Raw genomic sequence first — 57,671 nt, forward strand, 5'->3', positions numbered from 1 at the left:
TCGAAGAGGATCACCGGCTTGCCAGGCGGGCCACCGGTCTGCACCCACATCCAGGAGTGGCTGCTCGGATCGCGCCCAGGCTCCTTGAGCACCTGCACGCGGGTTTCATCGCAGTGGATCACCGGACTGTCCAGCAGCCTGTCGCGCATCAGGTTGAGCAACGGTTGTAGCAGTTCGCCGCACTGGATCACCCAGCGCGCCAGGGTCTGCCGGGGGATGTCGATGCCATGGCGACTGAGCATCTTTTCGAAGCGATACAGTGGGATGCCGTCGGCGTATTTGCTGGTCAGCAGCATCGCCAGCACGCTCGGGCTGGCCAGGCTTTTCTCGATCAGTTGGGCCGGTTTGTCAGCGGTGACCGGCGCGCTTTCGCAGGCCTTGCAGGCATAGGTCTTGCGAATGTGGCGGATCACCTGAACCTGCATCGGGATGATTTCCAGCTGCTCGCTGGTTTCTTCGCCGATGGCCTGCTTGCGGCAACCGCATTCGCAGGTCAGTTCGTGTTCGGGCAGTTCGTGGATGACCTCGACACGCGGTAGTTCGGCCGGTAACGGCTTGCGCTTGCCGCGGCGCTTGGTCGGCGCAACGACTTCTTCCTCGACCTCAGCGGCCGGAGCTTCAGCCGCCGCTTCGGCCAGGCTTTCCGCTTCGTTGAACATCTCTAGCTGCGGTGAATCCGGGTCGCTGCTCTGCTCGGATTTACGGCCGAACAGGCGCTGGATCAACAGCGCGTTTTGTTCGCGCAGGCGCTCGATCTGCCCATCCTTGTCCTTGGCCAATTCCTGCGCCGACGACAACACCTCAGCGAGCAATTGCTTGAGCGCGGCGGGGTCATCAGGAAGGGTTTCGGGCACAGAAATCATGCCGTGGATTATACCGGCTCAGGTGACGAACCTAGGGGTCAAAACCTGGTGCGGCCGGTTGCGCCACAGGTCGATACCGTCCAACAACCAGTTCAACTCCTGGGCCGTCAGCACGATCGCATCTTCGCCAGGTTCCGGATGCGACTTGAAGCGTTCAGCCTCCAATCGCTTGAGCCACAGGCAAAAGCCGTTGCGCTCCCAATACAAAATCTTCACCCGGCTGCGCGCGCGGTTGAGGAAGACGAACAGCACCGGGTCGAACACCGCCACCTTGATATCCAGCTCGACCAGGGCGGCCAGGGCGGCCAGGCCATCGATGGATTTTCGGAAATCCAACGGCTTGGGGTATAGATAGACTTTTTCGACTTTGGCGTCGGGGCGCATCATGACGGCTGGCTCCAGAAAGAAATTGGAGCTCAGCATTGGCTGGCCTGCGGATCATTTGTAGATGAGGTTTATGGAGCGCTTACCATGAATTGAGCTCCCATATGGCCCGGCCAGCAGCCCCATTCTTCTTGAGTCCCAGTGATGCCGACATGCTGCAAGGCTGGTTACGCATGGGATCGCTGCCTCAGAGCATCGGCCAGCGGGCCAGAATTCTGTTGCTGCTGGCCAACGGTCTCACGCCCAAGGAGATCAGCGAGCAGCTGCAAGTCTCTGCGCCAGTGGTCTTCAAATGGCGTAAACGCTACCAGGAGACCGGTCTGGAGGGGCTGAGTGACCTGCGGCGCAGTGGAGCGCCTCGCAAGCTCAACGAAGCGAAGATCAAGGAAATCCTGACGCTGACGACCCAGCGAGTCCCGCGCGAAGCTACCCACTGGAGCCTACGGTTGATGGCCAAGTACGCTGGGGTCAGCATCTGGCAGGTCGCACAGGTGTGGGCTGCTGCCGACCTCAAGCCGCACCGGTTGAAAACCTTCAAGATCAGTAACGACCCGCACTTTGCAGACAAAGTGGTCGATGTCGTCGGGCTCTATTTGAATCCGCCCGACAACGCCCTGGTGCTATCTGTTGACGAAAAAACACAGATCCAGGCGCTGGACCGCACACAGCCCATGCTGCCGCTCAAGCCCGGGCAGATTGAGCGGCGGACGCATGACTATAAGCGCCACGGTACGGCCAGTCTGTACGCAGACTTTGACATCCTGACGGGTAAGGTCATCGGCCGTATCACCCAGCGGCACAGGGCCAAGGAGTTTTTGGAGTTCCTTCGACAGATCGACCGCAGCACCCCCGCCGAGCTGGACCTGCATGTAATTCTGGACAACAGCTCGACTCACAAGACCGCTGCCGTCAGGGAATGGCTGGAGAAGCATCCCCGTTTCAAGGTAAGCGCTCCATAAACCTCATCTACAAATGATCCGCAGGCCAGCCAATGCTGAGCTCCAATTTCTTTCTGGAGCCAGCCGTCATGATGCGCCCCGACGCCAAAGTCGAAAAAGTCTATCTATACCCCAAGCCGGTGGATTTCCGAAAATCCATCGATGGCCTGGCCGCCCTGGTCGAGCTGGATATCAAGGTGGCGGTGTTCGACCCGGTGCTGTTCGTCTTCCTCAACCGCGCGCGCAGCCGGGTGAAGATTTTGTATTGGGAGCGCAACGGCTTTTGCCTGTGGCTCAAGCGATTGGAGGCTGAACGCTTCAAGTCGCATCCGGAACCTGGCGAAGATGCGATCGTGCTGACGGCCCAGGAGTTGAACTGGTTGTTGGACGGTATCGACCTGTGGCGCAACCGGCCGCACCAGGTTTTGACCCCTAGGTTCGTCACCTGAGCCGGTATAATCCACGGCATGATTTCTGTGCCCGAAACCCTTCCTGATGACCCCGCCGCGCTCAAGCAATTGCTCGCTGAGGTGTTGTCGTCGGCGCAGGAATTGGCCAAGGACAAGGATGGGCAGATCGAGCGCCTGCGCGAACAAAACGCGCTGTTGATCCAGCGCCTGTTCGGCCGTAAATCCGAGCAGAGCAGCGACCCGGATTCACCGCAGCTAGAGATGTTCAACGAAGCGGAAAGCCTGGCCGAAGCGGCGGCTGAAGCTCCGGCCGCTGAGGTCGAGGAAGAAGTCGTTGCGCCGACCAAGCGCCGCGGCAAGCGCAAGCCGTTACCGGCCGAACTACCGCGTGTCGAGGTCATCCACGAACTGCCCGAACACGAACTGACCTGCGAATGCGGTTGCCGCAAGCAGGCCATCGGCGAAGAAACCAGCGAGCAGCTGGAAATCATCCCGATGCAGGTTCAGGTGATCCGCCACATTCGCAAGACCTATGCCTGCAAGGCCTGCGAAAGCGCGCCGGTCACCGCTGACAAACCGGCCCAACTGATCGAGAAAAGGCTGGCCAGCCCGAGCGTGCTGGCGATGCTGCTGACCAGCAAATACGCCGACGGCATCCCACTGTATCGCTTCGAAAAGATGCTCAGTCGCCATGGCATCGACATCCCCCGGCAGACCCTGGCGCGCTGGGTGATCCAGTGCGGCGAACTGCTACAACCGTTGCTCAACCTGATGCGCGACAGGCTGCTGGACAGTCCGGTGATCCACTGCGATGAAACCCGCGTGCAGGTGCTAAAGGAGCCTGGGCGCGATCCGAGCAGCCACTCCTGGATGTGGGTGCAGACCGGTGGCCCGCCTGGCAAACCGGTGATCCTCTTCGACTACACAACCAGCCGCGCGCAGGAGGTGCCGCTGCGCCTGCTCGACGGTTATCGCGGCTACCTGATGACCGTCGATTACGCCGGCTACAACGCCGTGGCCGCACAACAAGGTGTTGAACGCCTGGCCTGCTGGGCGCATGCGCGGCGCAAGTTCGTCGAAGCGCAAAAGGTGCAACCGAAGGGCAAAACCGGGCGTGCCGACATCGCGTTGGGGATGATCAACAAGCTCTACGGCATCGAGCGCGAACTTAAGGATGCCAGCGATGAACAGCGCTACCGGGGCCGCCAGCAGCACAGCCTACCGCTCCTCGATCAGCTCAAGACCTGGCTGGAGAAAACCCAGCCGCAGGTCACGGCGCAGAATGCCCTGGGCAAAGCAGTGAACTACCTGGCGAGCAACTGGAGCCGACTCGAACGCTACATCGAGGCTGGCCACCTGCCGATCGATAACAACGCTGCCGAGCGCGCGATCCGGCCCTTCGTCATAGGTCGCAAGAACTGGCTGTTCAGCGACACGCCGAAAGGCGCGACCGCCAGCGCCCAACTCTACAGCCTGGTGGAAACCGCCAAGACCAATGGCCAGGAGCCCTACGCCTGGCTGCGCCATGTCCTCGAACGCCTGCCGCTGGCCAACAGCGTTGAAGCCTACGAAGCGCTGCTGCCTTGGAACTGCCAACCAACGACGCCACTGTAAAACGCAAAACCTCTCCAGAGGGAGGTGGGGTCTATGGAGCGCTTACGTTTCAAGCTGCACTTCACACCGACCAGCGCCTCGTGGCTGAACGCCGTGGAGGGCTGGTTTGCGCAACTGGAAAGACGGGCGCTTTATCGTGATGCCTTCAGCAGCGTGGCTGACCTGAGAGCGGCGATACGTCGCTTCATTGAGGCTCATAACGAACATTCGGCTAAGCCGTTCCGCTGGAGCAAAACGGCTGAGTCGATTATCAGCTCCGTGCATCGAGCAAAGCTGGCTGTAATTCGGAATGAGTTATTGGATTAACCAGACAGGCCACTAGCTTGTAGTAAGCTCGGTAAATAGAAACGACCCGGTAGTCCCATAGCCTCTTGAATAGGCATGCCTGGAGGTACGGAGACCTGCTGGGCTGCTGGATATTCAACCAACCTTCCATTGCTCCGCGACTGAGACTCCCCAACCCCACCCATCGCAATAATTGTCATTAAACCAATACTTACTAACATCAAAATCGCTAAACCAAGCACACTCGCCAAACGCTTAGAAGCAAAAAAATAAAATATACACGGCAGGAAGATAAAGACTGGCGCGGCTTTTTCCAATGACAACATTGAAAACACAAGCAGCGCCACCAGAAGCCAATATCTCAGAGTAGATTTAGTGACGAATGCTGCCACCAGAATCAAAGGCATTACAGAACGCCCCAGGATAAAAACCGCATACCTCAGCAGACTTTCATAACCTTCCAACCCCGCCAAAAACTGGCCGCGAGCCTGCGCAATTTCCATCAACGTACCGCCCTTGAGCGCCACGATTACAGGCACAGCATCGGCTAGGTACACGGCATAACCGAGACTCGCCGCGTATATAAAAACCGCCACAACCGACAGGCGATACCAAAACACATTCGAGACACTAATTAAATGAGAAGACTTTTCTGCCAAAAACAAAAATATTTTCGAAAAAAAACATAAGAGCAGACATAAACAAAGGAAAACAACACAATTAAAAATAAAATCTCAACCGCTTCTCGATCATGAAAAAATGCCAAGCCGAGCAATGCAGCCGGAAAGTAAATAAGTCCAATTAGAAAAACAGGAAAGGCTTTAAAAACCACAGAGAGATTATTCAAGAGAAACCTTAATATCACTCAAAACAGAAAAAACAGAAAAAACAGAAAAAAACAATACACCGCTCATGACAATAACCGAACCAGGCTTTTCACCTGAGACGGCATATCAAAATTCACGTCAAAATAGTCTCGACCCGACTTCCCCATGGCCTCACGCTCGGCCACACTGAGCGCCTGCAGACGGCGAATGTTTTCCACCAACGGCAACACCTGCTCGGCCGCCGATGTCAATCCGGCACCCGCTTCTAATACAACCCGCGCGCCCTCCCCATTGATGCTTGCAAGAATCGGCCGACCTGCAGCCAGATATCCTTGGATCTTGCTGGGCACTGTTTGCGCGAACGCTTCGTTGTCGTTCAGCGAAACAAGCAGCGCAGACGACTTTTCAAAAATTTGCGGCATCGCTTGCGGCGCGAAACGCCCTGCTAGAATGAGGTTACCCAAGCCAAGAGCCTGCTGTTGGGACTTGAGCCACGCTAGGCGGCTTCCGCTACCCACAATGACCAACCGCACCTGAGCATCATCTCGCAAGTGCACGGCTGCTTGCACAAGCGTATCCAAAGCCTGTGCGGTTCCCAGATTGCCGGCAAAAACAACACAAAAATGCTGCTCCAGTAGTTCGCTAAGCTCGGCCGGAATAGGCACCCGATCCACAGGCGAATTAGCATCAATGGAGTTAGGGTAATAAACAATTTTCTCCAGATCCGCGTATCGCGAAACCGGTTCAAAAAAGGCACGCGACTGCACCAACAAGATATCGCAGAAGCGATAGATACCTTTTACCAACCATCCCACTGCCCTGAGTGCATGAGGATTACTGATAAAGCCAGTGGCCTTGAGGCTTTCTGGCCACAGATCCTGAACCCACAAAGCAAGTTTTGCCTTCTTCAGCCACTTCAGTGGAATCGCTGGTATTGCCTGCAAGATAGGCGAAGGTGCGAACACCAGAATCGCGTCGAACTCCCGCTTGCGCAGCATCCAGGGTAGAAACAATAAACCCGCCAATACAAACGACAGATAATTGAGTATCAAGTTTTTCGCCCCGCCCTCGCCTCGCGGCCAAAGCGGCACTCGAAGGACATCGATATTCCCGAGGTAGCGCTCGTACTGAGTCCCTTTGGCACTGTAACCATCAAAAATTTTACCATCAGGGTAGTTGGGTTTACCGGTAGACACGACGACTTCATGCCCTTGCTCATCGAGGGTCCGCACAACGTCGTTGATAATGAAACTTTCGGGCCAAAAGTATTGAGAGAGAACGAGAATCTTCATAGGTATTAAGGGGGACTCAATCAATGATCCTGGCAACGTGATCGGCAATGGCAAGACTGGCAGTTAACCCGGGAGACTCTATCCCATAAAGGTTGACCAGTCCGGGTAGTCCGTGGGTTTGTGGCCCTTGTATCAGAAAATCTTCGGCGGGTTGTCCTGGCCCAGAGAGTTTAGGGCGAATGCCGCAGTAACCTGGCGTAAGTCGATGTGGATCAAGCCCCGGGAAATAACGCTGGATCGCAATGGCAAAATCACTTCTTAGTACTTCTTCGACTTGATAGTCGATGGTATCGGTCCAGGCAACATCCGGCCCGAATCTCACTTGTCCGCCCATATCGAGCGTTGCATGCACTCCGAGGCCCGCCGTATTCACTTCTGGCATCGGGTACACAAGACGCGAAAATGGCGACAGCCCGCTGTAAGAAAAATAGCGCCCCCGGCACCACAGGGTTTGCGGTACATGACGCGCTTCAAGGCCGTCGATGTTCGACGCCAGTTGACTGGAAAACAGCCCCGCCGCGTTTATCACCCGCGGCACGTCCACAGAAAAAGGCTCACCGCAGCTATCCCCTTCCACCAACCAGTTCCCGCCATTGTGCTGTAAACGCGAGACTCGGGTTGTCAGCGCCAGATCCGCACCGTGTCGTTGCGCATCACCGAGCTAGGACTGCAAGTAGGCATGGCTATCGATAATACCGGTATCTACCGAGAGCAAAGCTGCCACGCCGGCGACCGCTGGTTCCATTTGACGAAGTTGTGCCGCACTGACTTCCAGCAACGAGTCCACACCGGACTGCAGCGCATTCTTTTGAAGGGCTTCTAGCGCTGCGATTTCATCTGGGTTCACCGCGACCAGCAACTTACCGATCCGCCGATGCTCGACGTGATTTTCCTCGCACCAGCGATACAGCAAATCACGTCCTTCCAAACACAGACGCGCCTTCAATGAGGTAGGCGAGTAGTAAATGCCAGCGTGAATGACTTCCGAATTGCGGCTGGACGTATGCGAGCCAATCCAGCGTTCCTCTTCAACCACCAGCACACTATGCCCGGAGCGTGCCAGGCGCGAAGCGCAGGCCAACCCGATGACACCGGCGCCGATGACGAGACAATCGTAAGAGCTCATATCGCGAAAGCCTTGTATGAATCAGGATTTGGAAAGAAGACGCCGGTAAAGGTCGTGCATTAACTGCGCATTGGCTTCAATCGCAAAGTTGTCATCTGCCCATTGGCGAGCCTGACGACCCAGTGTCTGGCGGAAGACGTGATCCTCTGCCAAACGCTGCAAGGCATCGGCAAGCAGCTGCGGGTCGGGATGTGGGATCGCCAGTCCGGTCACTTCGTGCAACAGCGCGTCCGGCACAGGATGTTTCAGGGCCACCACACTTGGAATCGAATAGAACGCCGCCTCGAATACCGGTCGGCCAGCAGCGTCCAGATGAGAGGGAAAACAGAGAATATCCAGCTGCGGATACAACGACCTGACGTCTGCAACGAACCCCAGCATACGGACCTGTGCCTGCAATCCGTGATCGCTGATCATCTGCTCCACGTTAGCACGCACATCATCGGCAAAACCCAACTTGCGCAGCACCCACGCCTTCAACCCTGTGAGCTTACGAGCGTTTTCCCCAGCTATCAGACACTCGATGTTGACCTTGCGCGCCTTCAGAATGCGCATCGCCTCGATCAGTTCATAAATGCCTTTGAGCGGAATCAGAACGCCGAGAAAACCGACACGTACGGGCTCATCGGCACGGCGCACAGACAGAGTATGTACGTCGTACACAATGCCCAGGCCATTGTGTACGACGCTCAGGGGTAGGTCTGCCGGTAGTGTTGCTGCAACCGTATGATCGATCGGAACAACCGCGTCGGCATGTCGTCGCAGCCAGGCATTGACCAGCCGGGTACGCAAGCCTGACCCGGGCGCGCGCTGCAAGGAGCGCACATGCACCAGCATCGGCACCCGCAGCAGCCGTTTAGCGACAATGGCCAAGGGCAGCAATGTCACTTCGTTAACGTGCAACAAATCGAACTTCTCGTGACGCAAGCGCCAGAGCGCAGCCAATGAAAACGGCAGCAAAAAGATCTCTCGCAGCAAGATAATCCAGCGAAGACGGCGATAGTGGCTGAAACGCGTATTATCGAACTGGCTCAGCCCTTTGACCTTGCGTACATCCATACCCGCGTTGACAAAAGCCTCGCAAACCGGACCGTCTGGGGTCACGACCGTACCCTGCACACCCAGCGAGTGCAATCGGGTGAACAGCTCGATAAGGCTCTTTGAAGCACCACCGAATGCCGCGGCCGGATGCAGATAAAGCACCCGTGGTAATAAATCATTCATCGCAAGCTACCGTACCAGCGGGCAAAGTTGACCCAGCGCCAGACCTGCCACGTATAGGCGCGACGGCCTGTAACTACAGTGTCGAAATGCTCAAGCAACTTGGTCTGATCAAGGAACGGCAGCCCCAGATCCTCCTCCAGCCAAGGCCGCAACGTATCGGCCATGCCCATCAACCATTGCTGCTCGGGCGTCGCGAAGCCGATCTTGTCACGGCGATCCAGCACCTCGGCCGGCACGATCCCGCGCAATGCCGAGCGCAAAAGATGCTTGGTCTCCCCCCAAGGTGAAACCAGATATTTTTCTGGTAGTGACAGCATGAAGTCGGACAAGTCAGTGGTCAGGAACGGGACACGGCTCTCGACCGAGAAACGCATCGAGTTACGATCACCGTGGCGAAGCAGGCCGAGCAGGCCACGCGTATTTAACGAGGTTGCCAACGTGCTCATCATGCGTCGTCCAGGCAGGCTTTGTTGTGGCGCATGCTTAGAAAAACCAAGATTGACACCGCTTTCGCGCAGCGGGCCGGGACGAATCCATGCAGGGCAGTTGTCCATACCGTTGAGCCTACGCAACAGATCGTGCAAGCGCCCGTCACTGTATTCCCCAACAACCCGCTTCAAGCCTTCCAGACGGCTGCGCCCGGGCCATTGCGACCATTGATTCAGAAAGTTCCAGGCTTCGCCGTAATGCCCGTTGTCCAGCAAACTGCGGATACGCTGCCCCGCATAGCCACTGTACCCGCCTTGATTCTCATCGGCCCCCTGCCCTTCCAGTGTCACGGTGATGCCCTGCTCTTTGGCCTTCTTGAAAACGCGATACTGAGCATAAATGCTGGTGCTGCCGAACGGCTCACCCTGTGCGGTAATCAGGTCTTCGAGATCAGCCGCCAGTTCGTCGCCCGAAACAATCACCTTGTGTGCCCTGGCGCCGACATGGGCATTGATCTTGTCTACCCAGTTTTCTTCGCTGACGACACTGCCCCGGGCAATATAACTGAACGTGTTGATATCCGAGTCCGGTTCCAGATGGCGCATGGCGCAAACGATTGCGGAAGAATCGACACCACCGGACAAGGCAGCACCAACCGGCACATCGCTGCGCATGTGCAGGCGCACATTGTCGAGGAACATGTCCCGCAGCTGATCGCTGGCACTGGCAAAGCTGATCGATTGGGTCTGTACGATGGACGGCTTCCACCAGATCTCAGGACTGGAAACCTTGAGTGTGGCCAGATCGACAGTCAGCAGTTGACCCGGCAGCAGGCTGACTACGCCCTCGATGAAACTTTCCTGCCCGAAGTCATATTCCCCATGCACCAGATAATCGTAGGCACGCTGCCAGTTGAGCGTTGCGCGCTGACTCTTCAACGCTCGCAGCGCGGGCAGCTCTGAACCGAATATGAACGCGCCATCCTCGATCGCATAGAAGAACGGCTTGATGCCAAAAGCATCGCGAACACAGGTCAGTGAGTTTTCCTGGCGATCAAACACCGCGAAGGCAAACATGCCTTTGAACCGAGGCAGCGCTGCTTTACCCCATTGGTTCCAGGCCGCCAGCAACACTTCGGTGTCCGAATGTGTGCGAAAGCGTGCACCAAGGGCCTCCAGCTCCACGCGCAATTCGAGGTAGTTATAGATTTCGCCATTGAACACCAGCCCGAATCGTTGATCGGCGGAGTACATCGGCTGCTGACCAGAACTGGAAAGATCAATGATAGCAAGGCGCGTATGGCCAAGAACGACTGTACCTTCGCCGACCGGGTGGCGATCAAAGCCTTGGTGATCCGGGCCACGCAGGCGCATAGCGGCCAACGAAGTATTGATTCGTTGATCCAACCCCGCAGGTGCAGCCCGCCAGAATCCCCCTGTAATTCCACACATCTTATTTGGCGACCTCTACATGCAAATCCTGGGTATTTTCGTAATCTTCCTTGATGTCGCGCGCAATATTCAGGGGATCATGCCAGCGCTCAACAAACGCCCGACTTCTCTTGCCGAGTGCCACCAGTGACTCACGCGGCATCAGCAGTAAATCGCGCAAAGCGTCTTCTACGGTAACGGGGGTGATTTGGAGAAAGGGCAAATCAGCTTTCATTTCAGGCGGGATGAATCCCAAGTCCTCATCCCGAATATAGACAAGCACCGGCTTGCCAAGCGCCATCAGCTCCACCGCCAAACCGCCGTACCAGCCTGCAAACAATTGATCCACAAGCACATCCGCCGATTCATAAACCTTGCGCGCCTCGGCATTGCTCATGCCTTCAACCAGCAGTAATTCGAACTCGAAACCCTTGGCACGCAATCGGTCCAACGCACTTAGGATAAGATCCGATCCTTTGACTTTACGGTTGCTTGGCGCATGCACAATACGCAAAGGCCGGTTCTGGTCCTGGGTATAGGAAGGCATCCACTCATCCAGAAAGACAAGTGAATAGGGGGTGAAACGTGCGCCCTCGTGAAGCACATGCAACAAGTCGGGATTCACAGAGTAGACCTGATGGGCAATACTCGAAAGCAGTTTGATATTGCGCCGCTTGAAGGCATCTGAGGCGGCACAGTAATAACCCTCTTCTACTTGGCTGGCGATGTTGATAGCGAAGTGTTCGCGACTGTAATCGCCCTGACGCGCATCATCGCCCTGATAAGTGACAAATACAGCCTTGCCCAACATGCGCACATAAGTAATTTCAAAGCGCTGCAATATTCGTAAGTAGCACGCGTAGAAAAGCCGCAGAAAGCCTCTTGCCCCCTGACGCGAACTGAAAATGAAGGCATAAGCGTTGGCCAACGTAGTGCCCGCGTTGTAATGAATCACATCGAAACGCGGGAGCATGAACAGAATCGCACCAATTCGCTTCAGCTCTCGCATCACTAAACTTTGCCCTGGACGATGCAGCGCCATATCGGCCGGGTAGGCGAGGTAATTTTGCGACACGACTAGGGAATAACTCTGCACCCCCAACTGCCGCAGCGCTCGACTGAGCGCCTGGGGATTCCCTCCAACAGAGCTGGGGGCATGCAAAACCTTGTACATTTTCATCAAGGAACCAATTCCAAAATCCCTTGGGCAAAACAAACCTTGGGTACCACTAAGACCTCACTGAGCACACCGATATCGGCGATCAAGTGACGAGGCTCATTCGAGTCGATCTTGAACACCGGCTCACGCCCAACGGCCTCACCAATAGTGCAAGCAATTTCGCGCAATGACAGTGTCTGCGTACCAGCAACATTGAACGTATGGCTACCTTCAAGCTTCAGGCAACCTTCCAGTGCTGCAACCGCATCACTGACGTGAATCGGATTGATCTTAATGCCATCTTCACCTTGGAGCGTGATGGCATTACCCGCGATAACGTTGTCGATTAAGCGTGGCACCAGCATCTGGCGCTTCTGGCCTCTGCCGTACATGAAGAAAAATCGCAAGATGGCGACGTTCATCAAACTAGAATAGTTCTCAGCCAATACCTCCGCACAGAGCTTACTGCCAAGGTAGTATCCAAGTTGACCGTGGTGCGGAATCGGCGAGTTTTCCCTGAAAGCCTCATCGCCCGCACCATATACACCGCCAGAAGACGCCAGGATGAAATGGCGTGCACCGGCAGAGCGGGCATACTCCAGCAGGCGAGCGGTCGAGGCGACGTTGACCCCAAACACATCCATAGCCTGCTCGGGAAACTCGCGAAAACGAGAGGACTGAGCAAGATGAACGACCGCATCAATCTTTTCAGGCAGAGTGCCTGGAGCCCAGGTGCCAGAAAGGTCTACTTCGTAGTAGAGCACATTCGGAAGAGGCTCAGCGGGCAAGGAATGCACCACTGCATGAACCTGATGCTCCTCCGCCAACCGAGATACAGCATGAATGCCAAGTAGTCCATTGGCACCAGTAATTAGAATATCCACTCTTGCAACTCCAACTAAATTACTTTTATGCGCGCTCTTGCCCATTACCCTCAGGAGGGCCGATCAATTTTGCGAAAATTTTTGAAAACGCAAGCGAAATAGCCTCGACTGAATGGTGACGCTCAACATAGCTGCGGCCGCGATTTGCTGCCGTAGTGAGCAAACTGCGATCGGCATGCAAACGGCATATCACATCCTTGAAAGTAAACACATCGGCACGGATGATCGGAATTTCCTCAAAACTCTCAAGTAGCTCGGTCGCAACATAGAGAGCCTCTAAATCATGGCGCAGATGACAGATAACTGGCTTACTAGAAGCCATTGCTTCAATAGCAAACATCGCATACCAACCAATGATCAACTGATCCACGACCACGTCGGCATCAAGGATCAACCGGCGCACCTCCTCATTGGGCACCCGCTCGACCATAACCAACTCAATGTCTAGTCCTTCAGCGCGCAGCTCCTCAACGGCACGAACCACATGGCGAGTCCCCTTAATTTCCCGGTGATTAGGCGCATGAAGTAACTTAAGCGGACCATTACGTGAAGGAGAGGACAGCTCCATTGGCTCAGGAAGCTGGATGGAGAAGTGGGCAATCATCAGGGTGTCCCAGTGATGCATGTAATCCACCCATTCACAACCGCCCACAATGTGGCTACCCACAGAACTCCAAACGTCGACCATCGCCTGGATATGTGCATGCCGAATCCGATGCTGAGGATAATCTGCGGCCATTGCATGCTTGAACTGCAGGTTTGGCGATCGGCTCATCACCTGTACATCCGAGCCATAGGGCAGTACGACAGTTTTCACGCCGGCCAAGCGATAGAGATAAGGCTCGAGTCTCCACAGAAACGCAGTACCCTGCCCAAGAGGACCACCATCAAAATAAACGATCAACGACCTGTATCGCAGCGCTGACCAGCAGAATATATATAGGTTAAGCAATAATTTTCGACACAGAATATTTTTCGACAGCCAGTGCTGATCGAAGCGGACATCAAAGCTGCTGGTAATATGCCAGACCTGACTAACAAATGTTTCTGCGCTATACCCAGACAGCTCAAGGGCACGCTTGTGATAAATATTATTTATCAAAGGGAATGGACCTAACCCTACATCAACATACTTATTAGTACGACTAAAAAACAATGACACAGCAAACAAAAATGGAAGCACAAGCAGTTCGAATACGAAACGAAAAGAATAGTAAAAATACTTGATCACTTCATCACCCTTAACAAAGTAAGATCAAGGTAACCACGCATAATCCATAGACAGAAAAACGCAGCAACAATCAATACAAACACCTTTAAAAAAATCGAAACAAAACTCAACTCATAAGTTTGCAGCATTATCGAGAAAACTACCAGCGCACACAAAACAAAAAACAGCAAGGCCAGACGCATATAGTCGTAAGGAATATAATGCAGCTTCCTACTTATGTAATAGTAAGCAACTGTCAGGAAAACGTATGAAAGCAAAGTTGACACAGCGGCACCATTGACACCCCATATTGGCAAGAAAAAATAGTTCCCAACTATATTAATTAAAACTGCAAACCAAGCCAACCGGGCAAACCAGTGCGTTTTCCCTTCGAGCGATATCCCAAGCGCAATAACATGGTGGGTAGCTTGTAGTACAACACACAAAACAAGAATTATGAGCGCCAACGCCACTGAATCGTACTTTCCCGCAAACAGTACATGAAGAATTTCTCCGGAAAAAATTGACGCACAGCCAGCAATTAGGACAAACACTGCTAGAACAGCGGTCAGTACAACCGAATAGATTTGTTTATACTGCTCAGGGAGATCCGTCTTAAGTTTTATTGCATGCGGGCTCCAAGCCAGACCGAAAGCCATTGAAATAAACATCACTATGGACGCCATACGCCAAGCAACGGAGTACTCTCCGACTGAATCTAGCCCCTTCATAGAAGCTAGCATCCAGCGGTCTATGGAGGAAAATAGCCAGTAGGCAATATCGACAAAAATAAATGGGTAACCGTATTTGAACAGTATTCTGGCAACAGATGAGTCAAATTTCAGCTGTATTGCACGCCTAATCAAATAGCAACCAAAGGGCAAAAATATCAGACCACCGATGGCCAACGCCAAAATAAATCCATCAACATCTGCGACACCAAAAAAAACTAACAGGAACGCCCCTACATAGACCGTTATGCGGCAACAGAGGCTGAATCCAAGAAAGCTCAGCTTCAGAAACCCAAGACGCATAACATCGAGAAAAAATTGCTGAAACTGAGTAACAACCGCTAGCAGGGTCATTGCTAACACACCAACTGCAGTTAATACCACACCCAGCTCCCCAGAAATCACTACGAGCCAATCGCGCAACAGAAACATCACTACGAGCAGAACGACAGCATAGGCAGATACCATCAGCAGTCCGGTCCCTACAAGTATCTTTTTCTGCTGCGTGCCGTATTGTTCAGACCAATAATAACGCTGAATAGAGTTATTCAACCCACCACGCACAAAAAAGCCGAGCATCGCCGAGGATACATAGAGAATCTCCATATAACCAAATCCGCTGGGCGAGAGCAGCCCTGCGAGGAGAGGAAATAGCAGAAAGACAACTATTTTTCCCGCAAAGTCAGCACCGCCATAAAATAAAGAATCTTTCAGCAAAAGCGACAGTAGCTTCATTATTAGGGAAGTCGGCTGTTAATAAGCGGATGATCGACCTTGCCGAGCTCCTTCATCCTTGCACTGTGCAACGGATGGAATAACTGAATAATTGAAGTCTCTCTTCCGTAAATATAGTCAATTACTTTTCCATAGAAAAATACCGCTGCTGCGCTCCCTTGATACTTCTCGACGTAATCCCGGCCCGCCCGACCCAATCGCTGCCTCAATTTCGGTGCAGAGATCAATTTCCTAAGCACTTCCGCTAGGTTTTCCGGACTTGCAGAAACCAGTGGGCATTCGCCGAAATACGACCAGCGACGTAAAGGCAATATGTAGTCATCATTTTCCAGATTACACACGACGGTGAGGCCTGATGCCATGCCTTCCAAAGCATTCAACCCATGGCCAGGACAGATTATCTGCTCGACCAAGATATCAGCCTCATCTCGCAGGATCCGCTTTACTTCTGAGTTTTGCTTGCCTTCAATCAATATCAGTTCAACCTTAATTCCTTCGGTCTTGAGGATGTGAACGGCTTCGAGAACGAATTCGCTGCCCTTGAAGCCACGATGATTTGGTGCATGCGCAATATAGACGACATCATCAACACCGTTAGCAGGCGAATTGCGTTGAGAAACTTCCCACTCACTTTCATTGACCGAAACGACACTTGGGACAAGAGCATCCCAACGCCCAAAACCATCGGCCCACATTATCCCAGGAATGACAGCATCAGCCTTTTCACACCAGTAATCGACTTTTGCCCCAATACGCATCTGACGTATTGCCGGTCCAGGAATCGACATCATCAGCCCATGGAGCAGCTCGGTAGACCTGACCCGATTGTAGATATAGGAGTCAAGGCCAAACGGCATGACCACCACCTTCTTGCCGGCGGCACGGAACACATGACTCTCGAGACGCCAGAATGGCGTGCCGCCGAGCAGGAAGCCATTGAAGGAAATAAAAAATACATCGAACTCCAACAGGCACCGGAGAAAACCTAAAAATTTCTTGCCTTCGTAGGGAACGCCTGGGAAGTGATCAGCGAGCAGCCGATCATAGTCTTCACGCTTGTTGATCGTGTAACAGTAGCCATCGGTAAAACCGCATGAACTGTAGCCAGCCGACTTCATGATCCTTGCCCAGTAAGGATTACTGATAATCGGCGCATCCCCCCAGGCCAGATGAGGGGATGATACCCGCTTGGCACTATTGCGCCGGCCGATTAAAACCACCGGCAGCAGCAATACAAAGAAAACCAAGGAACCAAAGGCAAGTCCTAACGCCTTGATTCCTCGTCGAACGGTAGCGCGCCACATAAACAAAGCTCCAACTTTCAGGCAGTTTCAACATTCATCGAATAGATCTTCAGCCCGATGGCGCCAAGACCGACCAGATACAGGCTGCCATCAGAAGCCTTGAACGGGCCAGGCTCGACGCCATCCAGACGTACCCGCTCGGCACCAACAGCCCAAACTCTTACAATTGTTTCATCCATGACAAAGAAGGCGCCCGGGTAGGGCTTGGTTTGTGCTCTGACAAAGTCATAGAGCCTGGTGGCGTCCTGCAGGAAATTAATAAGCCCGTCTTCCGGGGAGCGCTGAGGGAAAACACTGCGCTGGCTTTCGTCCTGCACCAGATGGAGCGCGTCGCCACAGGCAAGACGCGGTAACACCTCGGAAATCAGTTCAAGACCAAGCAGTTCAATCTTTGCATAGAGAGTTGCGATGGTGTCTGTCGGGTCGATACTCACCGCTTTCTGCCCGACAATTGGGCCGCTATCCACACCTGCATCAAAACGGAAGAAGGTGATGCCCGTTTTCTGCTCGCCATTGATGATCGCCCATACCAATGGAGCGCCACCGCTATATTTTGGCAACAGCGAGGCGTGCAAACCGTAAGCGGGCGCGATGTTGCGCCATGAGGCGGGCAGCATGTGGTACCAACCGGCGACGATAAATATATCAGGCTGCCATCCCTTGACTTCCGCCAACAAGGCTTCGTCGTTCATTCCGCCAGTCATGACGGTATAGGGGATATCTGAATTCGCGCAAAAATCAGAAACATCTGCGAAAAGGACGTTCGTTACACCGGAAGGCCGATAGGAAATCGGGAACTTCTGCGGCGCGGTGATCACACCGACCAATTCACAACCCGCCCCCCCTTTCAACGCTTCCAGACATTTGAGGCCAAATACCGAAGCGGCAATTCCTACAACCCTCATATACTCCCCTTACTTGCCAAAACGGCCACTGTAGCAAGCCGGCTCACTATGGAAGTAAATGAAGCGCAGGCCATTTTCGGAAACAAGCGCGCGCACCTCGGCCTCCGAGAAGCGACGAGCATTGCTCGGGCTATACCAATCGAAATTGATCGCGTCGGAGGTTTCAACTCCCAGATCCGGGTTCCAGAAGCATTTCAGGAAGTTCCAGTAGATAAACCGCTGAATGTCGTATTCCCCGCCCTTGATACCGAGCAGTGGAATATCTGGCGAGGTAAACTTCACATTCAACTCAGAAAGCACCTTGCCAAGGTCTGTCAGTTGACGTGACATTGTCCACAAGTCTTCCGAGGAAAGCTCCTTGCAATAGCTGCGGAAATGATCGTCGAGCAACTCCCGGGACAAGGCTTTCTTCGCATAGAAATAACAAGCGAATCCCCCCCAGTATTGGTGATGCGCGACAGCTCGCGGGATGTTGCGTCAGGATCTTCGGTATGCATGATGACCTGATCACAACTTACGTAATCGATAGCGCCATCGGCAAAATGGGTGTCGGCAATATCGCTTTTGACAAAGAACAGATTTGGAATATCCCGGTAATTATTCGCCGCACACAGCGAAGCGTCGGAAAAGTCCATGCCGATAACGATGGACTCCGGCGCCAGCTTAGCAAACCAGGCGGCTTTGTATCCCAGGCCGCAACCTGCATCGAAAATCACTTTCTGCCGTTGAAGGAAAGCAGCCAGTTCGGCTTCGCTGACAAAACCATAAAGACTCAGATACCAATCGCGCGACAACTGGTACAGATTTTCTTTTTCATCGCTATCGTTATAGGAAACCCACTTTTCACTGAACACATCGTTGGTTTGGGCCTGGGCTTCAAAATCAGTCGTTTTATTAAATGAGAAGAAGTTCGAGCCGGCAAACGCACCAGGCTCAAGCCCAAACAGCTCTTCGACGCGTTGTAGCATAGTAAGACTAATCATGAAATGCCTCCAAATATTCTTCAGTATTCAACAGGGCCCAAATCAGCAAACGGCGGTTTTCTTGGCCACACAGATGCTCGCCAACCAGAGTTCCGACTGCCTCTTCGCTCATGAACTTGTAGATCAAGGCGTCACGACTCAAAAGCTTCTTCTTGACGAAATCAATACTTTCACCCTTGAACCAACTTGCATCCGGCGCAGAAAACCCTTGCTTCTCTGCCTTTGCTATATCGCTTGGAATATATTTACCCATTACGTCACGAAGCACTTGTTTGCCATCGTGAGTTTTCTGGAAATATTTGGCGGACTTGCCACCAGACTCGTTCTCGTTCAACCGAATGACTTGAGACAGGTTATTCAGTTTCAAATGAACCGGACAGCGCATTGCGAAATCAACTAGGTCGTTGTCTAGGAACGGCACACGACTTTCCAGCCCGTGCGCCATGCTGAGCTTGTCTTCAACAACCAGAAGGCCATGGAGGAAGGTTTTGGCCTCGAAGTACAACGAATGGTTGATGTAATCCTCGGGAGTATAGAGATTGTCCGCGTGATGCTTAAAAACGTCCCGGAAAATATCCCGAGTCCACACGTGCTTAACATCATCCCAGATAGGCGCGAACACTTGCTTAATCTGATTATTCGGGATCAGTCGCAGCCAGAAGTTATAGTACTTGTCGATATAATGCTCGAAGTCGTCGTTGACCACGGCACGATAATAACGCCACGGATAGCCACCAAACAACTCATCACCACCAGCACCAGACATTACAACTTTTACAAACTTTGAGGCTAACTGGGCAGCATAATAATTCGGGTAACTTTGCCCCACACGCGGCTCTTCCAAATGCCAGGCTAGCTTCGGCAGTACACGCTCCATATCACCTGCCTTTAGCACCATCTCATAGTGCTCGGTCTTGAAGTGATAGGACATGTATTCGGCCTTACTGCGCTCATCAAAACCCATTTCGATTCCCGAGGCCGAGTTGAGGTCAAAGCCACAGGTGAAGGTTTTCATGTAGGGATAGGATTTGGCAGCGATCGCGGTGATCGAACCTGAATCCACTCCTCCACTCAGGTAGCTACCGAGCTCAACATCCGTAACTAATTGACGGTTAACAGCTTGCTTGAAGAGACGGTCTAGCTCTTCACGATACTCTTCGTCGCTGGCCTTGTGCTTTGGCTCACGGAAGTCATAGTCCCAATATTGAGTAAACTGCAGCGCGAGTGTTTTACGTTTCAAGTCCAAGATTGCGTAGTGGCCAGCCGGTAGCAGCTTGACGTCATTGAGGAGGGTTCTATCAGTAAAGATGTTCTGGAAGGTGAAGTATTCCAGCAGCGCTTCCTTGTCCATGCTTCGGCGGAACTCCGGCATCGCCAGAATAGCTTTCTGTTCGGAGCCGAAGGCCAGCGTCTGCCCCTGAAGTGAATAGTAGAGCGGCTTGATGCCATAGCGGTCCCGGGCAAGCAGCAGTGTTTGCTCCTGTCGATCCCACAGCGCCAAGCCGAACATGCCGTTGAAACGCTCCAGCGCTTTCGGGCCCCAGGCCATCAATGCGTTGAGCACCACCTCACTGTCGGTACGGGAGCGAAACTGATAGCCCAAGGCCTCGAGCTCGACGCGCAGCTCACGGTAGTTGTAGACCTCACCGTTGTAGACCATCACATAACGCTGGGACACGGATGCCATCGGCTGGTGACCAGCCGGCGACAGGTCAATGATCGCCAGGCGACGATGGCCAAGACCTACGTTACCTTCGATCCAGTGCCCTTCTCCATCAGGGCCTCGGTGGGCGATCGCGTCCGTCATACGCTGCAGAACTACAGGCGATACCGGGTTGTTGTCGAGATAGATGAGACCGGCAATACCACACATGCGCGTTGTTGCTCCTAAAAAACGGGGAAGGTGGTGCCCCTGAACTACCCTGCCCAGGTCCATCACCTTTACTAGCGCCCCAGGCAAGTTCCTAGGGAATATAAGCGTTAGCCCAACTGGCGGATCGCGTCGACTACATAAGCATAATCTTCAGCAGTCATGCGGTTGTGCAGCGGAATTGCCATGGTGTGGTCATTGCAATCACGCGCACCTGGGAAATCTTCCGGATTGAACCCAAAACGATCACGATAGTAAGCAAGCATGTGGACAGCATGAGTACCAGGGCGGGTTGAAATGCCCTTGGCCTGTAAAATCTCCATCATGTCGTTACGTGGCATCGGTGCCTTGGCAGGGTCAATGTAAGTCACAAAGGCTTGCCAGCCGTGTCGTCCACCCGCCGGGGCAGAAGGCAGACGCAACCAATCGATATCAGCCAGTTGATCACAGTAGTACTCGGCCCAACGCGCACGCTCATCAATAAAGCCATCGAGCTTGCCTAACTGGACCAAACCTACTGCACCCTGCAGATCAGTCATACGGTAGTTGAAGCCCAACAGGTTAAATTCTGGTAACAGATAAGGCCGCGGGCCGTGGTGCCGCTGCTCTTCGGACAACGTAGCACCATGGTTACGCAGTTGGTTCATACGTTCGGCGAGCTCAGCGTCTGCCGTGGTGACCATGCCACCCTCACCTGTCGTCACCGATTTGCGAGGATGGAAGGAGAACGCCGCAACATCACCCAAACTGCCGGATGGCTTTCCGTTCCAACTTGCACCAGCTGCGCAAGCAGCGTCTTCGACGATAGCGACGTCAGCTGGCAATCCAGCACGCAGGGCGTCCATGTCCACACAGCGACCAAACAAGTGGACAGCAATCACTGCACGAGCCCTGTCGGTCACCTTGGCGGTAATCTGCGCGACATCCAAGTTGTAGGTCTGTGGATCAACGTCGATAAAGACCGGTGTTGCACCACAGTACAGCACAACGTTTGCCGTGGCAACCCAGGTGAAGGCCGGCACAATGACTTCGTCACCTGGACCGATACCCAGACCAGCAAGCGCCAAATGTAGGCCGGTGGTACAGGAGGTTACTGCTAGGGCATGCGGTACTTGGTGACGCTCGGCAAAGGCTTTTTCAAAGGCAGCAACCTTCGGCCCCTGGGTCAGCCAACCGCTCATCAAAGGCTCTCGAGTAGCCTGCCACTCTTCTTCGCCAGTGCAGGGCAACGAGATGGCGATATTGCGCTTTTCCATCACGCTCACTCCGCCCCGTGCTCAGCACGCCAGTCGATCAGTTTTTGCAGGCCCTCGCGTAGCTCGTACGTATAGGTGAAGCCAAGGTCTTCGGTCGCTTTCTTCGGACAGCCAATGCGGTTCTGCACCATACGACGCGCATCGTCGGCACTGTAAGGACGGTACTCGACTTTCAGATCAGACGCTTTCAGATCCAGGATGCTATCGCACAGCTCCTTGATGCTGGTTTGCACGCCAGTGCCTACGTTATAGAACTGATCAGTAGCTTCCGACTCCAGAGCAGCAACGTTGCAGCGCGCTACGTCCTCTACATAGATGAAGTCATATGCCTGGGTACCGTCACCATTGATAACCGGCCCCTCGTTAGCGTCGATCTTGTTCAGCATGATCGGAATAACGCCTGTGTAAGCAGCCGTCTGATCCTGGTGAGGGCCGTAAACGTTCATGTAGCGCAAGCCGACATAGCTCAGACCAAAGCGGTCATGGTACGCATGACACATGGCTTCGCCCGCAATCTTAGTGGCACCGTAGAAGTTACGGTTATTGAACGGATGCGATTCTGTCATTGGCACTTCAACTGCATCGCCGTATACGGATGCAGAAGATGAATAAACTAGGCGCTTGATGTTGTTCTTCACGCAAGCTTCAAGCACGTTGAAGGTGCCTTCGATGTTTACGTGGAACGCGGTACGCGGGAAATCTTTGCAGTGCAGCAGCCACATGGCGGCCAGATGAATCACGCCGTCCATGCCTTTCATAGCATCGTCTAGCAGATCTACCTCACGGACATCACCACCATTCGCATACAAGCGGCAACGTGGATCTTTCAACTGCTCTGCAATATTGCTGACTTTCCCGCGGGCGAAGTTGTCATAAATCACGACTTCGGCAGCGCCAGCCTTGAGCAGCTCGGAGACGACGAAACTACCAATAAAACCAGCACCGCCAATTACTAGAATCTTAGAACCTTGGACTTTCATACTATGTACTCCATTAAATACGAGTTGCGGCCGCCAGCGCTGCGCTGATCACTTCTTGGTCGGTCACGGAAAGATAGGGATGCATCGGTAGGCTCATTACCTTTCGAGCAATCGCATCACCAATAGGAAGATTGGCGTGTTCGTCCCTGACGGCTGGTTGCTGATTCAGTGGGATTGGGTAATGCACCGCAGTCGGTACACCGGAGTTTTTGAGCCATTCCTGAACACCGTCACGTGCATCTACTTGAACCGTATACTGGGCCCAAGCACTAAGGTTGTGCTCATCAATAAAAGGCGCAGCTATACCACGCTGCCCTAACAGATGTGCATAACGCTTAGCTACCTGCTGCCGCTGTTGTATCTCCGTTTCGAAGATATCCAGCTTTGGCAACAAAATAGCAGCCTGCAACGTATCAAGACGGCTATTCACACCGATGCGAACATGGTGGTAACGCCGATCCTGGCCATGCCGAGCAATCTGGCGTAACACGATTGCCAATTCATCGTCATTCGTAAAGATCGCACCACCATCACCATAACAACCAAGTGGTTTGCTAGGAAAGAAACTGGTGCAGGCGATGGTTGTCAGATTGCAACTTTTGCGCCCCTTATATACTGCCCCGAAGCTTTGCGCTGCATCTTCGATGACTGGAATTCCATATTTTTGCGCAATGGTATTTATGGCATCGAAGTCAGCACACTGACCATATAGCGATACAGGGATAATTGCTTTGGTACGCGGGGTAATTGCAGCCTCAAGAATTTTCGTATCAAGGTTATATGTACGCGAATCAACATCTACATAAACAGGCTTAGCCCCCAGCAAGGCAACCGTCTCTGCAGTGGCAATATAGGTAAATCCAGGAGTAATAACTTCATCACCTGGGCCAATCCCTAGAGCCATCTGGGAAATTTGTAGAGCATCAGTACCATTCGCTACGCTAATGCAGTATTTCGCACCTACAAAGTCCGCGAGTTTCTCTTCAAGTTCACCTACTTCCGGTCCAAGAATGTATTGACCGTGCGCCAAAACTCGTTGAATACCGGCATCAACTTTTTCCTTGATTAGCGCTTGCTGGGCCTTGAGGTCAATAAATTCGATCACTAGATATTCTCCTTGATCAACACCTTTCCTTTAAGTACATACCGTGCGCCTGAATGTATACACGGCGTACTACCCTGGCCATCCAAGGGAAGATCGAGTTGCTCACCGAATTCGCTCATCCAACCGATCTGCCGAGCCGGTACCCCTACCATCAAGGCATATGCCGGAACATTCTTGTTAATGACTGCACCAGCGCCAACAAAGGCAAACTCACCAATGGTCACGCCACAGACGATGGTGCAATTCGCACCCAAAGTGGCACCTTTACGAACCAAGGTATCGCGGTATTCACTCTTACGCTCAATCAACGAGCGGGGGTTATAGACGTTGGTGAACACCATACTCGGACCACAGAAAACGCCCTCTTCTAAGGTCACGTTGTCGTAAACCGAGACGTTGTTCTGGATTTTGCAGTTATCGCCGATCAACACCTTGTTACCGACGAAAACGTTCTGCCCAAGAGACACACCCTTGCCAATACGCGCCCCAGCACAGACATGCACAAAGTGCCAGAGTCGGGAACCGTCGCCGATCTGCGCACCGTCGTCGACGATGGCCGAGGCATGGACCTGATAGTTCATGCCGACCTCAGCGCTTCAAGGAGCCAAGGAACGGGTGACCTTCACCCTCCTGTGGTACAACGATCTGGGCAGAACGGATCGTGTTGACCGTCTCGACGCAATGACGTGCATCCTCAATACCGTAACCACGACCTGCAAGAATTTCCTCATAGCTTGTGGTATGTAGATCGGTGAAACCTTCCGAGAACTCCATCTCGGCACCATCGACAGCTATTGAGCGATAGGTTGGCTTCTTGCCCTTTACCGACTCCGGCAAATCATCGGCATCAATGGACAAGAACCAGCGCACACGAGCTCTTTCATACTCCAAATATCCAGCCGCCTTGTAGTCATTGGCGAAGTGCACGACATTGCGCTGCAACTTGCCAAAGATAAAATGCAGCATGTCGTAGAAGTGCACACCGATATTAGTAGCCACACCGTATGATTTACGCGGATCGCCCTTCCAACTCTCCATGTACCACTTGCCACGGGATGTAATATACGTAAGTTCAACATCATATTTGCCATCGCGGTCTTCACCAGCGACCTTCGCCCTAAGGTCTAGGATCGCCTGATGGTGGCGTAATTGCAGAATGTTGTAGACGCGTTTACCGGTCTCTTTTTCGACACGGGACAGTTCATCCAAAACTTCTGGCGTCGGTACCAGCGGCTTCTCGCAAATCACATCGCAACCGAGACGTAGGCCGGCAGCAATATGCGCATGATGCAGATAGTTCGGGGAGCAGACTGCGACATAATCCAGAGCAGTAGCCGAATCACGCTTGATAAGGTTTGCATGTTCGACGAAACGCTCGAACTCGGTGAAAAACTCGCTTTGTGGTGAAAGGCTATCAATGATGCCGACCGAATCATTGATATCGTAGGCCAAAACCAGCTCGTTACCGGTGTCCTTGATGGCACGCATGTGCCGCGGGGCGATATAACCCGCAGCACCAATAAGGGCAAAACGTTTCAAGAGCGACTCTCCGGCAATCAGGCTTTGATGATGTGGGCTTCAGGGGTACGGTACTTGCCACGACTGTCGACAATCAAACGAGCGTGCTGACGAATCAGCTCGTAGTCGAACTTATCATGGTCGGTCGCGAGGACTACTGCGTCGAAGTTCGCAAGGTTCTCCGCACTCAGCGGTTCACTAGACAGCTCAAAATGATGCTCGCGCATTTTCGGGAACACCGGCACATGAGGGTCACTGTAGGCGACGACACAACCCTTGGCTTCAAGCTGCTCCATGATCTCAACTGACGGCGACTCACGCATATCGTCAACGTTCTTCTTATAAGCGATGCCCAGCACCAACACCTTGCTGCCTTTCAGAGCTTTGGCACTGTCGTTTAGACCATCCATCAGCTTGTTAACGACGTACTCAGGCATAGCCTGGTTGACCTCACCAGAAAGCTCGATAAAACGAGTATGTAAGCCATACTCGCGGGCCTTCCATGTGAGATAGAAAGGGTCAATCGGAATACAGTGACCACCAAGGCCTGGTCCTGGGTAATAAGGAGTGAAGCCGAACGGCTTGGTAGCCGCAGCATCGACCACTTCGAAAATATCAATACCCATACGATCGGCGACGATCTTCATTTCGTTGACCAAGCCGATGTTGACCGCCCGATGAATATTCTCCAACAGCTTGGTCATTTCAGCAGCTTTGGTTGAGCTGACCGGTACCACTTGGTCGATTGCTTGCTCATATAATGCAATCCCGACTTCCAAGCATGAAGGCGTATGACCACCGATCACCTTGGGTATGGTGCGAGTCTCAAAGTTTGGATTACCTGGATCTTCACGCTCAGGGGAATAGATCAGGAAGATATTCTGCCCTACTACTAGCCCACCTTCCTGCACTCGTGGCAACAACTCTTCCTCGGTTGTACCTGGATATGTTGTACTCTCGAGAGAAATAACCTGACCTGCTCGAAGATAAGGCTTAATCGCATTTGTAGTATCAATTACGAAGCTCATATCAGGCTCACGATATTTATTTAGCGGTGTAGGTACACAAAGAATCAGTGCATCGCACTCTCTTACTCGCATGAAATCAGTGGTTGCTTCAAACCCACCGCTACGCGCTTTAGCAACCTGCTCGCCAGGTATGTGCTCAATATAACTTTGCCCTGAATTGAGCCTAGCAACCTTATGCTCATCAATATCAATACCTAGCACCCGAAAACCGATGGAGTTATAGCGCAACATCAACGGAAGGCCGACATAACCCAGACCGACGATACCAATCAGCGCATCCCTACTCTTAAATTTATCAATACTCGCCTGCTGCAGACCAGCCTTCACAGATAACACTCCACTTCTAATTCTTTAAAAAATACACGAGCACGGCCAGAGGAGTGCAGTTCACTGCCGAAGACGCCCCTACTAGGCAACCAACCTCACCCCACATCTAATGCACGAAATTTCCAGAACCCAATTTTCGCATATCAACCACAAAGCACGCCAACCCCTTTCTAAAAATACCGATTCACGGCATTCATTCACGCCCCCCCAAAACCCGACTCAGCACTTGCCTTGAGCCTGCTTTCAGGAGAAATCGCAAAAGGCAAGACAGCGAAGCCACAAGAAGTCATCAGATGAGTAACCAATCACCCCAGCATTCAAAGCCGGAGTAGCGGTATGAGTAGACAGATATTTTGACGAAAATCAGAAAGTAAGGCACGGCACTTATACATGCCACCCCATAGACTTAGGACGATGCGCAATCTTAGATCAGAAAACCAACCCAGCCACTACTCGTCCTCATTAACCCTATCACGCAACTCCTTGCCCGGCTTAAAATGCGGCACAAACTTGCCATCTAGCCGAACCGAGTCACCGGTCTTCGGGTTACGCCCTACACGCGGCGCGCGGTAGTGCAGCGAGAAGCTGCCAAAGCCGCGGATCTCGATACGATCCCCTGTCGACAGCGCCTGAGACATTTGCTCAAGCATGGTCTTGATCGCCAACTCCACATCCTTGGACGAGAGCTGCCCCTGATGGGTAACGATGCGCTCGATCAACTCCGACTTGGTCATGGCTTTCCCTTCTTTTTCAAGCGGCTAGATCACTAGATAGAAAGGTTTTAGCATGCCTCGCCAGATTTGAACAGCCTATAAAACAACACCTTAGCGATTTTCAGGCACAAAAAAGGGCGACCGAAGTCGCCCTTTTTCTCTGGATAAACCGAACTTAGTTCTGTTTTTCCATTTGCGCACGGAGCAGATCACCAAGGGTGGTCGGGCCAGCAGTTTCAACTTCCTGCTTACGCATTTCCTTGATGGCTTCTTTTTCGTCTTCAACGTCTTTCGACTTGACCGACAAGCTGATTACACGGCTCTTACGGTCAACGCTGATGATTTTGGCTTCTACTTCTTCGCCTTCCTTCAGTACATTGCGCGCATCTTCAACGCGGTCACGGCTGATTTCGGAGGCTTTCAGAGTCGCTTCAATGCCATCGGCCAGGGTGATGACTGCGCCCTTGGCGTCAACTTCTTTCACAGTACCGCGAACGATAGTGCCTTTGTCGTTGACTGCAACGTAGTCGGAGAACGGATCTTCTTCCAGCTGCTTGATGCCGAGGGAAATGCGCTCACGCTCCGGGTCAACGGAGAGGATAACGGTTTCCAGCTCGTCGCCTTTCTTGAAGCGGCGTACAGCTTCTTCGCCTACTTCGCTCCAGGAGATGTCGGACAGGTGAACGAGGCCGTCGATGCCGCCATCCAGACCAATGAAGATACCGAAATCGGTGATCGACTTGATGGTGCCGGAGATTTTGTCGCCCTTGTTGAACTGACCGGAGAAATCTTCCCACGGGTTAGTTTTGCACTGCTTGATACCCAGGGAGATACGACGACGCTCTTCGTCGATATCCAGAACCATAACTTCCACTTCGTCGCCGACGTTAACGACTTTCGAAGGATGGATGTTTTTGTTGGTCCAATCCATTTCGGATACGTGCACCAGGCCTTCCACGCCTTCTTCCAGCTCTGCGAAGCAGCCGTAGTCGGTCAGGTTGGTTACGCGCGCAGTAACACGGGTGTCCTGCGGGTAACGCGCCTTGATGGCAACCCATGGATCTTCGCCCAGCTGCTTGAGGCCGAGGGAAACACGGTTGCGCTCGCGATCGTATTTGAGGATCTTGACGTCGATTTCATCGCCAACGCTGACGATTTCCGACGGATGCTTGATACGCTTCCAAGCCATGTCGGTGATGTGCAACAGGCCGTCGACGCCACCCAGATCCACGAACGCGCCGTAGTCGGTGAGGTTCTTGACGATACCTTTGACTTGCTGACCTTCCTGTAGGGATTCCAGCAGAGCTTCGCGCTCAGCGCTATTCTCGGCTTCCAGCACGCTGCGGCGGGAAACGACAACGTTGTTGCGCTTCTGGTCCAGCTTGATGACTTTGAATTCGAGTTCTTTGCCTTCCAGGTGAGTGGTATCACGCACCGGACGGACATCGACCAATGAACCTGGAAGGAACGCACGGATGCCGTTAACGTCGACAGTGAAGCCGCCCTTAACCTTACCGTTGATAACGCCCGTAACCACTTCCTCAGCGGCGAAAGCTGCTTCCAGAACGATCCAGCACTCGGCACGTTTAGCTTTTTCGCGGGACAGCTTGGTTTCACCAAAGCCATCTTCAACCGCGTCCAGGGCAACGTGAACTTCGTCACCGACCTTAATGGTCAGCTCGCCAGCGTCGTTGTGGAACTGCTCCAGCGGGATGAGGCCTTCAGACTTCAAACCAGCGTGAACGGTTACCCAACCAGCTTGGTAATCGATGTCGACGATGATAGCGGTGATGATCGAGCCAGCCTGAAGATTCAGGTTTTTTAGGCTTTCTTCAAACAGTTCAGCAAAGCTTTCGCTCATTTTAATTCCTGTTGATTCAAGGCAGGGAATCCGCCCAAACCACATTCCAGACAATGTGGGTACGTTCATATAAAAAGAAGCAAACGGGACAAGGACTGGGTTCCCGTACGCCTCCTTGCGAGCCGGTCAGCTTAAACCAGCTGTGGCTCTTATCATCCGGCGAGATCGCGATTGGCGACCTCACTCAGAATTCGTTCAAGCACTTGTTCGATGGAGAGTTCAGTGGAATCCAGCTGGATCGCATCGGCTGCCGGCTTGAGCGGCGCCACTGCACGCTGGGTATCGCGCTCGTCGCGCGCCTGAATCTCATCAAGAAGTCTCGCGAGATTAACATCATCGCCCTTGGCCTTCAACTGCAAGTAGCGGCGGCGGGCGCGCTCCTCGGCGCTGGCGGTGAGGAAAATCTTAAGCGGCGCATCGGGAAATACCACAGTACCCATATCACGACCGTCAGCGACCAGACCCGGCATTTCCTGGAACGCCTGCTGACGCTGCAGCAGAGCCGCACGCACGGCGGACAGCGAAGCCACCTGCGAAGCCCCGGCACCGACCTGCTCATTGCGGATCAGGTCTGTGACTTCTTCGCCTTCAAGAATGATGCGCTGACCATGGCCATCACCGGCGGCAATAAATTGCACATCCAGATGAGCGGCGAGCAGCTTCATCGCCTCTTCATTGGTCAGATCGACACCGTGATTGCCCGCAGCAAAAGCCAACAGACGATACAGCGCACCCGAATCCAGCAGATTCCAGCCCAACTGCTTGGCCAGCAGGCCGGCAATAGTGCCTTTGCCCGAGCCGCTTGGCCCGTCGATGGTAATAACCGGAGCGACGATCATGCCTTGCCCTCCTCGGCCACACGGATGCCGACCTGAGCCGACAGCGCGAGGAAATTGGGGAACGAGGTGGCGACGTTGGCACAGTCATGAATGCGGATCGGCGCAGTGGCGCGCAGCGAGGCGACACTGAACGACATAGCGATACGGTGGTCCCCATGCGCCCAGACTTCGCCACCACCTATGCTGCCGCCTTCGATAATGATGCCATCCGGAGTTGGCTCAGCCTTGACACCCAGCGCAATCAGGCCGTCGGCCATTACCTGAATCCGATCGGATTCCTTGACCCGCAGCTCTTCAGCGCCGCGCAGCACGGTGCGGCCTTCAGCCACCGAAGCAGCCACGAACAGCACGGGAAACTCGTCGATTGCCAGCGGCACCAGATCTTCCGGAATATCGATACCTTTCAGCTTGGCGCTGCGCACGCGAATATCGGCCACGGTTTCGCCGCCCACTTCACGCTGGTTCTCCAGGGCAATGTCGCCGCCCATCAGCTTGAGGATATCGATGACACCAGTACGGGTCGGGTTGATGCCAACGTGTTCCAGCACCAGCTCGGAGTCTTCGGCAATGCTGCCGGCGACCAGGAAGAACGCTGCCGAGGAAATATCCGCCGGCACTTCGATATGGGTCGCGGTCAGCTTGTGGCCCGACTCAACACTCGCCGTGCTGCCATCCACCGTAACCGGGTAGCCGAAGCCGCGCAGCATGCGCTCGGTGTGGTCACGGGTCGGCGCCGGCTCAGTCACCGAAGTGCGACCTGCGGCATACAGGCCCGCCAGCAGCAGGCAGGACTTGACCTGAGCGCTGGCCATGGGCATTTCGTAGTCCATGCCGGTCAGGCGCTGGCCACCCTTGATCATCAATGGAGGACGGCCTTCCGGAGCAGTTTCGATCACTGCACCCATTTCGCGCAGCGGCTTGGCGACACGATTCATAGGACGTTTGGACAGCGAGGCATCACCGGTCAGCATGGTGTCGAACGGTTGTGCCGCCAGCAAACCGGAGAGCAGGCGCATCGAGGTGCCGGAGTTGCCCATGTATAGCGGACCAGCCGGCGCCTTCAGGCCATTCAGGCCCACCCCGTGAATGGTCACGCGACCATGATGCGGGCCTTCGATGACCACACCCATGTCACGGAACGCTTGCAGCGTTGCCAGGGCATCCTCACCTTCCAGAAAGCCTTCGACGTGCGTGGTGCCTTCAGCCAGCGAGCCGAGCATGATCGAGCGGTGGGAGATGGACTTGTCGCCCGGAACGCGAATACGCCCGGAGAGTTTGCCGCCAGGGTTAGCCAGAAAAACCAGATCGTTCGAGTGCATAGCATCCACATAGGCCCTGCGGGCCAGAATTTTGCCGAAATGCTCACGGGCCACGCGGGCGCGAGTGAATACGCCCAGTAATTGATGCCCGTCCCCTGCGTCAACCGCGTCGCGCAAGGCGTCGAGGTCGTCGCGAAATACGTCCAGCGTGCGCAGCACCGCCTCGCGATTTGCGAGGAAGATGTCGTGCCACATGACCGGATCACTGCCGGCAATCCGCGTAAAGTCGCGAAAACCGCCGGCGGCGTAACGAAATATCTCCAGATTTTCACTGCGCTTGGCCAGCGAGTCGACCAGGGTGAAGGCCAGCAAATGCGGCAGATGACTGGTCGCGGCCAGTACCTGATCGTGATGCTCGACCTCCATATGTTCGACATCCGCGCCCAGCTCGCGCCACAGCGCATCGACCAGCGCCAGGGCGGACTCATCGCTCTGCTCGCAAGGGGTCAGGATGACCTTATGGCGGCGGAACAGCTGGGAATTGGAGGCCTCCACCCCACTCTGCTCGGAGCCGGCAATCGGATGCCCGGGCACAAAGCGCACCGTTTTACCGGTAAAGGCCAGGCGCGCGGCGCGCACCACATTGCCTTTGGCGCTACCCACATCGGTGAGCACCGCCGGACCCAGATCAAGCTTGGCCAGTTCAGCCAGCAGCTTCTCCATGGCCAGGATAGGCACCGCGAGCTGAATCACATCAGCCTCCTGACAGGCGGCAGCCAGATCAACCTCGCAGCGATCAACCACACCCAGTTCTACAGCCAGGCGCCGCGACTCCGGATCCAGATCGACACCAACCACTTCGCGAAACAGGCCGCGCTCACGCAAGCCCTTGGCGAAGGAGCCGCCAATCAGACCCAGACCGACAACCACCAGGCGGCCGAGCTTAGGTGCAATAGATTGCACCTGAGTGACAGCAGACTTGACCTCACTCACGCGCTCAGCACCTTGGCCAAGGCCTCAAGGAAGCACGCATTCTCGGCAGGCAGACCAATCGAAACGCGCAGGAAATTTGGCATGCCGTAACCGGCGACCGGCCGCACGATTACCCCAGCACGTAGCAGCGCCTGGTTGATCGCGGCAGTATCGCGGCCAAAATCCACAGCAATAAAGTTGCCTTTCGACGGAATCCAGCTCAGGCCCAACTCGCGCAGGCCGGCTTCCAGCTGCGCCATTCCGGCATCATTGAGCTGACGGCTTTGCGCCAGGTAATCGGCATCATCCAGCGCAGCGCAGGCGGCCGCCAGGGCCAGGCTGTTGACGTTGAACGGCTGACGTACACGGTTCAGCACATCTGCGATCTGCGCAGAACTGAGCGCATACCCCACGCGCAGCGCCGCCAGACCATAGGCCTTGGAGAAGGTGCGCGAGACCAGCAGGTTGTCGTAGCGCGCCAGGTACTCGAGGCCATCCGGCAGCTCATCACCCTCGGCGTACTCGATATAAGCCTCATCCAGCACCACCAGCACGTTCTGCGGTACGCTCGCGAGAAAGCGCTCCAGCGCATCGGGGCCAAACCAGGTGCCAGTCGGGTTGTTCGGGTTGGCGATAAACACCACACGGGTATTTTCATCGATGGCCGCCAGCATCGCTTCCAGGTCGTGGCCATAGTCCTTGGCCGGCACCACCTTGCCCAGAGCACCTACGGCCTGGGTCGAGATGGGGTAAACAGCAAAGGCGTACTGACTGAACACCGCATTCAGGCCAGGGGCCAGATAGGCGCGAGCAACCAGATCGAGAATGTCGTTGGAGCCGTTACCCAGGGTGACCTGATTGAGTTGCACGCCACAGCGCGCAGCCAGACGGCTTTTCAGCTCGAAACCATTGCCATCGGGGTAACGAGTCAGCTCGGCCAGCTCGCTACGAATCGCTTCCAGCGCCTTGGGACTGGGGCCTAGCGGGTTCTCGTTGCTGGCCAGCTTGACGATGCTGGCCGGATCCAGATCCAGCTCACGGGCCAGCTCATCCACCGGCTTTCCCGGCACATAGGGCGACAGCTGCTGTACACCTGGCTGAGCCAGGGCGAGGAAATCGGTCATAGCAATGCCTCACGCTTAAAGCCGCAAGCCCCAAGTACAGCCCGGCGTCGATGCGCGTTTAGCTTGAGACCTGAGGCGTACCGCAGCAGTTTTAAAGTACCGCTTTGGGATAGGAGCCCAGCACCTTGAGCGCCACAGCTTCCTGATTGATTTTTTCCAGCACGTCCTTGATCAGCGGATCGCGGTGGTGACCGACGAAGTCGATAAAGAACACGTAGGTCCACTTGCCGCTGCGCGACGGGCGGGTTTCGATGCGGGTCAGATCAATGCCGTTGTTGTGGAACGGCACCAGCAGCTCGTGCAGCGCACCCGGCTTGTTGCGCATGGAGATGATGACCGAGGTCTTGTCGTCGCCGGTTGGCGGCACTTCCTGGCTGCCGATGATCAAAAAGCGCGTGGAGTTGTCCGGACGGTCTTCGATCTTCTCCGCCAGCTTGGTCAGGCCGTACAGATTGGCCGCCATATCGCCAGCAATCGCCGCACTGTTCCACTCGCTTTTCACCCGCTTGGCCGCGTCAGCATTGCTCGATACCGCCACGCGCTCAACATTCGGGTAATGCGCGTCCAGCCACTTGCGGCACTGGGCCAGGGACTGGGCGTGGGAATAGATGCGAGTGATTTTGTCGGTTTTGGTGGTTTCACCGACCAACAGGTGATGGTGAATACGCAGCTCGACTTCGCCACAGATAACCATGTCGTGTTCGAGGAAGCTGTCGAGGGTGTGGTTGATCGCACCTTCGGTGGAGTTCTCCACCGGCACCACGCCGAAGTTCACTGCACCGGCAGCCACTTCACGGAACACTTCATCGATCGCCGCCATCGGCACACTGATCACCGCGTGACCGAAGTGCTTCATCGCCGCCGCCTGGGAGAACGTGCCTTCCGGGCCAAGGTAAGCAACCTTGAGCGGATTTTCCAGGGCCAGGCAGGAAGACATGATTTCGCGGAACAGCCGCGCCATTTCCTCGTTGCCCAGCGGCCCCTGGTTGCGTTCCATAATGCGTTTAAGCACCTGGGCTTCGCGCTCAGGGCGGTAGAACACCGGCTTCTCGCCTTCCGGCAGCGCCTTCATCTTGACCCGCGCGACTTCTTCGGCGCAGCGGGCACGATCGCTGATCAGTTCAAGGATGCGCTCATCGAGGTTGTCGATGCGCAGACGCAGGGCTTGCAGTTCCTGTTCGGACATATCAGCCATGCTCCTTCTCGAACTCGGCCATATAGGCCACCAGCGCTTCAACGGCGTCCAGGCCAACGGCGTTATAGATGGAGGCACGCATGCCGCCGACCGAACGGTGGCCCTTGAGGTTGAGCAGGCCGCGCGCATCGGCGCCGGCGAGGAACGGCTTGTCCAGCTTCTCGTCAGCCAGGCGGAACGGCACGTTCATCCAGGAGCGGGCGTTATGGGCAATCGGGTTGCTGTAGAAGTCGCTGGTGTCAATTGCCTTGTACAACAGGTCTTTCTTGGCGCGGTTGATCCGCTCCATGGCGGCCACCCCGCCCTGCTCTTTCAGCCACTCGAACACAAGGCCGGACAGGTACCAGGAGAAGGTCGCGGGAGTGTTGTACATCGAGCCGTTATCAGCCGCGATCTTGTAGTTGAGCATGGTCGGACAAACGCTGCGGGCACGGCCGAGCAAGTCTTCACGGACGATAGTCACCACCAGCCCGCTGGGGCCGATGTTCTTCTGCGCACCGGCGTAGATCAGGCCGAACTTCGACACATCGATCGGGCGCGAAAGGATGTCGGAAGACATATCCGCCACCAGCGGCACGTCACCGACTTCGGGAATCCAGTCGAACTGCAGGCCGCCAATGGTTTCGTTGCTGGCGTAGTGCAGGTAGGCGGCATCTTTCGACAGCTGCCACTCGTTCTGACCCGGGATGGCGAAGTAGTCATAAGCCTTGGCGCTGGCAGCGATATTGATATTGCCGTAGCGACTGGCTTCTTCGATGCTTTTCTTCGACCAGATACCGGTGTCGATATAGTCGGCAACACCGTCTTCGGGGAGCAGGTTGAGCGGGATTTCAGCGAACTGCTGGCTGGCCCCGCCCTGCAGGAACAGCACCTTATAGTCGGACGGAATTTCCATCAGGTCGCGCAGATCCTGCTCGGCCTTTTGTGCGATGGCGGTGTACTCATCGCTGCGATGGCTCATCTCCATCACCGACAGGCCTTTACCCTGCCAATCGAGGAGTTCTGCCTGGGCGCGTTGCAGAACAGCTTCAGGAAGCGCGGCCGGGCCGGCGCAGAAGTTAAAGGCTCGCTTGCTCACACCCACTCTCGCTCAAAAATGCTGGGTGGCTGACTATCACTGCCAGCCGCCAAATCCTACCAGGCTGTTGAAAAACTACCTGCGTTGGCATTACTGCGTTAAAAACAGGCTCGGAATGTTCATTTACAGCAGTAAACTCCGCTTCCTCGCCTGTTTTTGCCTTGTACTGCCTACCTCGCCTACATTTTCCAACAGCCTGTTCGCCGTCAGGGGCGAGCGCACTCGCCCCGACAGATTACTCTTCGCTGATCGGGCTTTCGTCAGCAGCCTCAGGTGCATCGTCTGCATCCGCAGCTGCGCCGTCAAAGCCTTCTTCGCCTTCCAGCAGCTCTTCGTCGTCTTCCGCCGAAGGCTCCTGCACACGCTCAAGGCCAACCAGGGTTTCATCCTTGGCCAGTTTGATCAGGGTCACGCCCTGGGTATTACGACCCAGGCTGGAGACTTCGCTGACGCGGGTACGCACCAATGTGCCCTGGTCGGAAATCAGCATGATTTCCTCGCCTTCAAGCACCTGCACCGCACCGACCAGCTTGCCGTTACGCTCGTTGCTGACCATGGCGATAACGCCCTGGCCGCCACGACCGCGACGCGGAAACTCGGCCATCGCCGTGCGCTTGCCGTAGCCACGCTCGGAAGCGGTGAGAATCTGCGCGTCGGCTTCAGGAATCAGCATGGAGATGATTTCCTGGCCTTCCGGCAGACGCATACCACGCACACCGCGAGCGGTACGGCCCATGGTGCGGACCTTGCTTTCCTTGAAGCGAATCACCTTGCCGCCGTCGGAGAACATCATCACTTCGCGGGCGCCGTCAGTGACGGCAGCGGAGATCAGGGTGTCATCTTCGTCCAGCTTGAGGGCGATCAGGCCCGAGCTGCGCGGACGACTGAACTGCACCAGCGGCGTCTTCTTCACCGTGCCTTTGGCCGTGGCCATAAAGATGTAGGCACCGGTCGGCTCATCCGGAGTTTCGTCGTCGGCGTCATCGCCTTCGGCCAGATCTTCAACTTCCTCTGCCTCGACCACTACGCCTTCGATATCGTCCGGCTCGTCGCCTTCTGGCGCCTGCTGACGCAGGGCTTCCAGATCAACCTGAAGCATGGCGGTGATACGCTCGCCTTCGTCCAGCGGCAACAGGTTGACCAGCGGACGACCACGGGCGGCGCGCGAGGCTTCTGGAATTTCGTAGGTCTTCAGCCAGTACACCTTGCCCTTGCTGGAGAACAGCAACAGCGTGGCGTGGCTGTTGGCGACCAGCAAATGTTCGATGTAATCCTCATCTTTCACGCCGGTGGCCGACTTGCCTTTACCGCCACGACGCTGCGCCTGGTAGGCATGCAGCGGCTGGCTCTTGGCATAACCACTGTGGGAGATGGTGACTACACGTTCTTCTTCGGTGATCAGGTCAGCCAGACTGAGGTCCAGACGGTTGTCGAGAATCTCGGTGCGGCGTGCATCGCCGAACTCGGCCTTGACCGCTTCCAGCTCCTCACGGATCACTTCCATCAGACGCGTAGCGCTGGTGAGGATGCGGATCAGCTCGCCGATCTGGGTGAGGATTTCCTGGTATTCGGCCAGCAGTTTTTCATGCTCAAGACCGGTCAAACGGTGCAGACGCAGCTCGAGGATGGCCTGGGCCTGTTCCGGCGAGAGGAAATACTTGCCGTCACGCAGACCGTACTGCGGATCAAGATCGTCCGGACGGCAGGCGTCGGCACCGGCGCGCTCGACCATGGTTTCCACTGCACTGGATTCCCACGGCGTGGCAATCAGCGCCAGCTTGGCTTCGGCCGGGGTCGGCGAGGCCTTGATCAGAGCGATAACCGGGTCGATGTTGGACAGGGCAACCGCCTGACCTTCAAGGATATGGCCACGTTCACGGGCCTTGCGCAGCTCGAATACAGTGCGGCGGGTGACCACTTCACGGCGGTGCAGAATAAAGGCTTCGAGCATGTCCTTGAGGTTAAGGACCTTCGGCTGGCCATCAATCAGCGCCACCACGTTGATGCCGAATACGCACTGCATCTGGGTCTGGGCGTAGAGGTTGTTGAGTACCACTTCCGGTACTTCGCCGCGACGCAGCTCAATGACAATGCGCATGCCGTCCTTGTCGGACTCATCGCGCAGCTCAGTAATGCCCTCGAGCTTCTTCTCTTTAACTAGCTCGGCGATCTTCTCGATCAGGCGCGCCTTGTTCAGTTGGTACGGCAGCTCGCTGACGATGATCTGCTGACGGCCACCGACCTTGTCGATGTCTTCGATAATCGCCCGGGCACGCATATAGATGCGCCCGCGACCGGTGCGGTAGGCCTCGATGATGCCAGCGCGACCGTTAATGATCGCCGCAGTCGGGAAGTCCGGACCGGGGATGTACTGCATCAGCTCATCGACAGTCAGCTCGCCGTTGTCGATCAGCGCCAGACAACCGTTGATCACTTCGGTGAGGTTGTGCGGCGGAATATTGGTGGCCATGCCCACGGCGATACCGCTGGAGCCGTTGACCAACAGGTTGGGGATTTTGGTCGGCATAACTGCCGGGATCATTTCGGTGCCGTCGTAGTTCGGCACCCAATCCACGGTTTCTTTGTGCAGGTCAGCCAGCAGCTCATGGGCCAGCTTGGTCATGCGCACTTCGGTGTATCGCATGGCGGCGGCGTTATCGCCGTCCACCGAACCGAAGTTACCTTGACCGTCGACCAGCAGGTAACGCAGCGAGAATGGCTGCGCCATGCGGACGATGGTGTCGTACACCGCGGTATCACCGTGTGGGTGGTACTTACCGATCACGTCACCGACCACACGGGCGGACTTCTTGTAAGCCTTGTTCCAGTCGTTGCCCAACTCACTCATGGCAAACAGCACACGGCGGTGCACGGGCTTCAAGCCATCACGTGCATCCGGCAGCGCGCGCCCAACAATTACGCTCATCGCATAATCGAGGTAGGACTGCTTGAGTTCGTCTTCAATATTGACCGGGAGGATTTCTTTGGCCAGTTCGCCCATGAGTAGCCTTGTTCCTTTTTCTGGTGAAACTCCACGCCGCTCGTCCTGAGTGGTGTGGAGTCTGTCGCCGTGCCTTGAGGCTCATAGCGACTCACGACAAATCAATAAGTTATGCCATGTATCTGCGCAGGTAAGAGGCCCATAACGGGCACCCCCGAAAACCGCCGGAGCTTACCACAATCACCGCGACGCACCTATCCCCAGCCGCAGTCGGCCGACCAAGGAGGCGTACTCGCTGAAAAACTCAATGCAGACGCTTGCGGCACATCAATTGCGCCATTTTTTCCGCATCCGGGCGATCAACCACGCCTTTCTCGGTGACGATAAAGTCGATCAGGTCCGCCGGGGTCACATCGAATACCGGATTGAGCGCCTCGATCGCGCCAGCAATGCGCTGGCCGCCCAGCTCGAGCAGCTCACTGGGGTCACGCTCCTCCAGCACGATGTCATCGCCGTGCTCCATGGCCATATCGATGGTCGAGCTGGGCGCCACCACCATAAAGCGCACACCGTGATGCATGGCATTCACCGCCAGCTGATAGGTGCCGACCTTGTTCGCCACATCGCCATTGGCAGCAATGCGATCCGCCCCGACTATGACCCAGGTGATGCCACGCGTCTTCATCAAGTGCGCAGCCGCCGAATCGACATTTACAGTCACCGGAATGCCGTCAGCTGCCAACTCCCAGGCCGTCAGACGCGAGCCCTGCAGCCAGGGGCGGGTTTCGTCCGCATATACCCGCTCAAGCAAACCATCATGGAAGGCCGCGCGAATCACCCCCAGCGCCGTACCGAAGCCACCCGTGGCCAGGGCGCCGGCATTGCAGTGGGTCAGCAGGTTCTGCTGATTGCCTTGGTGCTTGCGGATCAGGTCGACGCCCAACTGGGCCATGGTCAGGTTGGCTTCGCGGTCGCTCTGATGGATGCCAATGGCCTCGGCCTCAAGAAGCGCCAGCGGATCACCATGACTCTTCAGCCGTGCGAGCCGATCACGCATGCGATCAAGCGCCCAGAACAGATTGACCGCCGTCGGCCGCGACGCCGCCAGCAGGTCGAAATCCGCCTGCAGTACCACACGCCAGTCGCCACCTTCCTGCAGACGAGCACGCGCAGCCAGGACAACTGCATAGGCCGCGCTGATGCCGATGGCCGGCGCGCCGCGTACCACCATGCTACGGATCGCCTCGGCGACATCCGCCGCCGAGTGGTAGCTCAGCCAGGTTTCCTCGAAAGGCAGCGCGCGCTGATCGAGCAGATGCAGAGCGCCGTCACGCCACTCGATGGCCCTGACCTTCTCTGCCGCTAGCAATTGCTCGCGCATGACACACCTCCGCCGGAAAAAGCCGACCATTATACGCATAGCACATCGCACATCGCGCCAGATCAGCTGCATGCAGCTTCAAGCCTAGGGCATTCCCCTATAAACTCGCCACTTTAAATGACTCCCGGAAGCCTTCCCATGCCCCAAGCTCCGCTCGATTTGCTGCTGCTGCCCACCTGGCTGGTCCCAGTCGAGCCGGCTGGCGTGGTGCTGCTGGAGCACGGACTGGGCATCCGGGACGGGCACATCGCGCTGATCGCCCCGCGCGCTGAAGCGCTTAAGCACGCAGCCCTGCAGGTGCTTGAGTTGCCCGGACGACTGCTCACGACAGGCCTGGTCAACGCCCATGGGCATGCGGCTATGACCCTGTTCCGCGGCCTGGCCGATGATCTGCCACTGATGACCTGGCTGGAGAAGCATATCTGGCCGGCCGAGGCCAAGTGGGTCGACGAGCAGTTTGTCCAGGATGGCACCGAGCTGGCCATCGCCGAACAGCTCAAGGGCGGCATCACCTGCTTCTCCGACATGTATTTCTTCCCGGAAACCGCTAGCCAGCTGGTACACAGCAGCGGCATCCGCGCGCAGATCACCATTCCCGTGCTGGATTTCCCGATTCCCGGGGCGCGCGACGCAGACGAAGCGCTGCGCAAGGGCCTGGCACTGTTCGACGACCTCAAGCACCACCCGCGCTTGAGCGTCGCCTTCGGCCCCCACGCGCCCTACACGGTGAGCGACGACAAGCTGGAAAACATCCGCATGCTCGCCGAGGAGCTGGACGCCGGCATTCATATGCACGTGCACGAAACCGCCTTCGAAGTGCAGCAGAGCCTGGAGCAACGCAGTGAACGGCCACTGGCCCGCCTGGCGCGCCTCGACCTGCTCGGCCCGCGCTTCCAGGCCGTGCACATGACCCAAATCAACGATGAAGACCTGGCCCTGCTGGTGGAAAGCAACAGCAGCGTGATCCATTGCCCGGAATCCAACCTCAAGCTGGCCAGCGGCTTCTGCCCAGTGGAGAAGCTCTGGCAGGCCGGAGTCAACGTCGCCATCGGCACCGATGGCGCGGCGAGCAACAATGATCTCGACCTGCTCGGCGAAACCCGCACCGCCGCCCTGCTGGCCAAGGCCGTTGCCGGCTCAGCTACCGCCCTGGATGCCCACCGCTCACTGCGCATGGCCACCCTGAACGGCGCCAGCGCCCTGGGCCTGGATGAGCAGATTGGCTCGCTGGAACTGGGTAAAGCGGCGGATATCGCCGTATTCAATCTCTCCGGCCTGGCCCAGCAACCGGTATATGACCCGGTTTCGCAGCTGATCTACGCCGGCGGTCGCACCTGCGTGGAACACCTGTGGGTTGGCGGCAAACAATTGCTCGACGGCGGCCAACTGACGCGCCTGGACGAGGCACGGATCATCGCCAACGCCCGCGCCTGGGGCGCGAAGATTGCCGGCAAATGACTGCCAGCCCAGAGAGTCCGGGCACTGCGACAAACTGACATACATTGGACGCACAACAGGCGTCCAATCCACCCGGCGAAACTGGCAACATGAGCCTCTCGCCGCAGCCTGATCCAGGGATTTATATGAGCAACGTCGACCACGCCGAAATCGCCAAATTCGAAGCCCTCGCCCATCGCTGGTGGGACCGAGAAAGCGAATTCAAGCCGCTGCATGACATCAACCCGCTGCGCGTCAACTGGATCGACGAACGCGTTGGCCTGGCCGGCAAGAAGGTGCTCGACGTTGGCTGCGGCGGCGGCATTCTCAGCGAATCCATGGCTCAGCGCAGCGCCAGCGTCACCGGCATCGACATGGGCGAAGCGCCGCTGGCCGTGGCCCAGTTGCACCAGCTGGAGTCGGGCGTAAGCGTCGAGTACCGGCAGATCACCGCAGAAGCCCTGGCCCTCGAGATGCCCGAGCAGTACGATGTGGTCACCTGCCTGGAAATGCTGGAGCACGTACCCGACCCGGCCTCGGTGATCCGAGCCTGCTTCCGCATGGTCAAGCCTGGCGGTCAGGTGTTCTTCTCCACCATCAACCGCAACCCCAAGGCGTACCTGTTCGCCATCATTGGTGCCGAATACCTGATGCGCTTGTTGCCGCGCGGCACCCATGACTTCAAGAAATTTATCCGTCCGTCCGAGCTGGGCGCCTGGAGCCGCGAGGCGGGCCTTGAGGTCAAGGACATCATCGGCCTGACCTACAACCCGCTGAGCAAACGCTACAAGCTGGAAGCCGATGTCGACGTCAACTACATGATCCAGACTCTCAAGGAGGCGTGATGCGCTTGCGCGCGGTTTTATTCGACATGGACGGCACCCTGCTCGACAGCGCGCCGGACTTTGTCGCCATCAGCCAAGCCATGCGCGCCGAGCGCGGCCTGCCGCCGATTAGCGACAAGCTGATTCGTGATCAGGTCTCCGGCGGTGCGCGTGCCATGGTCGCCGCCAACTTCGCCATGGACCCCGAGGCCGCAGGCTTCGAAGCCCTGCGCCTGGAGTTTCTCGAACGCTATCAAAGCCACTGCGCGGTGCTGACCCGACCATTCGATGGCATGCATGAGCTGCTCGAAGATATTGAACAAGCCAAGCTGATCTGGGGCGTAGCAACCAACAAGCCAGTACGCTATGCCGAGCCGATCATGCAGCAACTTGGCCTGGCGCAGCGCTCGGCGGTGTTGGTCTGCCCGGATCACGTCAGCCGCAGCAAGCCCGACCCGGAAATGATCCTGCTGGCCTGCGCGAAGATGGGCGTAGAACCCGCCGCAACCCTGTTTATCGGCGATGACGAGCGCGATATCGAAGCCGGCCGCGCCGCCGGCTGCAAGACCGCCGCCGTCACCTACGGCTATATCCACCCGCAGGATAACCCACGCAACTGGGGCGCCGATGTGGTGGCGGACCATCCGCTGGAACTGCGCACCGTACTCGAACGAGCCCTGTGCAGCTGCTGAAAATCGCCTGCCGGGCGCGCGCCGACGCCACCCGTTTTTGAATTAATGAGGCTTTACCCATGCATGACTATTCCGCCCGCCCCGACCTGCTCAAGGGTCGCGTGATTCTGGTGACCGGTGCCGGCCGTGGCATTGGCGCAACCGCCGCCAAAACCTTTGCCGCCCATGGCGCAACGGTGCTGCTGCTGGGCAAGACCGAAGAAAACCTCAGCCGTGTGTATGACGCCATCGAAGCCGCCGGCCATCCGCAGGCCGCAGTCATCCCGTTCAACCTGGAAACCGCCCTGCCGCATCAGTACGACGAACTGGCAGCGATGATCGAAACTGAGTTCGGCAAACTCGACGGCCTGCTGCACAACGCTTCGATCATCGGCCCACGCACACCGTTGGAACAGCTGTCCGGCGATAATTTCATGCGCGTGATGCAGGTCAACGTCAACGCCATGTTTATGCTCACCAGTACCCTGCTGCCGCTGCTCAAGCTCTCGGCGGACGCCTCGGTGGTATTCACATCCAGCAGCGTCGGCCGCAAGGGCCGCGCGTACTGGGGCGCCTATGCGGTATCGAAGTTCGCCACCGAAGGCCTGATGCAGGTGCTCGCCGATGAAATCGATGGTATCGCCAGCGTACGCGCCAACAGTGTCAACCCGGGCGCCACCCGCACCGACATGCGCGCCCAGGCCTACCCAGGGGAAAACCCGCAGAACAACCCGCTGCCCGAAGCGATCATGCCGGTCTACCTGTACCTCATGGGCCCAGACAGTATGGGCGTCAACGGTCAGGCATTTGACGCACAGTAAGCCAACACAGCTACCGCCGGTTTTCCGGCGGCAGCCGAATCAGCCGGCATCAGATTGCCAGCAATCCCGCCAGTTAACCGGCAAAACTTTGCCGCAAGCCGCCCAAGAGAAACTGTAAGCCAATGAATTAAAAGCACTTTTCTAGTGATTTTAAGATTGGCACGGAATTCGCTCTAGCCCAGCTATCGTCGCGTATAGCGCTAGAGGTAGAGCTTCATGGCCCCGCACAACCAGTCCAACACCATCGATTTCGACGCTGCCAAATTGCAGCGTCTCGGCTATGCCGGTCGTCTGCAGAAAAATCTCAAGCCGGTCAGCCTGGCGCAACTGCGTCAACAACTGAACCTGCGCCTGCAGACCTCGCTGGAAGCCGAACGCATTCTCGAGCTGTTCTACAGCGAAGTGCAACGCCTGGTGCCACTTAGCGCCCTGAGCTACCAACTGGCCTCCTGCGACCTGCGCCTGGAACTGGGCGAGCGCGGCAACCACTCGGCCGGCTATCGTTTGAATCACTATGGCGAGTTCCTCGGTGAGCTGACGTTCCGCCGCAACCAGCGTTTCAGTGAGGATGAGCTGGGCCAGCTCGAATCGCTGCTCGCCAGCCTGCTGTTCCCTCTGCGCAACGCCCTGCTCTACCGTGCAGCCGTGCAAAGCGCATTGCGCGACCCGCTGACCGAGACCGGTAACCGTATCGCCATGCAGCAAACGCTCAAGCGCGAAGTGGACATCGCTCGGCGCACCCTGCAGCCATTGTCAGTGCTGATGGTCGACATCGATCACTTCAAACGCATCAACGACACCCACGGTCACCTGATCGGCGACCAGGCGCTCAAAGCCGTCGCCAGCGCGCTGAAAGACAGCCTGCGCAATGTCGACATGGTATTTCGCTTCGGCGGTGAAGAATTTATGGTGTTGCTCTCCAACACCAGCCGCGAATCAGCCTCAATGGTTGGCGAGCGTCTGCGCATGGCAGTTCTCGGCATCCAGTACCTGGTGGAAAACCGTGCCATCGAGCTGTCGGTCAGCCTCGGCTGCGCCAGCCTGCTGCCGGGCGAGTCGATGGAAAGCCTGCTGCGCCGCGCCGACAACGCGCTGTACGTGTCCAAGCGCGATGGCCGCAATCGCCTGTCAATGGCTGGCTAACGCCAACGCAGACAATAAAAAGGCGACCCGAGGGTCGCCTTTTTCATATCCACTGCAATGTATTACTCCGGCTTAGGACCGCGACCGAAGCCTGGACGCTGACCGTCGCGGGTCGGCTGGCTGCGGCGCTTGACTGGCGGACCGGCCGGCTTGCGCGGCGGACGCTCAGTCAGCTCAACACTTGGACGCTGCGCACCCGGTTTGGCCGGACGCTTCTTGTTGACGTCACTCGGGCGTTCGGCAACCGGCGTGCCTTTGCCTTGGTCGGCATGCGGCGCACGTGGAGTACGTACCGGACGCTCGCCACGCTCAGCACCCTCACCACGCGCAGGACGCGAACGACCCTGATCACTGCCCGCTGCCGGGCCGCCGCCATGGGCTGGACGCAAAGTCCGCTCCGGACGCGCGGCGCGGCCCACCGGCTTGGCCGATTTGCGTTGCAGGCGGTCGAGCTTGTCGCGAGTCTTCTCTTTCATATCCGGCAAGGCCACCGGCTTGAGGCCGACTTCTTCGCTGAGGATATCCACTTCACGCTGGCTCATTTCGCGCCAGCGGCCCATGCTCAGGTCCGAGGTGATAAACACCGGGCCGAAACGCACGCGCTTCAGACGGCTGACCACCAGGCCCTGGGATTCCCACAACCGACGCACTTCGCGGTTACGGCCTTCCATCACCACGCAGTGATACCAGTGGTTGAAGCCTTCGCCACCCGGTGCTTCCTTGATATCGGTGAACTTGGCCGGACCGTCCTCAAGCATCACGCCGGCTTTCAGGCGTTCGATCATCTCTTCGTCGACTTCGCCACGCACACGCACCGCGTACTCACGGTCCATCTGGTAGGACGGGTGCATCAGGCGGTTGGCCAGCTCACCGTCAGTGGTGAACATCAGCAAACCTGTGGTGTTGATGTCGAGGCGGCCGATATTGATCCAGCGGCCATCTTTCGGCCGTGGCAGACGGTCGAACACAGTCGGACGGCCTTCCGGATCGTCACGGGTGCAGATCTCGCCTTCGGGTTTGTTGTAGATGATCACGCGACGCACGCTTTCGGCGGCTTCTTCGCGGCGGATCACCTTGCCATCAACGGCAATCGCATCGTGCAGGTCAACGCGTACGCCGAGGCTGGCGACTGCACCGTTGACCTTGACGCGGCCAGCGGTAATCCAGGCTTCGATTTCGCGGCGTGAAGCCAGGCCCATGCGCGCCATGACTTTCTGCAGTTTTTCGCCTGCTGGGCTGTATTCTTCGATTTCACTCATCTGGGCACCTCCCGGTGTTTTCTTTAGTGATTAGGACGATCAGGCCAAGCCTATTCGTCAAAGGGGCGCGGAGCATACGCGAAACGCAGCGCAGACGCACGGGTTGAGGCTAGCCGCCTGATCGGTGGCCGTCAGCCTTTGCGCCGACCGATGGTCGCCAAACTCAGCAAACGCATATCGGCTTCAGCCAGCACGGCACGCCGCGCAGCCTTGTCGAGCTTCTTCCAGGCCTTGATCTCGACCTTGCTACGCCCACAACCCAGGCAGATATCGCGCTCGAACTTGCACAGTTTGATGCAGGGATCTTTCACTGCACTGGCGCTTTAACTGATGCGACCTGCTCTTTAGTCAGGCAGTTGTTCTTTATCCAGAGTTGCGTGAGGCTCATCGGCATCGCCACGCTCATCGTCCTGTTCGGGCAAATCGTCGAAGTCGGTCTTCAGACCCTGCTCCATCGAATCGAGTTCAGCCAGCAGGCTGCTGAAGCTGGTTTCCTCACTGACCTCCACCGCTGGCTCATCGGCCAGGGCCAGATCGGCACGTGCTTGCAGGCTCTGCGGCGCCTCCAGATCCTCTTCAAACGCCAAGGCCGGCTCAGGTTCCAGCTCGCGCAGGGCGGCCAGCGGCGGTAATTCGTCGAGGCTTTTCAGGTTGAAGTGATCGAGAAAAGCCTTGGTGGTGGCGAACATCGCCGGCTTGCCCGGCACATCGCGATAACCGACCACGCGAATCCACTCGCGCTCCAGCAGGGTTTTGACGATATGACTGTTGACCGCCACACCGCGCACATCTTCGATCTCGCCACGGGTAATCGGCTGGCGATAGGCAATCAGCGCCAGGGTTTCCAGCATGGCGCGCGAATAGCGTTGCGGGCGCTCCTCCCATAGGCGACCCACCCAAGGCGCAAATTTCTCACGCACTTGCAGGCGGTAACCGGACGCCACCTCGATAAGCTCGAAGGCGCGCCCTTCACAGGACTTGCCCAGGTGCGCCAACGCCTTCTTGAACACCGCCGGCTCCGGCCGCTCGGCCTCTTCAAATAGCTCGAACAGACGCTCCAGCGATTGCGGTTTACCGGAGGCCAGCAGAAAAGCTTCGAGCAGGCTGGCCAGCTCACGAGGTTCGTTAAGGTTCATGCTTATTCAGCCCGCGCACGCACATGGATTGGCCCAAAGGCCTCATTCTGCACCAGTTCAACCAGGGATTCCTTGATCAACTCCAGCACTGCCATAAAGGTCACCACCACGCCGAGTTTGCCTTCTTCAGGACTGAACAGGCTGACAAATGGCACAAACGCGCCACCCTTGAGGCGTTCGAGCACTTCGCTCATGCGCTCACGGGTCGACAGCGCCTCACGGGTGACCTGGTGGCTTTCAAACATATCGGCGCGGCGCAGCACCTCAGCCATCGACAGCAGCACTTCTTCCAGACTGACATCCGGCAGCAGCTTGCGTGCCCGCGCTTCGGGTGCGTCCAGGCGCGGCACCGTGACATCACGGCCAACCCGGCTAAGGCCATCGATACCTTCCGCTGCGGCCTTGTAACGCTCGTATTCCTGCAGACGGCGAATCAGCTCGGCGCGCGGGTCGCCTTCCTCGGCTTCCGCCTCACTGGAGCGCGGCAGCAGCATGCGCGACTTGATCTCGGCGAGCATGGCGGCCATCACCAGGTACTCGGCCGCCAGCTCCAGACGCACCGACTGCATCAGTTCGACATAACCCATGTACTGGCGGGTGATTTCCGCCACCGGGATGTCCAGCACGTCGATGTTCTGCTTGCGAATCAGGTACAGCAGCAGGTCCAGCGGGCCTTCGAAGGCTTCGAGAAACACTTCCAGGGCATCCGGCGGGATATACAGATCCAGCGGCATTTCGGTGACAGCCTGGCCATACACCAGCGCAAATGGCAGCTCCTGCTGCGCATTGGCCTGATCCTGGGGATGGCTATCGGGGTGTTCCTGGGCTGGCACGCTGGACATGGTCACTCTCGAAATTAGATTCAGCGTTAGGTTCAGCGGTAATTCAGACCGAGGGCCAGGCGCACTTCACTCAAGGTTTCCCGCGCTTCAGATCGCGCGCGCTCGGCGCCATCGGCGAGAATCTGCCGGACCAGATCAGGATTGTCCTGATAATCCGCAGCACGCGCCTGCAGCGGTTGCAGTTCCTGCTGCAGCGCCTCGACCAAGGGTGCCTTGCACTCCAGGCAGCCGATGCCGGCGCTGCGACAGCCTTGCTGTGCCCAGTCGCAGGTTGCATTGCTGGAATACAGCTGATGCAACGACCACACCGGGCAATTCCCCGGGCTGCCCGGATCATCACGATGCACCCGCGCCGGATCAGTCGGCATGCGGCGGATCTTCTCCTCGATCGCCGAACCGCTGTCACGCAGGAAAATCGCATTGTTATTGGATTTGGACATCTTGCCGCCGTCGAGCCCGAGCAGTTTGGGCGACTCGCCGAGCATGGCCTGCGGCTCGATCAGCAGAATCTTGCCGCCGCCTTCCAGATAGCCGTAGAGGCGCTCCTTGTCCCCCAGGGTAATGCTCTGCTGGTCCTTGAGCAGTGCCCGCGCGGTTTCCAGCGCTTCAGCGTCGCCCTGCTCCTGATAGGCCCTGCGCAGGTTGTTGTAGAGCGTCGCGGTTTTCTTGCCCAGCTTGATGATCGCCGCCTCGGCCTTTTCCTCAAAGCCTGGCTCGCGCCCATACAAGTGGTTGAAGCGCCGTGCCACATCCCGGGCAAACTCGATATGCGCCAGCTGGTCGCTGCCGACCGGCACCACGCCGGCGCGGTACAGCAGAATGTCCGCCGCCTGCAGCAAGGGATAACCAAGAAAACCGAAGGTGCTCAGATCCTTGCCGTGCAGCTGCTCCTGCTGTTCTTTATAAGACGGCACGCGCTCCAGCCAGCTGAGCGGACAGATCATCGACAGCAGCAGGTGCAATTCGGCGTGTTCAGGGACTTGTGACTGAATAAACAGCGTCGCCGAGCTGGGGCTGACCCCGGCAGCCAGCCAGTCCACCGCCATGTCCATGACGCGCTGGGACAGCGGGCCGACATCGTCGTAATCAGTGGTCAGTGCATGTAAATCAACGATGCAGAAGAAGCATTCATAGGTGTGTTGCAGCTTCACCCAGTTCTTCAGCACGCCCTGATAGTGCCCCAGGTGCAGCAGACCACTCGGGCGCATGCCAGACAGCACGCGGCGTTCAGCGTCAACAAGACTCAAAACGGATTACCTGAATAATCGAAAGAGCCCGATTATATATAGCCAGGCTCAAAGGTCATCCGTAAAAGGCGACGGATCACCGCAACCCACCCGAATCACCTCGGGCTCATCGTCGGTCAGGCTGACCACGGTGGAAGCCTCCAGCCCGCCGAAACCGCCATCGATGATCAGATCGACCTGATGCTCAAGGATCTGACGCATCTCGTAAGGGTCGCTCATCGGCAGCGTGTCACCCGGCAGAATCAAGGTCACGCTCATCAACGGCTCATCCAGCTCGGCCAACAAGGCCATGGCGATCGGATGGCTGGGCACGCGCAGGCCAATGGTGCGACGCTTGGCATGCAGCAGCATGCGCGGCACCTCACGAGTGGCGTTGAGGATAAAGGTGTAAGGTCCCGGCGTGTGACTCTTGAGCAGGCGGAAGGCGGCGGTATCGACCTTGGCAAAGGTGCTGAGCTGCGACAGGTCGCGGCATACCAGGGTGAAATTGTGTTTGTCGTCCAGTTGGCGCAGGCGGCGAATACGCTCTACCGCGCTCTTGTCGCCGATATGGCAGCCCACGGCATAGGAGGAGTCAGTCGGATAGATCACCACGCCGCCGCTGCGGATGATCTCCACGGCCTGCTTGATAAGGCGCGCTTGCGGGTTTTCCGGATGAATCTGGAAGAATTGGCTCACGCTTGGTCCCTGGTCAAATTGCAGTAGGCTGCTGGACATGTTGAAACCGTGCCCACAGGGGCGGTAGATCCTCGGGCACCGGGCGATAGACGCCCAGCTCAGACCACTGGCCTGGCGCGTGGAAATCACTGCCTGCGGTGACGAACATGCCGAATTCCCTCGCCAGAATCGCCAAACTGCCAACCTGTTCGGCCGGCTGCATACCGTTGACCACTTCCAGCGAATGCCCGCCGGCACCGACAAAATCGGCGATCAACTTGCGTCGTTTACTCCGAGTAAAGTCGTACTGCCAGGGATGCGCCAGACTGACCCAGGCATTGGCGCGACGCAGGGTATCGACTGCTTGAGCCAGCTCCGGCCAGTGCTGTTTGACATCGCCCAGCTTGCCCGAGCCCAGCCACTTGCGGAACGCTTCGGCGCGATCCTTTACATATCCGCTGCGCACCAGAAAGTCAGCGAAGTGCGGGCGCGCCGGAGCATTGCCGCTGTCGCCCAGTTCCTGCTGCATGGCCCGCGCGCCTTCGAGCGCGCCCGGCATGCCTTTGGCCTCCAGACGCTTGGCGATTTCCGCAGCGCGCAACCAGCGCCCCTCGTGCAGCTCGGCAATGGCCTGCTGCAGGGCCGGCGCATCGCGATTGAAGGCGTAGCCCAGCACGTGAATGGTCGCGCCGCCCCAGGTGCAGGACAGTTCGATACCGTTGACCAACTGCATACCCAACGCTTGCGCTGCAGCGCCCGCTTCGTCAAGGCCATCAAGGGTGTCGTGATCGGTCAATGCCAGCAAACGCACACCGCGCTCAAACGCCCGCGCCACCACCACAGCCGGCGCAAGGGCGCCATCTGAAGCGGTGCTGTGGCAATGCAAATCAACATCCATAAGGGGCGCTTTCCGAGTCATTTATGTTTGTTATTATGCCGCCAGATGTGGATTCTTGCTGGCTTGCGCCGATATTTCCTCGACTTTGCCTAAGCAGGCTGCTTTTCTCCCCTGGCGCTGGTCCGCGCCAACCACCGAATTAAGGATTGAGATGCTTTACGCAATCATTGCCACCGATGTGCAGAACTCCTTGGAAAACCGCCTGAATGCCCGCCCGGTACACCTGGCACGCCTGGAGCAGCTGAAAAGCGAAGGCCGCCTGATCCTCGCCGGCCCACACCCGGCAGTCGACAGCAATGATCCAGGCCCAGCGGGGTTTTCCGGCAGCCTGATCGTCGCGGAATTCGAATCGCTGCTGGCCGCGCAACAGTGGGTCGATGCCGACCCCTACCGCGCCGCCGGGGTATATGCCTCGGTACTGGTAAAACCTTTCAAACTGGTCTTGCCTTGAGCCAATCCCTTCGCTGAATAACCCATAACAACAATTACAAAGATAGGAGTTCCGATGCGTCCAGGCCCGCTGTTTCTGCTCTTGACCCTGTGCTTGCCGGCCGTCACCCAGGCCGAGGAAAGCCCGCCGCAACCATTGGCAGAAGCCACTTCGGCGCAGACGCAGATCGATGAACTGGAGCAGCGACTGGCGCTCAGCGAAGAACAGCGCCCAGCCCTCAGCACCGAGCTGCAGAACAGCAGCAACGAACGTGACACCGTACAGTTGCAGCGCCTGCGCCAGGAAAACCAGCGGCTCAAACTGCAGCTGAAAAAAGCCCAGGCCAGCCCCCCTCAGCTACTGATCAGCGAACAGCAGATGTGGTTTGCCACGGGCGCCGGAGCCGGCCTGCTCGGGGTAATTATCGGCGCGTTCCTGCGCCGTGGCCGCCGTTCACGCAGCGAGTGGCTCAACTGACCCATGAGTGACCTGCTGTTAATCGACGACGACGTCGAACTCTGCGAACTACTGACCTGCTGGCTGACCCAGGAAGGCTTTCAGGTCAGCGCCTGCCATGACGGCCACAGCGCCCGCAGCGTCCTCGCCAAGCACAGCCCAGATGCCGTGGTGCTGGACGTGATGCTGCCCGATGGCAGCGGGCTGGAACTGCTCAAACAGTTGCGCAGCGACCACCCGGAACTGCCCGTGCTGATGCTCTCAGCGCGCGGCGAACCACTGGATCGGATTCTCGGCCTGGAGCTGGGCGCCGACGATTACCTGGCCAAACCTTGCGATCCTCGCGAGCTGACCGCGCGCTTGCGCGCGGTCTTGCGCCGCAGCCTGCCGGCCAGTCCAAGCAGCCCGCTCGATCTCGGCGACCTGCATTACAGCCAGGCCCGCGGCACCGTGACCCTTGGCGAACAGGAAGTGCTACTGACTCTCTCGGAAAGCCGCATCCTCGAAGCCTTGCTGCAACATCCGGGCGAACCGGTGGATAAACAGGAACTGGCGCAACTGGCCCTCGGCCGCAAACTGACCCTGTATGACCGCAGCCTGGATATGCATGTCAGTAACCTGCGCAAAAAACTCGGCCCGCACACCGATGGCCGCCAGCGTATTCTCGCGCTGCGTAGCCGCGGCTACTACTACAGCGTCTGAGCCGTGGTTGTGTATATCAGCCACATCAAGCTCTTTACCTAAGCTTTACCTTGCCCTGACGGCCCTTGACCTTGACCGCCCTAGACTGGGCTCATCCGGTGTTTACCGGTTTCAGACAAGGAGACACACCATGCGCAAGACCCTTACCGCAGTACTGCTCGCCCTGACCCTGCCGACCCTGGCTATGGCCATGCCTGAAGGCGGCCCGCGGCACGGCGGCGGCGAGCACGGCTCCCGCATGTTCAAAGAGCTCGACCTGAGCAAAGAGCAGCAACGTGAAATCCGTAAGCTGATGGGCGAGCAGATGAAAGGCCGCCATGAGATCACCAAGCGCTACCTAGACAAGCTGCCGGCGGCAGAACAGAAAGCCATGCAGGACGAATTGCAGGCCGCCAAGGACAAACAGCACAGCGCCATCCGCGCCCTGCTCAAGCCCGAGCAGCAGAAGGCCTTCGACGAGCACCAGAAGAAGATGGAAGAGCGCCGCGCCGAGCACCAGGCGTTCAAAGCCTGGCAGGCCGAACAGGCGAAAAAGAACTAACTCGGGCACTGTTGCCTTTACGCCCATCAGGCTGCAAAGCCTGATGGGCGTATGCATTTCCACCACAACGACTAAGGAGCCATCGTGCGGTCACTGTTCTGGCGCATCTTTGCCAGCTTCTGGCTGGCTATTGCCCTGGTAGCGGGGTTGTCAATGCTGCTTGGACGCATGCTCAATCAGGACGCCTGGTTGCTCAGCCAGCACCCTGGCATGGATGACCTCGCCGAGAAGTGGACGCAGCGTTATGAGAAGAACGGTCCACGCTCCGCCCAAGCCTTGCTTGAGCAACGAAAACGCAAGTTCCGTATCGATGTACAGGTACTCGACGACAGCGGCCAAGCCGTGGTCAAAGGCACCTTCCCTCCTCGTGCAGCAGCCTTTGAGGCCCGCCATCGCAATGAGAAACGCCTGCCCTGGCGCCGCCTGAGTGTCGACTACACCAGCCCGCACAGCGGCGAAACCTATCTGTTTATCTACCGCATCCCGATCCCCGAAGTCGCCGCGTGGCAGCGCGAAAGCCTGCTCTGGCCGCTGAGCGCACTGGCTATCGCCATGCTGGTACTGACCCTGTTCAGCCTCTGGCTGACGCTCTCCATCACCCGCCCGCTGAATCGCCTGCGCGGCGCCGTGCACGACCTGGGGCAAACCGCTTACCAGCAGAACAGCCTGGCACAACTGGCCGAGCGGCGTGATGAGCTCAGCGTACTGGCGGCCGACTTCAACCGCATGGGCGAACGCGTACAAGGTTTGATCAGCAGTCAACGTCAGCTATTACGCGACGTGTCCCATGAGCTGCGTTCACCACTGGCGCGCCTGCGCATCGCTTTGGCGCTGACCGAGCGCGCGGATGCTGCCGCACGGGAACAATACTGGCCGCGCCTGAGTCAGGAGTGCGACCGCCTGGAAGCGCTGATCAGTGAAATCCTCGCCCTCGCCCGCCTCGACGCCGAACCGGGCGCAGCGCAGCCGATCAACCTCGACGAACTGCTGCATAAATTGCAGGACGACGCGCGCCTTGACGCCCCAGAGCAACAGATTGAGATTCAGCTGGAAAGCGGCCTGCAGCTCAACGGCTGGCCAGACATGTTGCAACGCGCGATGGACAACCTGTTGCGCAACGCCCTGCGCTTCAACCCGATTGGCCGGCCCATCGAATTGACAGCCAGCAGAAGCGCCGAGCAGCTATGCCTGAGCGTGCGTGACCACGGCCCTGGGGCTGCGCCTGAGCTGCTGACGCGGCTTGGCGAACCCTTCTTCCGCGCGCCTGGTCAGACCAGCAGTGGTCATGGCCTGGGCCTGGCCATCGCCCGCCGCGCGGCAGAGCGGCATGGCGGGCAACTGGAACTGAGCAACCATGCGCAAGGTGGCTTTATCGCCACCCTGCGCCTGCCGCTTACTCAGCCGAATCAGGCGCCGACCAGGCCCTGACAAAATCATCGACCTGAACCTGCGGCACCGCACGCAACTCGCGCTTCGGGGTACCGAGATAGAGATAAGCAATAACCTGCTCATCTGCGCTCAGCCCCAGGCCGGCAGCAACCTGTGGGTTGTAAGCCATATCACCGGTGCGCCAGACCGCACCGATGCCTTGCGCATGGGCCGCCAGCAGAATGCCGTGGGCGGCGCAGCCAGCCGCCAGCACCTGCTCCTGCGCCGGTACTTTCGGACTGGCCTGCACACGAGCAATAACCACCACCAGCAACGGCGCACGCAACGGCATGGCACGCGCTTTGGCCAAGGCTTCAGGGCTGGCATCGGCAGGTAATGCACTGGCAAACAGCTCGCCCAACTGCTTCAGCGCTTCACCTTCAACCGTAAGAAAACGCCAGGGCCGCAACTGGCCATGGTCAGGCGCACGCAGAGCGGCGCGAAACAATAGCTCACGCTGCGCAGCATCGGGGGCCGGCACAACCAGGCGCGGCGCGGAAACACGGTTTAGCAACGCATCAAGAGCGTCCATCAGCCACCTCGGTAATTGAAACAGGTGGCCATTCTAGTGCCTGCGCGCAGCTGAGGGGCAATCCACACAGTTTCTCAGGCTACCCGCTCGGGAGAAACGCTCGGCAACACCGGCGGCATTAACGGCGGCAAGCCGTGTGCACTGCGGGCTGCATCGCAATGCGGATTGTGCTCGCCATTGACCCAGGAGGCCTCGAATTCGCGACAGGTGCTGGAGCGCTGTTCATACAACGTAGAGCGCCCCCCTGGCCAACTTCCCCCAAAAGGGCGTTACAACGCGTGGGTTTGCTTTCCGTGCCACGCATGGCAACACGATGCGGGGTAATCAGCACAACCTGATCGTCCGGCATCAAACCACCGGCCGATTGGCACTCACCCCAGAAGAAAGACACACGAAAATGCGCGCAGCAGGCGCCACAGCTCAGACAAGGATTGCTATCGGACATGATGGAAGACTCAGAAACCGGCAAGGGCCGGCACCTGGCGGCTATTCTATGCAGCGCCAAGCGCTTGTAAAGCACGCAATGTGGCCGCTCTGTACAGCGGCTACAGCGCGCGTAGAATAACGCCCCTTTGCCCTACAGAGCCCGAGCCGACTCCATGTCATTGCCGACACTGCGCATCATTGCTTTTATTCTCGGCATATTCCTGATCACTCTGGCCGTCAGCATGCTGATCCCCATGCTGACGCTGCTGCTGTATTCACGCACCGACGACCTCAACGCCTTTCTCTGGTCCAGCCTGGTGACCGCCGCTGCGGGCATCGCCATGGTCATCCCCGGGCGCCCCAAGGACGCGCAGCTGCGCCCGCGTGACATGTACCTGCTGACCACCGGTAGTTGGCTGGTGGTGTGCATCTTCGCCGCCCTGCCGATGGTGCTGATTCACCATATCAGCTACACCGATGCCTTTTTCGAGACCATGTCCGGCGTTACCACCACGGGCTCAACCGTGCTGGCCGGTCTGGATCACGCCTCACCCGGCCTGCTGATCTGGCGTTCGATGCTGCAGTGGCTGGGCGGTATCGGCTTTATCGGCATGGCGGTGGCGATTCTGCCGCTGCTGCGGGTCGGTGGCATGCGCCTTTTTCAGACCGAATCCTCCGACTGGGGCGAGAAGGTCATGCCGCGCTCGCACATGGCGGCCAAATACATCCTGTTTATTTACCTGAGCCTGACCCTGAGCGGCTTTCTCGGCTTCTGGCTGGCCGGCATGACGCCCTTCGATGCCATCAATCATGCAATGACTTCGATCTCCACTGGCGGCTACTCGACCTCGGATTCATCGCTGGCCAACTGGAACCAACCGGCCGTGCACTGGGTGGCAGTGGTGCTGATGATTTTCGGCGGCCTGCCCTTCACCCTGTATGTCGCGACCCTGCGCGGTAACCGCAAAGCGCTGTTCAAGGATCATCAGGTACGCGGCTTTCTCGGCTTTCTGCTGGCCACCTGGCTGGTGTTTGGAACCTGGCTGTGGCTGCACTCGGATAACAGCTGGCTGGATGCGTTTCGCATTGTCGCGGTGAATGTCACCTCGGTGGTCACCACCACCGGCTATGCCTTGGGCGATTACAGCACCTGGGGCAGTTTTGCCGTACTGCTGTTCTTCTACCTGACCTTTGTCGGCGGCTGTTCGGGCTCCACCTCCGGCGGCTTGAAAATTTTCCGCTTTCAGGTGGCCTATGTACTGTTGCGGGCCAACCTGCAGCAACTGGTGCACCCGCGTGCAGTGATCAAGCAGCAGTACAACAATCACAACCTCGATGAAGAGATTGTCCGCTCGCTGATCACCTTTTCGTTTTTCTTCACCATCACCATCGGCGTGATCGCTCTCGGTTTGACCCTGCTTGGGCTGGACTGGATAACCGCGCTGACCGGCGCAGCGACAGCGGTGTGTAACGTCGGTCCCGGTTTGGGCCCGATCATCGGCCCGGCGGGCAACTTCTCCAGCCTGCCGGATGCGGCCAAATGGCTGCTGACCATCGGCATGCTGCTTGGTCGCCTGGAAATTCTCACCGTACTGGTGTTGGTAACTCGGGCATTCTGGCGACATTAAGAACCTATTGGCCGGGCGATTAGCACGCAAGCCCGGCCCGACACCCTAGACTCTTGCTATTACTGGAACGGAACCCGCTTAGATGGCTTGGCCGACCTTACGGATCATCGCGTTTATCAATGGCATCTTTCTTCTGACCCTGGCGATCAGCATGGCCGTTCCCATGCTGACCCTGATGCTGTTTTCGCGACCTGACGAACTCAACGCCTTCCTCTGGTCCAGCCTGATCACCTTTATCGCGGGCATCGCGGGCATCGCGATGATTGCCCAGGGCCGCCCCAAGGATGTGCAGCTGCGTCCACGCGACATGTATTTGCTGACAGTGTCCAGCTGGATACTGGTGGGGCTGTTCGCCGCCCTGCCCTTTATGTTTTCCCAGCACCTGGGCGTGACCGATGCGGTGTTTGAAAGCA

General features: G+C 57.0%; 52 protein-coding genes and 4 pseudogenes (2 of these 56 only partly in view). 16 read left to right on the forward strand and 40 right to left on the reverse strand.

The genetic code is table 11. The features are described from left to right. Positions 1–863 carry the 5' portion of an IS66 family transposase gene (tnpC, locus tag BLW24_RS23755; protein ID WP_090375474.1) on the reverse strand. The gene continues 694 nt to the left of window position 1, outside the view, so only the first 863 of its 1,557 coding nucleotides appear in the window; it begins with the start codon at positions 861–863; the stop codon falls past the left edge of the window. Positions 864–881: 18 nt separating this feature from the next. Next, entirely contained in the window at positions 882–1,286 is a 405-nt protein-coding gene (gene tnpB / locus BLW24_RS23760) for an IS66 family insertion sequence element accessory protein TnpB (protein WP_244161247.1), read from the reverse strand. A 65-nt stretch (positions 1,287–1,351) separates the two neighbouring features. On the opposite strand from tnpB (BLW24_RS23760), the pseudogene BLW24_RS23765 reads away from it, so the two are divergent. The 4 genes and pseudogenes from BLW24_RS23765 to BLW24_RS23780 form a co-directional block, all read left to right on the forward strand. Next, positions 1,352–2,194: pseudogene (locus BLW24_RS23765) on the forward strand (IS630 family transposase); the annotation flags it as partial. A 44-nt stretch (positions 2,195–2,238) separates the two neighbouring features. Continuing rightward, the gene (tnpB, locus tag BLW24_RS23770; RefSeq protein WP_244161054.1) at positions 2,239–2,634 is read left to right on the forward strand and encodes an IS66 family insertion sequence element accessory protein TnpB; all 396 of its coding nucleotides are present in this window, start codon (positions 2,239–2,241) and stop codon (positions 2,632–2,634) included. Positions 2,635–2,652: 18 nt separating this feature from the next. Next, positions 2,653–4,209 carry an IS66 family transposase gene (tnpC, locus tag BLW24_RS23775; RefSeq protein ID WP_090387464.1) on the forward strand — a complete coding sequence of 519 codons (1,557 nt, stop codon included), beginning with the start codon at positions 2,653–2,655 and terminating at the stop codon, positions 4,207–4,209. Between the two features lie 45 nt (positions 4,210–4,254). Then, positions 4,255–4,515, forward strand: a pseudogene (locus BLW24_RS23780) (IS630 family transposase); the annotation flags it as partial. On the opposite strand, the gene BLW24_RS23785 reads toward BLW24_RS23780, so the two are convergent. From BLW24_RS23785 to mtnA, 29 genes and pseudogenes are all read right to left on the reverse strand, one after another. Beyond that, positions 4,512–5,159, reverse strand: a complete 648-nt coding sequence (locus BLW24_RS23785; protein WP_139272743.1) for a hypothetical protein — start codon at positions 5,157–5,159, stop codon at positions 4,512–4,514. The pseudogene BLW24_RS23780 and the gene BLW24_RS23785 overlap by 4 nt on opposite strands. Positions 5,160–5,404: 245 nt before the next feature. Continuing rightward, the gene (locus BLW24_RS23790; RefSeq protein ID WP_090387468.1) at positions 5,405–6,613 is read right to left on the reverse strand and encodes a glycosyltransferase family 4 protein; all 1,209 of its coding nucleotides are present in this window, start codon (positions 6,611–6,613) and stop codon (positions 5,405–5,407) included. Between the two features lie 16 nt (positions 6,614–6,629). Further along, a pseudogene (locus BLW24_RS23795) lies at positions 6,630–7,739 on the reverse strand (NAD(P)/FAD-dependent oxidoreductase). A 21-nt stretch (positions 7,740–7,760) separates the two neighbouring features. Beyond that, positions 7,761–8,963 (reverse strand): glycosyltransferase family 4 protein, encoded by a 1,203-nt coding sequence (locus BLW24_RS23800; RefSeq protein WP_090387470.1) that lies wholly within the window; start codon positions 8,961–8,963, stop codon positions 7,761–7,763. Further along, a complete protein-coding gene (asnB, locus tag BLW24_RS23805) occupies positions 8,960–10,843 on the reverse strand; it encodes an asparagine synthase (glutamine-hydrolyzing) (protein ID WP_090387472.1) in 1,884 nt (627 codons plus the stop codon). The genes BLW24_RS23800 and asnB (BLW24_RS23805) overlap by 4 nt, the downstream gene beginning before the upstream one ends. A 1-nt stretch (position 10,844) precedes the next feature. Beyond that, positions 10,845–12,002: a glycosyltransferase family protein gene (locus tag BLW24_RS23810; RefSeq protein ID WP_244161248.1), complete on the reverse strand. Its 1,158-nt coding sequence runs from the start codon at positions 12,000–12,002 to the stop codon at positions 10,845–10,847. Beyond that, the gene (locus tag BLW24_RS23815) at positions 12,002–12,910 is read right to left on the reverse strand and encodes an NAD-dependent epimerase/dehydratase family protein (protein WP_090387474.1); all 909 of its coding nucleotides are present in this window, start codon (positions 12,908–12,910) and stop codon (positions 12,002–12,004) included. The genes BLW24_RS23810 and BLW24_RS23815 overlap by 1 nt, the downstream gene beginning before the upstream one ends. After that, complete coding sequence (locus tag BLW24_RS23820; protein WP_090387476.1) at positions 12,891–14,096, reverse strand: glycosyltransferase family protein; 1,206 nt, start codon at positions 14,094–14,096, stop codon at positions 12,891–12,893. The genes BLW24_RS23815 and BLW24_RS23820 overlap by 20 nt, the downstream gene beginning before the upstream one ends. Next, positions 14,093–15,541 (reverse strand): oligosaccharide flippase family protein, encoded by a 1,449-nt coding sequence (locus BLW24_RS23825; protein WP_090387478.1) that lies wholly within the window; start codon positions 15,539–15,541, stop codon positions 14,093–14,095. Before BLW24_RS23825 ends, BLW24_RS23820 begins: the two co-directional genes overlap by 4 nt. Positions 15,542–15,543: 2 nt before the next feature. Then, the gene (locus tag BLW24_RS23830) at positions 15,544–16,845 is read right to left on the reverse strand and encodes a glycosyltransferase family protein (RefSeq protein ID WP_090387480.1); all 1,302 of its coding nucleotides are present in this window, start codon (positions 16,843–16,845) and stop codon (positions 15,544–15,546) included. A gap of 17 nt (positions 16,846–16,862) precedes the next feature. Further along, positions 16,863–17,750: a methionyl-tRNA formyltransferase gene (locus BLW24_RS23835; protein WP_090387483.1), complete on the reverse strand. Its 888-nt coding sequence runs from the start codon at positions 17,748–17,750 to the stop codon at positions 16,863–16,865. Positions 17,751–17,759: 9 nt separating this feature from the next. Continuing rightward, on the reverse strand, positions 17,760–18,080 hold the full coding sequence (locus BLW24_RS26265) for a hypothetical protein (RefSeq protein WP_208600211.1): 321 nt from the start codon (positions 18,078–18,080) through the stop codon (positions 17,760–17,762). After that, a complete protein-coding gene (locus BLW24_RS23840; protein ID WP_208600212.1) occupies positions 18,065–18,733 on the reverse strand; it encodes a class I SAM-dependent methyltransferase in 669 nt (222 codons plus the stop codon). The genes BLW24_RS26265 and BLW24_RS23840 overlap by 16 nt, the downstream gene beginning before the upstream one ends. Beyond that, a complete protein-coding gene (gene asnB / locus BLW24_RS23845; protein WP_090387484.1) occupies positions 18,726–20,606 on the reverse strand; it encodes an asparagine synthase (glutamine-hydrolyzing) in 1,881 nt (626 codons plus the stop codon). The genes BLW24_RS23840 and asnB (BLW24_RS23845) overlap by 8 nt, the downstream gene beginning before the upstream one ends. A gap of 107 nt (positions 20,607–20,713) precedes the next feature. Next, entirely contained in the window at positions 20,714–21,859 is a 1,146-nt protein-coding gene (locus tag BLW24_RS23850; RefSeq protein WP_090387485.1) for a DegT/DnrJ/EryC1/StrS family aminotransferase, read from the reverse strand. A gap of 5 nt (positions 21,860–21,864) precedes the next feature. Continuing rightward, on the reverse strand, positions 21,865–22,839 hold the full coding sequence (locus BLW24_RS23855) for an SDR family NAD(P)-dependent oxidoreductase (protein WP_090387486.1): 975 nt from the start codon (positions 22,837–22,839) through the stop codon (positions 21,865–21,867). Positions 22,840–22,852: 13 nt separating this feature from the next. Next, positions 22,853–23,944 carry a DegT/DnrJ/EryC1/StrS family aminotransferase gene (locus BLW24_RS23860; protein ID WP_090387487.1) on the reverse strand — a complete coding sequence of 364 codons (1,092 nt, stop codon included), beginning with the start codon at positions 23,942–23,944 and terminating at the stop codon, positions 22,853–22,855. Then, positions 23,944–24,525, reverse strand: a complete 582-nt coding sequence (gene wbpD, locus BLW24_RS23865; protein ID WP_090387488.1) for a UDP-2-acetamido-3-amino-2,3-dideoxy-D-glucuronate N-acetyltransferase — start codon at positions 24,523–24,525, stop codon at positions 23,944–23,946. The genes BLW24_RS23860 and wbpD overlap by 1 nt, the downstream gene beginning before the upstream one ends. A gap of 7 nt (positions 24,526–24,532) precedes the next feature. After that, a complete protein-coding gene (gene wbpB / locus BLW24_RS23870) occupies positions 24,533–25,483 on the reverse strand; it encodes a UDP-N-acetyl-2-amino-2-deoxy-D-glucuronate oxidase (RefSeq protein WP_090387489.1) in 951 nt (316 codons plus the stop codon). A 17-nt stretch (positions 25,484–25,500) separates the two neighbouring features. Beyond that, positions 25,501–26,805 carry a UDP-N-acetyl-D-glucosamine 6-dehydrogenase gene (gene wbpA / locus BLW24_RS23875; RefSeq protein ID WP_090387863.1) on the reverse strand — a complete coding sequence of 435 codons (1,305 nt, stop codon included), beginning with the start codon at positions 26,803–26,805 and terminating at the stop codon, positions 25,501–25,503. Positions 26,806–27,266: 461 nt separating this feature from the next. Next, positions 27,267–27,551 carry an integration host factor subunit beta gene (gene ihfB / locus BLW24_RS23880; RefSeq protein ID WP_090387490.1) on the reverse strand — a complete coding sequence of 95 codons (285 nt, stop codon included), beginning with the start codon at positions 27,549–27,551 and terminating at the stop codon, positions 27,267–27,269. 154 nt (positions 27,552–27,705) lie between these two features. Further along, positions 27,706–29,391 (reverse strand): 30S ribosomal protein S1, encoded by a 1,686-nt coding sequence (gene rpsA / locus BLW24_RS23885; protein ID WP_090387491.1) that lies wholly within the window; start codon positions 29,389–29,391, stop codon positions 27,706–27,708. Between the two features lie 152 nt (positions 29,392–29,543). Beyond that, entirely contained in the window at positions 29,544–30,230 is a 687-nt protein-coding gene (gene cmk, locus BLW24_RS23890) for a (d)CMP kinase (protein WP_090387492.1), read from the reverse strand. Next, positions 30,227–32,482, reverse strand: a complete 2,256-nt coding sequence (locus BLW24_RS23895) for a bifunctional prephenate dehydrogenase/3-phosphoshikimate 1-carboxyvinyltransferase (RefSeq protein WP_090387493.1) — start codon at positions 32,480–32,482, stop codon at positions 30,227–30,229. The genes cmk and BLW24_RS23895 overlap by 4 nt, the downstream gene beginning before the upstream one ends. Then, positions 32,479–33,585 (reverse strand): histidinol-phosphate transaminase, encoded by a 1,107-nt coding sequence (hisC, locus tag BLW24_RS23900; RefSeq protein WP_090387494.1) that lies wholly within the window; start codon positions 33,583–33,585, stop codon positions 32,479–32,481. Before hisC ends, BLW24_RS23895 begins: the two co-directional genes overlap by 4 nt. Before the next feature lie 91 nt (positions 33,586–33,676). After that, positions 33,677–34,771, reverse strand: coding sequence for a prephenate dehydratase (gene pheA, locus BLW24_RS23905; RefSeq protein ID WP_090387495.1), 1,095 nt, complete (start codon positions 34,769–34,771; stop codon positions 33,677–33,679). A gap of 1 nt (position 34,772) precedes the next feature. Continuing rightward, a complete protein-coding gene (serC, locus tag BLW24_RS23910) occupies positions 34,773–35,858 on the reverse strand; it encodes a 3-phosphoserine/phosphohydroxythreonine transaminase (RefSeq protein WP_090387864.1) in 1,086 nt (361 codons plus the stop codon). Between the two features lie 235 nt (positions 35,859–36,093). Beyond that, positions 36,094–38,859, reverse strand: coding sequence for a DNA gyrase subunit A (gene gyrA, locus BLW24_RS23915; RefSeq protein ID WP_090387496.1), 2,766 nt, complete (start codon positions 38,857–38,859; stop codon positions 36,094–36,096). 244 nt (positions 38,860–39,103) lie between these two features. Then, on the reverse strand, positions 39,104–40,180 hold the full coding sequence (gene mtnA / locus BLW24_RS23920) for an S-methyl-5-thioribose-1-phosphate isomerase (RefSeq protein WP_090387497.1): 1,077 nt from the start codon (positions 40,178–40,180) through the stop codon (positions 39,104–39,106). 138 nt (positions 40,181–40,318) lie between these two features. Between mtnA and BLW24_RS23925 the strand changes: the two genes are divergently transcribed. The 5 genes from BLW24_RS23925 to BLW24_RS23945 all read left to right on the forward strand — a co-directional run bounded on the left by BLW24_RS23925 (position 40,319) and on the right by BLW24_RS23945 (position 45,076). Then, positions 40,319–41,638: a TRZ/ATZ family hydrolase gene (locus tag BLW24_RS23925; RefSeq protein WP_420875013.1), complete on the forward strand. Its 1,320-nt coding sequence runs from the start codon at positions 40,319–40,321 to the stop codon at positions 41,636–41,638. 125 nt (positions 41,639–41,763) lie between these two features. Further along, the gene (gene ubiG, locus BLW24_RS23930) at positions 41,764–42,462 is read left to right on the forward strand and encodes a bifunctional 2-polyprenyl-6-hydroxyphenol methylase/3-demethylubiquinol 3-O-methyltransferase UbiG (protein WP_090387499.1); all 699 of its coding nucleotides are present in this window, start codon (positions 41,764–41,766) and stop codon (positions 42,460–42,462) included. Continuing rightward, positions 42,462–43,133, forward strand: a complete 672-nt coding sequence (gene mupP / locus BLW24_RS23935; protein WP_090387500.1) for an N-acetylmuramic acid 6-phosphate phosphatase MupP — start codon at positions 42,462–42,464, stop codon at positions 43,131–43,133. Before ubiG ends, mupP begins: the two co-directional genes overlap by 1 nt. Before the next feature lie 59 nt (positions 43,134–43,192). Then, entirely contained in the window at positions 43,193–43,933 is a 741-nt protein-coding gene (locus BLW24_RS23940) for a YciK family oxidoreductase (RefSeq protein ID WP_090387501.1), read from the forward strand. 216 nt (positions 43,934–44,149) lie between these two features. Continuing rightward, a complete protein-coding gene (locus tag BLW24_RS23945) occupies positions 44,150–45,076 on the forward strand; it encodes a GGDEF domain-containing protein (RefSeq protein ID WP_090387502.1) in 927 nt (308 codons plus the stop codon). Positions 45,077–45,138: 62 nt separating this feature from the next. Here the strand turns inward: BLW24_RS23945 and rluB are convergent, their stop codons facing one another. The 7 genes from rluB to BLW24_RS23980 form a co-directional block, all read right to left on the reverse strand. After that, entirely contained in the window at positions 45,139–46,335 is a 1,197-nt protein-coding gene (gene rluB, locus BLW24_RS23950) for a 23S rRNA pseudouridine(2605) synthase RluB (protein ID WP_090387503.1), read from the reverse strand. 131 nt (positions 46,336–46,466) lie between these two features. After that, complete coding sequence (locus tag BLW24_RS23955) at positions 46,467–46,646, reverse strand: DUF1289 domain-containing protein (RefSeq protein WP_090387504.1); 180 nt, start codon at positions 46,644–46,646, stop codon at positions 46,467–46,469. A 33-nt stretch (positions 46,647–46,679) separates the two neighbouring features. Continuing rightward, positions 46,680–47,471: an SMC-Scp complex subunit ScpB gene (gene scpB / locus BLW24_RS23960; RefSeq protein ID WP_090387505.1), complete on the reverse strand. Its 792-nt coding sequence runs from the start codon at positions 47,469–47,471 to the stop codon at positions 46,680–46,682. 2 nt (positions 47,472–47,473) lie between these two features. Further along, positions 47,474–48,172 (reverse strand): segregation and condensation protein A, encoded by a 699-nt coding sequence (locus tag BLW24_RS23965; protein ID WP_167360456.1) that lies wholly within the window; start codon positions 48,170–48,172, stop codon positions 47,474–47,476. 173 nt (positions 48,173–48,345) lie between these two features. After that, complete coding sequence (locus tag BLW24_RS23970; RefSeq protein ID WP_090387507.1) at positions 48,346–49,560, reverse strand: tryptophan--tRNA ligase; 1,215 nt, start codon at positions 49,558–49,560, stop codon at positions 48,346–48,348. 48 nt (positions 49,561–49,608) lie between these two features. Further along, positions 49,609–50,238 (reverse strand): L-threonylcarbamoyladenylate synthase, encoded by a 630-nt coding sequence (locus BLW24_RS23975; protein WP_090387865.1) that lies wholly within the window; start codon positions 50,236–50,238, stop codon positions 49,609–49,611. Between the two features lie 13 nt (positions 50,239–50,251). Next, complete coding sequence (locus tag BLW24_RS23980; protein WP_090387508.1) at positions 50,252–51,115, reverse strand: PHP domain-containing protein; 864 nt, start codon at positions 51,113–51,115, stop codon at positions 50,252–50,254. A gap of 151 nt (positions 51,116–51,266) precedes the next feature. On the opposite strand from BLW24_RS23980, the gene BLW24_RS23985 reads away from it, so the two are divergent. The 5 genes from BLW24_RS23985 (at position 51,267) to BLW24_RS24005 (ending at position 54,672) form a co-directional block, all read left to right on the forward strand. Further along, positions 51,267–51,566, forward strand: a complete 300-nt coding sequence (locus tag BLW24_RS23985) for a YciI family protein (protein ID WP_090387509.1) — start codon at positions 51,267–51,269, stop codon at positions 51,564–51,566. 54 nt (positions 51,567–51,620) lie between these two features. After that, positions 51,621–52,022 (forward strand): SH3 domain-containing protein, encoded by a 402-nt coding sequence (locus BLW24_RS23990; RefSeq protein ID WP_090387510.1) that lies wholly within the window; start codon positions 51,621–51,623, stop codon positions 52,020–52,022. A gap of 3 nt (positions 52,023–52,025) precedes the next feature. Next, entirely contained in the window at positions 52,026–52,703 is a 678-nt protein-coding gene (locus BLW24_RS23995) for a response regulator transcription factor (protein ID WP_090387511.1), read from the forward strand. 130 nt (positions 52,704–52,833) lie between these two features. Further along, entirely contained in the window at positions 52,834–53,244 is a 411-nt protein-coding gene (locus BLW24_RS24000) for a Spy/CpxP family protein refolding chaperone (protein WP_090387512.1), read from the forward strand. An 84-nt stretch (positions 53,245–53,328) separates the two neighbouring features. After that, positions 53,329–54,672: a sensor histidine kinase gene (locus BLW24_RS24005; protein WP_090387513.1), complete on the forward strand. Its 1,344-nt coding sequence runs from the start codon at positions 53,329–53,331 to the stop codon at positions 54,670–54,672. Here the strand turns inward: BLW24_RS24005 and BLW24_RS24010 are convergent. After that, positions 54,638–55,204 (reverse strand): nitroreductase family protein, encoded by a 567-nt coding sequence (locus BLW24_RS24010; protein ID WP_090387514.1) that lies wholly within the window; start codon positions 55,202–55,204, stop codon positions 54,638–54,640. The two genes, BLW24_RS24005 and BLW24_RS24010, sit on opposite strands and share 35 nt — an antisense overlap. A 74-nt stretch (positions 55,205–55,278) precedes the next feature. Beyond that, positions 55,279–55,649, reverse strand: a pseudogene (locus tag BLW24_RS26725) (YkgJ family cysteine cluster protein). A 154-nt stretch (positions 55,650–55,803) separates the two neighbouring features. Between BLW24_RS26725 and BLW24_RS24020 the strand changes: the two are divergent. Further along, positions 55,804–57,258, forward strand: a complete 1,455-nt coding sequence (locus tag BLW24_RS24020; RefSeq protein ID WP_090387515.1) for a TrkH family potassium uptake protein — start codon at positions 55,804–55,806, stop codon at positions 57,256–57,258. An 82-nt stretch (positions 57,259–57,340) separates the two neighbouring features. Then, positions 57,341–57,671, forward strand: partial view of a TrkH family potassium uptake protein gene (locus BLW24_RS24025; protein ID WP_090387516.1) — the start only. 1,133 nt of this gene lie beyond the right edge of the window; 331 of the gene's 1,464 nt are visible here — the first part of the coding sequence; it begins with the start codon at positions 57,341–57,343; its stop codon lies beyond the right edge, outside the window.

It is taken from the genome of Pseudomonas anguilliseptica (genome assembly GCF_900105355.1).
In the GTDB taxonomy this organism is placed as follows: Bacteria; Pseudomonadota; Gammaproteobacteria; order Pseudomonadales; family Pseudomonadaceae; genus Aquipseudomonas; species Aquipseudomonas anguilliseptica.

Coding starts and splice junctions, on each gene's coding strand:
- BLW24_RS23835 (WP_090387483.1), bottom strand. CDS start 17,750: ATGAGGGTTGTAGGAATTGCCGCTTCGGTATTTGGCCTCAAATGTCTG.
- BLW24_RS23830 (WP_090387480.1), bottom strand. CDS start 16,845: ATGTGGCGCGCTACCGTTCGACGAGGAATCAAGGCGTTAGGACTTGCC.
- BLW24_RS23855 (WP_090387486.1), bottom strand. CDS start 22,839: ATGAAAGTCCAAGGTTCTAAGATTCTAGTAATTGGCGGTGCTGGTTTT.
- BLW24_RS23980 (WP_090387508.1), bottom strand. CDS start 51,115: ATGGATGTTGATTTGCATTGCCACAGCACCGCTTCAGATGGCGCCCTT.
- tnpB (WP_244161247.1), bottom strand. CDS start 1,286: ATGCTGAGCTCCAATTTCTTTCTGGAGCCAGCCGTCATGATGCGCCCC.
- BLW24_RS23990 (WP_090387510.1), top strand. CDS start 51,621: ATGCGTCCAGGCCCGCTGTTTCTGCTCTTGACCCTGTGCTTGCCGGCC.
- BLW24_RS26265 (WP_208600211.1), bottom strand. CDS start 18,080: ATGTCACGTCAACTGACAGACCTTGGCAAGGTGCTTTCTGAGTTGAAT.
- mtnA (WP_090387497.1), bottom strand. CDS start 40,180: ATGCGCGAGCAATTGCTAGCGGCAGAGAAGGTCAGGGCCATCGAGTGG.
- tnpB (WP_244161054.1), top strand. CDS start 2,239: ATGCTGAGCTCCAATTTCTTTCTGGAGCCAGCCGTCATGATGCGCCCC.
- BLW24_RS23945 (WP_090387502.1), top strand. CDS start 44,150: ATGGCCCCGCACAACCAGTCCAACACCATCGATTTCGACGCTGCCAAA.
- BLW24_RS23940 (WP_090387501.1), top strand. CDS start 43,193: ATGCATGACTATTCCGCCCGCCCCGACCTGCTCAAGGGTCGCGTGATT.
- asnB (WP_090387484.1), bottom strand. CDS start 20,606: ATGTGTGGTATTGCCGGTCTCATCTATCTCGACAACAACCCGGTATCG.
- BLW24_RS23810 (WP_244161248.1), bottom strand. CDS start 12,002: ATGAAAATGTACAAGGTTTTGCATGCCCCCAGCTCTGTTGGAGGGAAT.
- BLW24_RS24020 (WP_090387515.1), top strand. CDS start 55,804: ATGTCATTGCCGACACTGCGCATCATTGCTTTTATTCTCGGCATATTC.
- wbpD (WP_090387488.1), bottom strand. CDS start 24,525: ATGAACTATCAGGTCCATGCCTCGGCCATCGTCGACGACGGTGCGCAG.
- pheA (WP_090387495.1), bottom strand. CDS start 34,771: ATGTCCGAACAGGAACTGCAAGCCCTGCGTCTGCGCATCGACAACCTC.
- BLW24_RS23840 (WP_208600212.1), bottom strand. CDS start 18,733: ATGATTAGTCTTACTATGCTACAACGCGTCGAAGAGCTGTTTGGGCTT.
- gyrA (WP_090387496.1), bottom strand. CDS start 38,859: ATGGGCGAACTGGCCAAAGAAATCCTCCCGGTCAATATTGAAGACGAA.
- rluB (WP_090387503.1), bottom strand. CDS start 46,335: ATGAGTGAAATCGAAGAATACAGCCCAGCAGGCGAAAAACTGCAGAAA.
- tnpC (WP_090387464.1), top strand. CDS start 2,653: ATGATTTCTGTGCCCGAAACCCTTCCTGATGACCCCGCCGCGCTCAAG.
- ubiG (WP_090387499.1), top strand. CDS start 41,764: ATGAGCAACGTCGACCACGCCGAAATCGCCAAATTCGAAGCCCTCGCC.
- BLW24_RS23815 (WP_090387474.1), bottom strand. CDS start 12,910: ATGGGCAAGAGCGCGCATAAAAGTAATTTAGTTGGAGTTGCAAGAGTG.
- rpsA (WP_090387491.1), bottom strand. CDS start 29,391: ATGAGCGAAAGCTTTGCTGAACTGTTTGAAGAAAGCCTAAAAAACCTG.
- cmk (WP_090387492.1), bottom strand. CDS start 30,230: ATGATCGTCGCTCCGGTTATTACCATCGACGGGCCAAGCGGCTCGGGC.
- scpB (WP_090387505.1), bottom strand. CDS start 47,471: ATGAACCTTAACGAACCTCGTGAGCTGGCCAGCCTGCTCGAAGCTTTT.
- hisC (WP_090387494.1), bottom strand. CDS start 33,585: ATGACCGATTTCCTCGCCCTGGCTCAGCCAGGTGTACAGCAGCTGTCG.
- BLW24_RS23985 (WP_090387509.1), top strand. CDS start 51,267: ATGCTTTACGCAATCATTGCCACCGATGTGCAGAACTCCTTGGAAAAC.
- BLW24_RS23825 (WP_090387478.1), bottom strand. CDS start 15,541: ATGAAGCTACTGTCGCTTTTGCTGAAAGATTCTTTATTTTATGGCGGT.
- mupP (WP_090387500.1), top strand. CDS start 42,462: ATGCGCTTGCGCGCGGTTTTATTCGACATGGACGGCACCCTGCTCGAC.
- ihfB (WP_090387490.1), bottom strand. CDS start 27,551: ATGACCAAGTCGGAGTTGATCGAGCGCATCGTTACCCATCAGGGGCAG.
- BLW24_RS23850 (WP_090387485.1), bottom strand. CDS start 21,859: ATGGAAAAGCGCAATATCGCCATCTCGTTGCCCTGCACTGGCGAAGAA.
- BLW24_RS23800 (WP_090387470.1), bottom strand. CDS start 8,963: ATGAATGATTTATTACCACGGGTGCTTTATCTGCATCCGGCCGCGGCA.
- BLW24_RS23995 (WP_090387511.1), top strand. CDS start 52,026: ATGAGTGACCTGCTGTTAATCGACGACGACGTCGAACTCTGCGAACTA.
- BLW24_RS23925 (WP_420875013.1), top strand. CDS start 40,319: ATGCCCCAAGCTCCGCTCGATTTGCTGCTGCTGCCCACCTGGCTGGTC.
- BLW24_RS24010 (WP_090387514.1), bottom strand. CDS start 55,204: ATGGACGCTCTTGATGCGTTGCTAAACCGTGTTTCCGCGCCGCGCCTG.
- BLW24_RS24000 (WP_090387512.1), top strand. CDS start 52,834: ATGCGCAAGACCCTTACCGCAGTACTGCTCGCCCTGACCCTGCCGACC.
- asnB (WP_090387472.1), bottom strand. CDS start 10,843: ATGTGTGGAATTACAGGGGGATTCTGGCGGGCTGCACCTGCGGGGTTG.
- BLW24_RS23790 (WP_090387468.1), bottom strand. CDS start 6,613: ATGAAGATTCTCGTTCTCTCTCAATACTTTTGGCCCGAAAGTTTCATT.